This window comes from Rhizobium sp. CC-YZS058 (assembly GCF_034720595.1).
GTDB lineage: Bacteria > Pseudomonadota > Alphaproteobacteria > Rhizobiales > Rhizobiaceae > Ferranicluibacter.
This window is the reverse complement of sequence record NZ_JAYESJ010000001.1, coordinates 996,878-1,052,685: the sequence shown is the minus strand read 5'-3', so window position 1 is coordinate 1,052,685 and position 55,808 is coordinate 996,878. Positions and strand designations below refer to the sequence as shown.

At 64.7% G+C, this 55,808-nt stretch carries 54 protein-coding genes and 1 tRNA gene (2 of these 55 running past the window's edge); 32 read left to right on the top strand and 23 right to left on the bottom strand.

Annotated features, from left to right (window positions below):
• Positions 1-946: the 5' portion of a glycerol kinase GlpK gene (gene glpK / locus U8330_RS05105; protein WP_323104049.1), read on the bottom strand. 548 nt of this gene lie to the left of the window's left edge; the window shows 946 of its 1,494 coding nt (coding positions 1-946); the start codon lies at positions 944-946; its stop codon lies off the left edge, out of view.
• 202 nt (positions 947-1,148) lie between these two features.
• Between glpK and xdhA the strand changes: the two genes are divergently transcribed.
• From xdhA to xdhC, 3 genes are read left to right on the top strand one after another with little or no spacing between them, the layout of a single operon-like run.
• The gene (xdhA, locus tag U8330_RS05100; RefSeq protein WP_323104048.1) at positions 1,149-2,633 is read left to right on the top strand and encodes a xanthine dehydrogenase small subunit; all 1,485 of its coding nucleotides are present in this window, start codon (positions 1,149-1,151) and stop codon (positions 2,631-2,633) included.
• 54 nt (positions 2,634-2,687) lie between these two features.
• On the top strand, positions 2,688-5,039 hold the full coding sequence (xdhB, locus tag U8330_RS05095) for a xanthine dehydrogenase molybdopterin binding subunit (protein ID WP_323104047.1): 2,352 nt from the start codon (positions 2,688-2,690) through the stop codon (positions 5,037-5,039).
• Between the two features lie 8 nt (positions 5,040-5,047).
• Positions 5,048-5,881 (top strand): xanthine dehydrogenase accessory protein XdhC, encoded by an 834-nt coding sequence (gene xdhC / locus U8330_RS05090; RefSeq protein ID WP_416236819.1) that lies wholly within the window; start codon positions 5,048-5,050, stop codon positions 5,879-5,881.
• Here xdhC and U8330_RS05085 read toward each other — a convergent pair.
• Complete coding sequence (locus tag U8330_RS05085; protein ID WP_323104046.1) at positions 5,857-6,060, bottom strand: hypothetical protein; 204 nt, start codon at positions 6,058-6,060, stop codon at positions 5,857-5,859. The genes xdhC and U8330_RS05085 overlap by 25 nt on opposite strands.
• A 99-nt stretch (positions 6,061-6,159) precedes the next feature.
• Between U8330_RS05085 and U8330_RS05080 the strand changes: the two genes are divergently transcribed.
• The 5 genes from U8330_RS05080 to guaD all read left to right on the top strand — a co-directional run bounded on the left by U8330_RS05080 (position 6,160) and on the right by guaD (position 10,499).
• Entirely contained in the window at positions 6,160-7,068 is a 909-nt protein-coding gene (locus tag U8330_RS05080) for a LysR substrate-binding domain-containing protein (RefSeq protein WP_323104045.1), read from the top strand.
• A gap of 139 nt (positions 7,069-7,207) precedes the next feature.
• Complete coding sequence (locus tag U8330_RS05075) at positions 7,208-7,483, top strand: type II toxin-antitoxin system ParD family antitoxin (protein ID WP_323104044.1); 276 nt, start codon at positions 7,208-7,210, stop codon at positions 7,481-7,483.
• Positions 7,480-7,698, top strand: a complete 219-nt coding sequence (locus tag U8330_RS05070) for a type II toxin-antitoxin system RelE/ParE family toxin (RefSeq protein WP_323104043.1) — start codon at positions 7,480-7,482, stop codon at positions 7,696-7,698. Before U8330_RS05075 ends, U8330_RS05070 begins: the two co-directional genes overlap by 4 nt.
• Positions 7,699-7,944: 246 nt before the next feature.
• Positions 7,945-9,186, top strand: coding sequence for a urate hydroxylase PuuD (locus U8330_RS05065; protein WP_323104042.1), 1,242 nt, complete (start codon positions 7,945-7,947; stop codon positions 9,184-9,186).
• Entirely contained in the window at positions 9,183-10,499 is a 1,317-nt protein-coding gene (gene guaD, locus U8330_RS05060; protein WP_323104041.1) for a guanine deaminase, read from the top strand. Before U8330_RS05065 ends, guaD begins: the two co-directional genes overlap by 4 nt.
• Positions 10,500-10,515: 16 nt before the next feature.
• On the opposite strand, the gene U8330_RS05055 is transcribed toward guaD, so the two are convergent.
• The 7 genes from U8330_RS05055 to U8330_RS05025 all read right to left on the bottom strand — a co-directional run bounded on the left by U8330_RS05055 (position 10,516) and on the right by U8330_RS05025 (position 15,864).
• A complete protein-coding gene (locus tag U8330_RS05055; RefSeq protein WP_323104040.1) occupies positions 10,516-11,463 on the bottom strand; it encodes an HD-GYP domain-containing protein in 948 nt (315 codons plus the stop codon).
• Between the two features lie 161 nt (positions 11,464-11,624).
• Positions 11,625-11,987, bottom strand: a complete 363-nt coding sequence (uraH, locus tag U8330_RS05050; RefSeq protein ID WP_323104039.1) for a hydroxyisourate hydrolase — start codon at positions 11,985-11,987, stop codon at positions 11,625-11,627.
• Between the two features lie 10 nt (positions 11,988-11,997).
• Positions 11,998-12,519, bottom strand: a complete 522-nt coding sequence (locus tag U8330_RS05045) for an ureidoglycolate lyase (protein WP_323104038.1) — start codon at positions 12,517-12,519, stop codon at positions 11,998-12,000.
• A complete protein-coding gene (alc, locus tag U8330_RS05040; RefSeq protein WP_323104037.1) occupies positions 12,516-13,544 on the bottom strand; it encodes an allantoicase in 1,029 nt (342 codons plus the stop codon). Before alc ends, U8330_RS05045 begins: the two co-directional genes overlap by 4 nt.
• Positions 13,541-14,041: a 2-oxo-4-hydroxy-4-carboxy-5-ureidoimidazoline decarboxylase gene (gene uraD, locus U8330_RS05035; RefSeq protein ID WP_323104036.1), complete on the bottom strand. Its 501-nt coding sequence runs from the start codon at positions 14,039-14,041 to the stop codon at positions 13,541-13,543. Before uraD ends, alc begins: the two co-directional genes overlap by 4 nt.
• Positions 14,038-14,967: an allantoinase PuuE gene (gene puuE, locus U8330_RS05030; RefSeq protein ID WP_323104035.1), complete on the bottom strand. Its 930-nt coding sequence runs from the start codon at positions 14,965-14,967 to the stop codon at positions 14,038-14,040. Before puuE ends, uraD begins: the two co-directional genes overlap by 4 nt.
• A 102-nt stretch (positions 14,968-15,069) precedes the next feature.
• Positions 15,070-15,864 (bottom strand): DUF1045 domain-containing protein, encoded by a 795-nt coding sequence (locus U8330_RS05025; protein ID WP_323104034.1) that lies wholly within the window; start codon positions 15,862-15,864, stop codon positions 15,070-15,072.
• Positions 15,865-16,022: 158 nt separating this feature from the next.
• Between U8330_RS05025 and U8330_RS05020 the strand changes: the two genes are divergently transcribed.
• Positions 16,023-16,412, top strand: coding sequence for a PRC-barrel domain-containing protein (locus U8330_RS05020; RefSeq protein WP_323104033.1), 390 nt, complete (start codon positions 16,023-16,025; stop codon positions 16,410-16,412).
• Positions 16,413-16,485: 73 nt separating this feature from the next.
• On the opposite strand, the gene U8330_RS05015 is transcribed toward U8330_RS05020, so the two are convergent.
• Complete coding sequence (locus U8330_RS05015) at positions 16,486-17,643, bottom strand: FAD-binding oxidoreductase (protein WP_323104032.1); 1,158 nt, start codon at positions 17,641-17,643, stop codon at positions 16,486-16,488.
• A gap of 49 nt (positions 17,644-17,692) precedes the next feature.
• On the opposite strand from U8330_RS05015, the gene mnmD reads away from it, so the two are divergent.
• From mnmD to U8330_RS05000, 3 genes are all read left to right on the top strand, one after another.
• Positions 17,693-18,430, top strand: coding sequence for a tRNA (5-methylaminomethyl-2-thiouridine)(34)-methyltransferase MnmD (gene mnmD / locus U8330_RS05010; RefSeq protein WP_323104031.1), 738 nt, complete (start codon positions 17,693-17,695; stop codon positions 18,428-18,430).
• A 151-nt stretch (positions 18,431-18,581) separates the two neighbouring features.
• On the top strand, positions 18,582-18,932 hold the full coding sequence (locus U8330_RS05005; RefSeq protein ID WP_323104030.1) for a hypothetical protein: 351 nt from the start codon (positions 18,582-18,584) through the stop codon (positions 18,930-18,932).
• 370 nt (positions 18,933-19,302) lie between these two features.
• The gene (locus U8330_RS05000; protein ID WP_323104029.1) at positions 19,303-20,805 is read left to right on the top strand and encodes a DEAD/DEAH box helicase; all 1,503 of its coding nucleotides are present in this window, start codon (positions 19,303-19,305) and stop codon (positions 20,803-20,805) included.
• An 86-nt stretch (positions 20,806-20,891) separates the two neighbouring features.
• Here U8330_RS05000 and U8330_RS04995 read toward each other — a convergent pair whose 3' ends face one another.
• Entirely contained in the window at positions 20,892-21,815 is a 924-nt protein-coding gene (locus tag U8330_RS04995; protein ID WP_323104028.1) for a DMT family transporter, read from the bottom strand.
• 332 nt (positions 21,816-22,147) lie between these two features.
• Here U8330_RS04995 and U8330_RS04990 point away from each other — a divergent pair, with 332 nt between their 5' ends.
• Genes U8330_RS04990 through U8330_RS04980 form a run of 3 tightly spaced genes read left to right on the top strand, consistent with a single transcriptional unit; the run spans position 22,148 to position 25,377 of the window.
• On the top strand, positions 22,148-23,542 hold the full coding sequence (locus U8330_RS04990; RefSeq protein WP_323107177.1) for a circularly permuted type 2 ATP-grasp protein: 1,395 nt from the start codon (positions 22,148-22,150) through the stop codon (positions 23,540-23,542).
• Between the two features lie 6 nt (positions 23,543-23,548).
• Positions 23,549-24,490 (top strand): alpha-E domain-containing protein, encoded by a 942-nt coding sequence (locus tag U8330_RS04985; protein ID WP_323104027.1) that lies wholly within the window; start codon positions 23,549-23,551, stop codon positions 24,488-24,490.
• A 38-nt stretch (positions 24,491-24,528) separates the two neighbouring features.
• On the top strand, positions 24,529-25,377 hold the full coding sequence (locus U8330_RS04980; RefSeq protein WP_323104026.1) for a transglutaminase family protein: 849 nt from the start codon (positions 24,529-24,531) through the stop codon (positions 25,375-25,377).
• Positions 25,378-25,525: 148 nt separating this feature from the next.
• Here the strand turns inward: U8330_RS04980 and U8330_RS04975 are convergent, their stop codons facing one another.
• Positions 25,526-26,434 (bottom strand): DMT family transporter, encoded by a 909-nt coding sequence (locus tag U8330_RS04975; protein WP_323104025.1) that lies wholly within the window; start codon positions 26,432-26,434, stop codon positions 25,526-25,528.
• A gap of 382 nt (positions 26,435-26,816) precedes the next feature.
• On the bottom strand, positions 26,817-27,680 hold the full coding sequence (locus U8330_RS04970) for a DMT family transporter (protein WP_323104024.1): 864 nt from the start codon (positions 27,678-27,680) through the stop codon (positions 26,817-26,819).
• A 148-nt stretch (positions 27,681-27,828) separates the two neighbouring features.
• Between U8330_RS04970 and U8330_RS04965 the strand changes: the two genes are divergently transcribed.
• On the top strand, positions 27,829-29,187 hold the full coding sequence (locus U8330_RS04965; protein WP_323107173.1) for a PLP-dependent aminotransferase family protein: 1,359 nt from the start codon (positions 27,829-27,831) through the stop codon (positions 29,185-29,187).
• A 32-nt stretch (positions 29,188-29,219) separates the two neighbouring features.
• Here the strand turns inward: U8330_RS04965 and araD1 are convergent, their stop codons facing one another.
• From araD1 to chvE, 4 genes are all read right to left on the bottom strand, one after another.
• Complete coding sequence (gene araD1 / locus U8330_RS04960) at positions 29,220-30,206, bottom strand: AraD1 family protein (RefSeq protein ID WP_323104023.1); 987 nt, start codon at positions 30,204-30,206, stop codon at positions 29,220-29,222.
• A gap of 93 nt (positions 30,207-30,299) precedes the next feature.
• Positions 30,300-31,508 (bottom strand): multiple monosaccharide ABC transporter permease, encoded by a 1,209-nt coding sequence (mmsB, locus tag U8330_RS04955; RefSeq protein WP_323104022.1) that lies wholly within the window; start codon positions 31,506-31,508, stop codon positions 30,300-30,302.
• Complete coding sequence (gene mmsA / locus U8330_RS04950) at positions 31,508-33,043, bottom strand: multiple monosaccharide ABC transporter ATP-binding protein (RefSeq protein WP_323104021.1); 1,536 nt, start codon at positions 33,041-33,043, stop codon at positions 31,508-31,510. The genes mmsB and mmsA overlap by 1 nt, the downstream gene beginning before the upstream one ends.
• Positions 33,044-33,163: 120 nt before the next feature.
• Positions 33,164-34,234, bottom strand: a complete 1,071-nt coding sequence (gene chvE, locus U8330_RS04945; protein ID WP_323104020.1) for a multiple monosaccharide ABC transporter substrate-binding protein — start codon at positions 34,232-34,234, stop codon at positions 33,164-33,166.
• A 278-nt stretch (positions 34,235-34,512) separates the two neighbouring features.
• On the opposite strand from chvE, the gene U8330_RS04940 reads away from it, so the two are divergent.
• The 3 genes from U8330_RS04940 (at position 34,513) to U8330_RS04930 (ending at position 36,635) form a co-directional block, all read left to right on the top strand.
• On the top strand, positions 34,513-35,487 hold the full coding sequence (locus U8330_RS04940; protein ID WP_323104019.1) for a LysR family transcriptional regulator: 975 nt from the start codon (positions 34,513-34,515) through the stop codon (positions 35,485-35,487).
• A gap of 81 nt (positions 35,488-35,568) precedes the next feature.
• On the top strand, positions 35,569-36,093 hold the full coding sequence (locus U8330_RS04935) for a hypothetical protein (RefSeq protein WP_323104018.1): 525 nt from the start codon (positions 35,569-35,571) through the stop codon (positions 36,091-36,093).
• A gap of 281 nt (positions 36,094-36,374) precedes the next feature.
• Positions 36,375-36,635 carry a SemiSWEET family sugar transporter gene (locus U8330_RS04930; RefSeq protein WP_323104017.1) on the top strand — a complete coding sequence of 87 codons (261 nt, stop codon included), beginning with the start codon at positions 36,375-36,377 and terminating at the stop codon, positions 36,633-36,635.
• A gap of 20 nt (positions 36,636-36,655) precedes the next feature.
• On the opposite strand, the gene U8330_RS04925 is transcribed toward U8330_RS04930, so the two are convergent.
• Positions 36,656-36,925 carry a hypothetical protein gene (locus tag U8330_RS04925; RefSeq protein ID WP_323104016.1) on the bottom strand — a complete coding sequence of 90 codons (270 nt, stop codon included), beginning with the start codon at positions 36,923-36,925 and terminating at the stop codon, positions 36,656-36,658.
• A gap of 265 nt (positions 36,926-37,190) precedes the next feature.
• On the opposite strand from U8330_RS04925, the gene iolG reads away from it, so the two are divergent.
• Positions 37,191-38,180, top strand: a complete 990-nt coding sequence (gene iolG, locus U8330_RS04920) for an inositol 2-dehydrogenase (RefSeq protein ID WP_323104015.1) — start codon at positions 37,191-37,193, stop codon at positions 38,178-38,180.
• A 69-nt stretch (positions 38,181-38,249) separates the two neighbouring features.
• Here the strand turns inward: iolG and U8330_RS04915 are convergent, their stop codons facing one another.
• Complete coding sequence (locus tag U8330_RS04915; protein WP_323104014.1) at positions 38,250-39,482, bottom strand: ROK family transcriptional regulator; 1,233 nt, start codon at positions 39,480-39,482, stop codon at positions 38,250-38,252.
• Between the two features lie 210 nt (positions 39,483-39,692).
• On the opposite strand from U8330_RS04915, the gene xylF reads away from it, so the two are divergent.
• From xylF to U8330_RS04900, 3 genes are all read left to right on the top strand, one after another.
• A complete protein-coding gene (gene xylF, locus U8330_RS04910) occupies positions 39,693-40,733 on the top strand; it encodes a D-xylose ABC transporter substrate-binding protein (RefSeq protein WP_323104013.1) in 1,041 nt (346 codons plus the stop codon).
• 171 nt (positions 40,734-40,904) lie between these two features.
• On the top strand, positions 40,905-42,218 hold the full coding sequence (locus tag U8330_RS04905; RefSeq protein ID WP_323107172.1) for a sugar ABC transporter permease: 1,314 nt from the start codon (positions 40,905-40,907) through the stop codon (positions 42,216-42,218).
• A 75-nt stretch (positions 42,219-42,293) separates the two neighbouring features.
• Positions 42,294-43,082: an ATP-binding cassette domain-containing protein gene (locus tag U8330_RS04900; RefSeq protein WP_323107171.1), complete on the top strand. Its 789-nt coding sequence runs from the start codon at positions 42,294-42,296 to the stop codon at positions 43,080-43,082.
• Positions 43,083-43,190: 108 nt separating this feature from the next.
• On the opposite strand, the gene U8330_RS04895 is transcribed toward U8330_RS04900, so the two are convergent.
• Positions 43,191-44,462 carry an alpha/beta hydrolase gene (locus U8330_RS04895; protein WP_323104012.1) on the bottom strand — a complete coding sequence of 424 codons (1,272 nt, stop codon included), beginning with the start codon at positions 44,460-44,462 and terminating at the stop codon, positions 43,191-43,193.
• A 262-nt stretch (positions 44,463-44,724) separates the two neighbouring features.
• On the opposite strand from U8330_RS04895, the gene U8330_RS04890 reads away from it, so the two are divergent.
• The 7 genes from U8330_RS04890 to U8330_RS04860 all read left to right on the top strand — a co-directional run bounded on the left by U8330_RS04890 (position 44,725) and on the right by U8330_RS04860 (position 51,801).
• Positions 44,725-45,780 carry a dipeptidase gene (locus U8330_RS04890; RefSeq protein WP_323104011.1) on the top strand — a complete coding sequence of 352 codons (1,056 nt, stop codon included), beginning with the start codon at positions 44,725-44,727 and terminating at the stop codon, positions 45,778-45,780.
• A 100-nt stretch (positions 45,781-45,880) separates the two neighbouring features.
• Complete coding sequence (locus tag U8330_RS04885) at positions 45,881-47,473, top strand: ABC transporter substrate-binding protein (protein ID WP_416236900.1); 1,593 nt, start codon at positions 45,881-45,883, stop codon at positions 47,471-47,473.
• A gap of 37 nt (positions 47,474-47,510) precedes the next feature.
• Positions 47,511-48,560, top strand: a complete 1,050-nt coding sequence (locus U8330_RS04880; RefSeq protein WP_323107170.1) for an ABC transporter permease — start codon at positions 47,511-47,513, stop codon at positions 48,558-48,560.
• Positions 48,557-49,483, top strand: a complete 927-nt coding sequence (locus U8330_RS04875; protein ID WP_323104009.1) for an ABC transporter permease — start codon at positions 48,557-48,559, stop codon at positions 49,481-49,483. The genes U8330_RS04880 and U8330_RS04875 overlap by 4 nt, the downstream gene beginning before the upstream one ends.
• A complete protein-coding gene (locus tag U8330_RS04870; protein WP_323104008.1) occupies positions 49,480-50,313 on the top strand; it encodes an ABC transporter ATP-binding protein in 834 nt (277 codons plus the stop codon). The genes U8330_RS04875 and U8330_RS04870 overlap by 4 nt, the downstream gene beginning before the upstream one ends.
• Positions 50,310-51,095 carry an ABC transporter ATP-binding protein gene (locus U8330_RS04865; protein WP_323104007.1) on the top strand — a complete coding sequence of 262 codons (786 nt, stop codon included), beginning with the start codon at positions 50,310-50,312 and terminating at the stop codon, positions 51,093-51,095. The genes U8330_RS04870 and U8330_RS04865 overlap by 4 nt, the downstream gene beginning before the upstream one ends.
• Before the next feature lie 250 nt (positions 51,096-51,345).
• A complete protein-coding gene (locus U8330_RS04860; protein ID WP_323104006.1) occupies positions 51,346-51,801 on the top strand; it encodes a cupredoxin domain-containing protein in 456 nt (151 codons plus the stop codon).
• 54 nt (positions 51,802-51,855) lie between these two features.
• On the opposite strand, the gene U8330_RS04855 is transcribed toward U8330_RS04860, so the two are convergent.
• From U8330_RS04855 to U8330_RS04845, 3 genes are all read right to left on the bottom strand, one after another.
• On the bottom strand, positions 51,856-53,616 hold the full coding sequence (locus tag U8330_RS04855) for a flagellin (protein WP_323104005.1): 1,761 nt from the start codon (positions 53,614-53,616) through the stop codon (positions 51,856-51,858).
• 199 nt (positions 53,617-53,815) lie between these two features.
• Positions 53,816-54,490 carry a hypothetical protein gene (locus U8330_RS04850; protein WP_323104004.1) on the bottom strand — a complete coding sequence of 225 codons (675 nt, stop codon included), beginning with the start codon at positions 54,488-54,490 and terminating at the stop codon, positions 53,816-53,818.
• Positions 54,491-54,753: 263 nt separating this feature from the next.
• Positions 54,754-54,830, bottom strand: a tRNA-Arg gene (locus U8330_RS04845).
• 243 nt (positions 54,831-55,073) lie between these two features.
• Between U8330_RS04845 and U8330_RS04840 the strand changes: the two genes are divergently transcribed.
• Complete coding sequence (locus U8330_RS04840) at positions 55,074-55,772, top strand: SDR family NAD(P)-dependent oxidoreductase (protein WP_323104003.1); 699 nt, start codon at positions 55,074-55,076, stop codon at positions 55,770-55,772.
• A protein-coding gene (locus U8330_RS04835; protein ID WP_323104002.1) for a cryptochrome/photolyase family protein crosses the window boundary here: on the top strand, positions 55,766-55,808 show its 5' portion. Its footprint extends 1,556 nt past the window's final position; 43 of the gene's 1,599 nt are visible here — the first part of the coding sequence; it begins with the start codon at positions 55,766-55,768; the stop codon falls past the right edge of the window. Before U8330_RS04840 ends, U8330_RS04835 begins: the two co-directional genes overlap by 7 nt.

Sequence of the window (55,808 nt, the reverse complement as noted above, 5' to 3'; positions counted from 1 at the left end):
CGCGCAGCCATTGCACGGCAGCGCCGGCCACGAAGATCGACCCTTCCAGCGCATAGGTCGTCTCGCCGTCCAGCCGATAGGCGATCGTCGTCAGCAAACGGTTCTTGGAGCGCACGATGTCGCGCCCGGTGTTCAGCACGGCGAAGCAGCCGGTGCCATAGGTGGATTTGACCATGCCCGGCTCGAAACAGGCCTGGCCGATGGTCGCGGCATGCTGGTCGCCGGCAACCCCGAGGATGGGGATTTCGGCGCCGAACAGGCTCGCCTCGGTCAGTCCGAAATTCGCCGCGCAATCCTTCACCTCCGGCAGCATGGCGCGCGGCACGCGCAGGATTTCGAGGAGATCCTCGTCCCATGCATTGCGGGCGATGTCGTACATCAGCGTGCGCGAAGCGTTGGTGGCATCGGTGAAGAAGGAGCGCCCGCCGGTCAGCCGCCAGATGAGAAACGTATCGATCGTGCCGAACAGAAGATCGCCGCGCGCCGCGCGGGCTCGCGCTCCCTTCACATTGGCGAGCATCCAGGACAGTTTGGTGCCGGAGAAATAGGGGTCGAGCAGCAGGCCGGTCTTGCGCGTGAAGGTCTTTTCCAGACCCTGCTTCTTCAGCTTGTCGCAATAGGCAGCGGTGCGCCGGTCCTGCCAGACGATGGCCGGATGGATCGGCTTGCCTGTCTCCTTCTCCCAGACCACCACCGTTTCGCGCTGGTTCGTGATGCCGATCCCGGCGATCTCATGCGCCTCGATCCCGGCTTTCCTAATGGCCTGGCGAACGGTCTCGACCACGGTGTCCCAGATCTCGTCCGGATCATGCTCGACCCAGCCCGAGCGCGGAAAGTGCTGGGTGAACTCCTTCTGCCCGGAGCCCACCACCCTCTGCGCGCCGTCAAAAACGATCGCCCGCGTCGACGTGGTGCCCTGATCGATCGCCAAGACATAGCCGCTCATGAAATCCTCCCCGGATAGACGCCGCCTCTCCCGCAGCGCATTTCGGAAAAGCTCAACACAACGGCAAAACGAATGTCAAACGAAAATGAAACGCAAGTGCGCGCCGGCGCGGTCGTGCGCGCACGCACCGAGGCCAAAACAGCAATTGTCACGTCGGAACCTTGGGCTTAGTCTGCCTCGACCACGGATTGAAGGCGAACACGTGACGGATTTCTCCCCCACCACCGGTGCCATCCGGTTTCTGCTCAACGACCGCGAAGTCCGGCTCGACACCGTCGGGCCGACGACGACGCTTCTGGATTTCCTGCGGATCGAGCGCCGGCTGACGGGAACGAAGGAGGGCTGCGCCGAAGGCGATTGCGGGGCCTGCACCGTGCTGGTCGGGCGACTGATGGGCGATCGGCTGGTCTATGAGGGCGTAAATGCCTGCATCCGCTTCCTGGGTTCCCTGCATGCCACCCACGTGGTGACGGTCGAGCATCTGGCCGCCCGTGATGGCACGCTGCATCCGGTGCAGCAGGCGATGGTCGATTATCACGGCTCGCAATGCGGCTTCTGCACGCCCGGCTTCGTCATGTCGCTCTATGGGCTGTGGCTTTCCAAGGACAATCCCGGCCGGGCCGACATCGAAAAGGCCCTGCAGGGCAATCTCTGTCGCTGCACCGGCTACGAGCCGATCGTGCGCGCGGCGGAAGCCGTGGCGAAAGCGCGGCCCGACGCCGTGTTCGACCCGATCCTTTCGACCCGCGAAATCGTGCGGATGACGCTCACCGCCATGCGCTCGGACGAGACGATCGCCATCGGACCGGAGGAGGCGCGGCTGATCGTGCCGGGGACGGTCGAGGCGCTGGCCGAAACGCTGGCCACGCATCCGGACGCCACCATCGTCGCCGGCTCCACCGATGTCGGCCTGTGGGTGACGAAGCAGATGCGGCCGATCAACCCGGTCGTCTTCATCACCGGCCTTGCCGAGCTGCAGGGTATCGAGGAGACGCCGGAGGGCATCCGGCTCGGCGCCGGCGTCAGCTATTCGGCAGCCTTTTCCACCCTGTCACAGCGCTTTCCGGCGATGGCCGGGCTGCTGGATCGCCTTGGTGGCGACCAGGTCCGCAACATGGGCACGATCGGCGGCAACATCGCCAATGGCTCGCCGATCGGCGACACCCCGCCGCCGCTGATCGCGCTCGGCGCAGAACTGACCCTGCGCAGCCGCGAAGGCCGGCGAACCCTGCCGCTCGAGCAGTTTTTTCTTGCCTATGGCAAACAGGATCGGCAGCCGGGCGAATTTGTGGAGAGCCTGTTCGTGCCAAGCTTGCCGGCCGGTGAGCACTTTGCCGTCTACAAGATCTCGAAGCGCCGCGACGAGGATATCTCGGCGCTCTGCGGCGCCTTCCGTCTTGCCCTTTCCGACAATGGAACGGTGACGGCCGTGCGGATCGCCTTCGGCGGCATGGCGGGAACGCCGAAGGCGGCCCGCGCGGTCGAGGCGGCGCTGATCGGCAAGATCTGGAGCGAGGAGACGGTGATGGCCGCCCGCCCCGCCTTCGACGAGGACTACCAGCCGCTGACGGATTGGCGGGCGAGCGCCGCCTACCGCGCGCTCACCGCAAAGAACCTGCTGCTGCGCTTCTTCCTCGAAACCACGGGCGCGGCCAGCCAGCTCGTCCGCTTCGAGGCGGCGGAATGACGGGCCGCGGCGGCAAGGCCGGCTTGGGGCAAGGCGAAAGGACGATCTGACACGATGGACACCTCCACCTTCGAGGAACGGCGGCTGATCGCCAAGACAATTGCAGGCCCCATGCATGCCGGGCTGCGCCATGACAGCGCCCACAAGCATGTGGCGGGCAGCGCCGACTATATCGATGATATCGCCGAACCGGCTGGCACGCTGCATGCCGCATTGGGGCTGACCGACCGCGCTCATGCCGAGATCCTCTCGATGGATCTTTCGGCGGTGGAAGCCTATCCGGGCGTCGTTCTGGTGCTGACCGCCAGGGATATCGCCGAGAACGACATCAGCCCCAGCCATCTGCATGACGAGCCGGTCCTGGCAGACGGCACGGTCGAGTTTCACGGCCAGGCTGCCTTCACGGTGATCGCAGAGACGCGCGAGGCGGCGCGGCGCGCAGCACGGCTGGCCCGCATCGAGTACCGGGACCTGCCGCATGTGACGGATGTCGCCGAGGCAAAGGCCGCGGGCATGCCGCTCGTCACCAAGCCGCTGACGCTCGCGCGCGGGGACGCGGCGGCGGCGCTTAAGACCGCGCCGCATCGGCTTTCCGGCCAGATGCGGATCGGCGGGCAGGAGCATTTCTATCTCGAAAGCCATATCGCCTTCGCCATCCCCGGCGAGGATGACGAGATCACCGTCTGGTCGTCCACCCAGCATCCGAGCGAAGTGCAGCATATGGTCGCGCATGTGCTCGGCGTGCCGTCCAATGCGGTCACCGTGCAGGTGCGGCGCATGGGCGGCGGCTTCGGCGGCAAGGAAACGCAGGGCAACCAGTTTGCCGTGCTGGCGGCCGTGGCCGCCAAGCGGCTGAAGCGCCCGGTCAAGCTGCGGCCCGACCGCGACGAGGACATGGCCGGCACCGGCAAGCGCCATGATTTCCTGGTCGACTACGAGGTCGGTTTCGACGAGACCGGCCGCATCGAAGCCGTCTCCGCCAATTACGCCGCGCGCTGCGGCTATTCCTCGGATCTTTCGGGCCCGGTGACCGACCGCGCGCTCTTCCATGCCGACAGCTCCTATTTCTATCCGCATGTGCGGCTGACCTCCGAGCCGCTGAAGACCAACACGGTGTCAAACACGGCCTATCGCGGCTTCGGCGGGCCGCAGGGCATGGTCGGCGGCGAACGGATGATCGAGGAGATCGCCTATGCGCTCGGCAAGGATCCGCTGGAAATCCGCAAGCGCAATTTCTATGGCGACGAGACCGACGGGCGCAACGTCACGCCCTACCACCAGACGGTGACCGACAACATCATCGCCAAACTGGTCGACGAACTGGAAGAGAGTGCCGATTACCAGGCCCGGCGCGCGGCGATCCTCGACTTCAACCGCACAAGCCGCGTCATCCGCAAGGGCATCGCGCTGACGCCGGTCAAGTTCGGCATTTCCTTCACCATGACCGCCTTCAACCAGGCGGGCGCGCTGGTCCATGTCTATCAGGATGGTTCGATCCACCTGAACCATGGCGGCACGGAAATGGGACAGGGGCTCTATACCAAGGTCGCCCAGGTGCTGGCCGACAGTTTCCAGGTCGATATCGACCGGGTGAAGATCACCGCGACGACGACCGCCAAGGTGCCGAACACCTCGGCCACCGCCGCCTCGTCGGGTTCCGACCTCAATGGCATGGCGGCCTACGATGCCGCTCGGCAGATCAAGGACCGGCTGATCGCCTTTGCCGCCGAGCGCTGGCAGACGACGCCGGAGGCGGTGCGTTTCGTGCCGAACCATGTGCAGATCGGCGAGGAGCTGGTGCCCTTCCCCGATTTCATCAAGCTCGCCTATTTCGCCCGCATCCAGCTCTCGGCTGCCGGCTTCTACAAGACGCCGAAGATCCATTGGGATCGCAACACCGGCCGCGGCATGCCCTTCTACTACTTCGCCTATGGGGCATCCTGCTCGGAAGTGTCGATCGACACGCTGACGGGCGAGTATATGGTCGAGCGGGTGGATGTGCTCCACGATGTCGGCAAGTCGCTCAATCCGGCGATCGATATCGGCCAGGTGGAAGGCGCCTTCGTGCAGGGCATGGGCTGGCTGACGACCGAGGAGCTCTGGTGGGACGCGAAGGGTCGCCTGCGCACCCATGCCCCCTCCACCTACAAGATCCCGCTCGCCTCCGACCGGCCGAAGATCTTCAACGTGAAGCTCGCCGATTGGAACGAGAATGCGGAAATGACCATCGGCCGCTCCAAGGCCGTGGGCGAGCCGCCCTTCATGCTGCCGATCTCGGTTCTGGAGGCGATCTCCATGGCGGTGGCCAGTGTGGCCGACTATCGGGAATGCCCGCGGCTCGACACGCCGGCGACGCCGGAGCGGGTGCTGATGGCGGTGGAGCGCCTGCGCGCGGCGCAGGGCTGACCGGCGCCATGGCTGCCATGAGATATGCCGTCGGGGACCTGCGTGCCTTTCTCGACCGCGAATATCCGATTCTCCTGGTCGAGATCCTCGAGGCGAAGGGATCCAGCCCGCGCGAGGCCGGCACCTTCATGCTCGTCTCGCCGACGGATAGCCATGCGACGATCGGCGGCGGCCAGATGGAGTTCATGGCAATCGACCATGCGCGGGCGATCCTGGCCGGCATGAGCACGCAGATGCGGCTCGACATTCCGCTGGGGCCGGAGATCGGCCAGTGCTGCGGCGGACGGGTGACGCTCGGCTTCAGCCGGCTTGACGAGACCGGTATGGCCGCCTTCGACGCGCGGATCGAGGCTCGCCTCTCCGCCATGCCCGAGGTCTGGCTGTTCGGCGCCGGCCATGTCGGCCGGGCCTTGGGCGAAGTCCTGGCGCTGCTGCCGGTCAAGGGCACAGTGGTGGAAACCCGGGCGAGCGAGCTGGCGCTGATGTCGGTCGGCGTGCGCCACCGCCTGGCCGCGATGCCGGAGGCGCTGGTTGCCGAAGCCGCGCCGGGTGCGGCGATCGTCATTCTCACCCATGACCACGCGCTCGACTTCCTGATCGCGCGCGAGGCCCTGGCGCGCGACGATCTCGCCTATGTCGGCATGATCGGCTCCAAGACCAAGCGCGCCACCTTCGCCAGCCAGGCGCGCGAAAGCGGCCTTGCGCAGGCGCGCATCGACCGCCTCGTCCTGCCGATCGGCGGCCGGCAGGTCCCCGACAAGCGCCCCGCCGTCATCGCCGCCATGACGGCCGCCGAGCTCCTGGTGGCACTCAGCAGCTATCGCAGCCAGGGCTCCTCGTAGATCCGCCGGTCGGGACCATCGAGAAAGCCAAGATCGCGCTTGATGTGTTCGGTCAACAGCTCAGGATCGATCCGCGTTGTGCGCGTCTTGAACCGCGCGGCAAGCCGGGCGAGCAGGCCGCGGGTCATGATCGTCGCCGGGCGCGACGGCGTGGTAGACTGGGCAAGGACTTCGGCCACGGATGCACCTCATGGATCAGGAAACTGCTTGCAGTCTCCGTCCGATCATGCTGCAAATCCAATCGAACATCCGTCTCCATCCATCAGGTAAACTGATCCATGAAACTGTCGCGCCGCATTCCGCTCAATGCGCTGCATGTCTTCGAGGCGGTGGCGCGGCTCGGCAGCTTCACCCGCGCTGGTGAAGAGCTCGGCCTGACGCAAACGGCCGTCAGCTACCAGATCAAGCTTTTGGAGGATGGAATCGGCGAGCCGCTCTTCCTGCGCCGCCCGCGCCAGATCGCGCTGACCGAAACCGGCGAGCGCATGCTGCCGAAGGTCACCCAGGGCTTCTCGCTGCTGGCCGAGGCGCTGGCGGAGGCGCGGGACGGCGGGCGCGATACGCTGCACATCAACGCCACACCGACCTTCGCGCTGCAATGGCTGTCGCGTCATCTCGGGGCCTTCCAGCTCCGTCATGCGGCGCTGGCGGTGCGGTTGACGACGACTCAGGAGATCATCGACTTTGCCCGCGAACCGGCCGACCTCGCGCTCCGGGCCGGCAAGGGAGGCTGGCCGGGACTGCGCGAACACCGGCTGATGCCGATCGACTTCTCGCCCATGCTCAGTCCGAGGCTCGTCGAGGCCGTGGGCGGGATCGAGCATCCGCTCGATCTCGTGAAGACACGGCTGATCGATCCCAGCGATCCCTGGTGGCCGATCTGGTTTGACGCCATGGGCGTGCCGAGGCCGGATCTCACCGCCATGACGCCGAGCCGGATGGGCGCGCAGGTCTTCGAAGCGGGGCTGGCGCTCGCCGGTCAGGGCACGGCCATGCTGACGCCGGCTTTCTATGCCGACGATCTGGCAAGCGGCCGCCTTGTCCAGCCCTTTGCCAGAACGGCGAGCGAGGGCCAGTCCTATTTCCTCGTCTATCCCGAGACTCGCGCCAACCTGCCAAAAATCCGCCATTTCCGAGACTGGATTCTCGGCGAATTCGCCGCTCCTCCGGCTGTGCCGCCCCGATAAAACAGGGCGGATGACAACTGCGCCGATGGCCCAAGCGACCCGGCCCGCGCTCGCTTCGCGTCTGTCGGTCAAGAGGACTTCTGGCGCTTGCGAGGTTCCGGTGGTAATATTTCCTACCGATATGACAGGAAGGTGCGACATGTCGACGGTCGAGAAAATCAGTGTTTCGATGTCCCCCCAGCATGCGGACTTGATCCGAGAAGCGGTTGCAAGCGGCGCCTATGCCAGCGGGAGCGAGGTGATCCGCGAAGCCTTACGGGACTGGTCCGCCAAGTGGCAGAGCCGCCAGAATGATATCGCGCATCTGCGGCATCTCTGGGCAGAGGGCAAGGCAAGCGGTCTCGCCGGTCCCGTAGATTTTGACGACGTGCTTAAGGAAGCAAAGGCTGAGCGGGAACAGCCGCCGCGCCGATGACCGCAAGGCTCGTCTGGACACGGCTAGCGCGAGCGGACGTCTCGCAGATCTACCGGACCATTGCCGCAGAACAGCCGACGCGTGCGGATCGCATAATTAGGAAGATTCAGAGGAAGATTTCGGCTTTGGCCGACCATCCTCGGCTCGGGCTAAGACGTGCCGAAATCTTTCCAACAGCGCGCATGCTCGTCGAGGCCCCCTATGTCATTCTCTAGGAGACGCACCCGGACAACGACGATGAAGACGTGCAAACTGTCGAGATCGTTCGTGTGCTCGACGGCCGGCGCGACCGTGACAGTCTGTTCTAAGCGCCAGCCTCTTCCGGTGATGCGGCGGTCCGCTTCGACGCGATTGGTTGCGGAATAATCTGTCGAACACAGCACGTCGACGCGCGCGCCCCCTTCCGCTGACAGCCGAATTTTCGCAATGTGCGCTTGAGCGGCGACAACAAGGGGACGCGCATGTATGAATTTGCCATCGTCTGGGAATGGCTGGCCTTTGCCGTGCGCTGGCTGCATGTGATCACCGCCATTGCCTGGATCGGCTCGTCCTTCTACTTCATCGCGCTGGATCTCGGGCTCGTCAAACGGCCCCATTTGCCGGTGGGTGCCTATGGCGAGGAATGGCAGGTTCATGGCGGTGGCTTCTATCATATCCAGAAATATCTGGTCGCCCCCGCCTCCATGCCGGAGCATCTGACCTGGTTCAAATGGGAGAGCTATGCCACCTGGCTTTCCGGCTTCACCCTGCTTTGTCTCGTCTATTATGGCGGCGCCGATCTTTTCCTGATCGACCGCCACGTGCTGGACATCTCCGCGCCGGCGGCCATCGCCCTCTCGATCGCGTCGCTCGCCATCGGCTGGATCTTCTACGACCTGCTCTGCAAATCGCCGCTCGGCAAGAACACCTGGGTGCTGATGGGCATCCTCTACGTCGCGCTTGTCGCCATGGCCTGGGGCTATCTGCAGATCTTCACCGGCCGCGCCGCCTTCCTCCATCTCGGCGCCTTCACCGCCACGATCATGTCGGCCAATGTGTTCTTCATCATCATGCCGAACCAGCGCATCGTCGTGGCCGATCTCATCGCCGGGCGGACGCCGGACCCGAAATATGGAGCGATCGCCAAGCAGCGGTCGCTGCACAACAATTATCTGACGCTGCCCGTCATCTTCTTCATGCTGTCGAACCACTATCCGCTGGCCTTCGCCACCGCGCATAGCTGGATCATCGCGGCACTGGTCTTCCTGATGGGCGTCACGATCCGCCACTGGTTCAACACCACCCATGCCCGCAAGGGCCGACCGACCTGGACCTGGCTGGCGACGGTGCTGATCTTCATCGTCATCATGTGGCTTTCGACCAGCCCGAAGCTGCCGGGCGCGCCGGAGGAGGTCTCCGCGCTGCCGCCCACGCTCGCGCGCTTTGCGGCGGACACCCATTTCCCGGCAGTGCGCGACGCTGTTTCGACCCGCTGCTCCATGTGCCACGCGGCAGAACCCGTCTATGAAGGGCTCGCCCGCCCGCCCAAGGGCGTCATGCTGGAGACGGAGGCGGAGATCGCCCGCCACGCCCGCGAGATCTATATCCAGGCCGGCCGCAGCCATGCGATGCCGCCCGGCAATGTGACCGAAATGACAGCGGAGGAGCGCGGGCTGATCACCGCCTGGTTCGAGCAGGCGGCCAGCGCGGAGCGCACGGAATGACCGCCCGCCTGATCCGCGGCCGCACGCTGACATTCGAGCGCATGCCGCAGGCGCTCGACGACCATGCCGCCTATCGCTACGAAAGCGACGGCGCCTTGCTGTTCGTCGATGGCCTCATCCAGGCGGCAGGGCCTTACGAGACTGTTCGCACTGCGGCCCCTGAGGCGGTCGAGGAGATCGACCATCGCCCGCATCTCGTCATGCCGGGGTTTATCGACACGCATCTGCACTTCCCGCAGATGCAGGTGATCGGCTCCTATGCGGCAAACCTGCTCGAATGGCTGAACACCTACACCTTTCCGGAAGAATGCCGCTTCGTGGAAAGCGCGCATGCGGCGCGCATCGCCACCCACTTCTTCGACGAGATGATCCGCCACGGGACGACCACGGCCGTTGCCTATTGCTCGGTCCACAAGACCTCCGCCGATGCCTTTTTCGCCGAGGCGCTGAGGCGCGATATGCGGATGATTGCCGGCAAGGTGATGATGGACCGCAATGCGCCGCAGGGCCTGCTCGATACGCCCGAGCTTGGCTATGACGAAACGCGGGCCGTGATCGAGGACTGGCACGGCAAGGGGCGCAACCATGTTGCCATCACCCCACGCTTCGCCATCACCTCGACGCCCGCCCAGATGTCGGCGGCATCAGCGCTTGCCCGCGAGTTTCCGGACCTGCACATCCAGACGCATCTCTCCGAAAACCACGACGAGATCGCCTTCACCGGCTCGCTTTATCCCGATGCGGTCGACTATCTCGATGTCTATGCCCGCTACGATCTGCTCGGCCGCAAGACGCTGTTCGGCCATTGCATCCATCTCTCCGAGCGCGAGCAGGCGGTGATGAGCGAGAGCGGCTCCGTTGCCGTCCACTGCCCGACCTCGAACCTCTTCCTTGGCTCCGGCCTGTTTCCTCTCAAGGCGATTGCGCGTGGGGAGCATCCGGTGCGGGTCTCGGTCGCCTCCGATATCGGCGGCGGCTCCAGCTATTCCATGCTGCGGACGATGGACGAGGCCTACAAGATCCAGCAATTGCTGGGCGAGCGGCTGAACCCCTTCGAAAGCGCCTACCACCTGACCCGCGGCAATGCGGAGGCGCTCTCGCTGGCCGAGCGGATCGGCACGCTGGAGGTGGGCACGGATGCGGATGTGATCGTGCTCGACATGGCGGCGACACCGGCGATGGCGCTGAAGGCCGAGGTGGTGAGCTCGCTTGCCGACGAGCTGTTCCTGCTGCAGACGATGGGCGACGACCGGGCGATCGTCGAAACCTACGTCGCCGGCCGTCCGGCAAAGACGATGCTCGGGCGCGGCTGACTGGCCCGGCATAGGGCTAGTGATGCCGCACATCCTTGATCAGCGTGCTGTCGAGGCTGAGGATGAATTTCCAGAGCAGCGGCTGGTCGAAATGATCGGGGCGGGCCAGCATCCAGTTCAGCGCCATGGACGATGTCCACGGCGTCTTGTAGGGCCGGACCGAGGTCAGCGCTTCGTAGACATCGCAAATGGCACTCATGCGCACATGCAGGCTTAGATCGCCGGCGGGTACCCGATCGGGATAGCCCTTGCCGTCCATGCGCTCATGGTGGTGGCGGGTCACGTCCAGCACCAGCTCGGGCAACGTGTTCTGCCGCTTGAGAATATCGTAGCCGAGGACGGGATGGCTCATGATGATGCGCCGCTCCTCCTCCGTCAGCGAGCCGGGCTTCTGCAGCACGGTGATCGGGATCGCCAGCTTGCCGACATCATGAACCAGTCCGGCGACGCCCATCAGCTCGATCATGTCGGCCTCGAAGCCGAGCGATCGCGAGAAGTGGACCATCAGCGCGGACACGGCGACGGAATGCAGGAAGGTGGATTTGTCCCGGCTTTTCATGCGGGTAAGGTCGAGCATGATCGCCGGACCGGATTCGACGCTCTTGGCCACCTCGCCCACCAGGGGTGCCACGCCTTCCATGGTCAGGGGATCGCCGGACAGGACGGAGCCGAGGACGGATTCGAGCTCGCGCGTGGACTGGGTCAGCAGGCGCGCCGTTTCCTTGCGGGTCTTTTCGGCAGCTTTTTCGTCGGCGGAGCTCGCGCGGCGCTTGCCATCGATATCGACGCCCATGGCCGTGTTGATGATGGCGCCGCTGACATTGCTCGCACGGATCTGCTGGGCCGCCGCCTCGGATTCCAGAAGGAATCGACGCCGGTTGATCGGGGTTTCCTGCCACTCCCCTTCCAACGACTCGATAAACATCCCCACTCGCACCTGGGTGCGGTCAATGCGCTTGATCACTGAGATATGCTCCCGAAGGCGGGCCACGAAGCCTCAACCCACCACGCCCGTCCCAAGATCTATCCGCGATTCCTTAAGATACATATAAGCATGTCGGACTGTACGCTTGCAACAATGCCAGCATTCGCAACTAGAATTAGGTTATTCTAATTCTCTTTTCTTCAGCTGCCGCGATAGGTCGAGTAGCTGAACGGCGAAAGCAGAAGGGGCACGTGATAGTGCGCTCCGGCATCGGCGATCGTGAAGCGCAGCGGAATGAGGTCGAGGAAAGGCGGGTCGGTCAGGTGCGCGCTGCTGCGCTTGAGGTAATCGCCGGCATGGAAGAGAAGCTCGTAGCAGCCGGCAACCATCGTCTCGCCGCTGAGCAGCGGCTGGTCGACCCGACCATCCTCATTGGTGCGGACGGATCCCAGCGGCGTGCGCTGCTCCCCGTCGATCCGCACGAGGTCGATGACCAGGCCTTCCGCCGGCCGACCGAGCGCGGCGTCCAGCACATGGGTTGTCAGGCGTCCCTTGGTCTCCATCGGCAGCTCCTCAAGCGGTCATCAGCGGGGATCGGATGTGGAAGGGCGTCTCGTAGACCTGCTCTTCCAGGTTCACGCCCGGCCCCTCGCGATCGACGACCAGGAAGGACTGAACCTCCCCGACGGCGATGAGCGGATGGTGCCAGACATTCGGGCGATAGTTGACGCCCTGGTCTCCCCGGGCGGCAAAGATGCGGGGGGGACCGGGCCGGCCGCCCTCGTCCTCAGCCACAACCACCAGCCAGGCAGCGCCGTTCAAGGGCGTAAAGCTCTGCGAGCCGAGCGGGTGGCGCTCCATCATGTCGATCGTATAAGGGAAGGCCCGCGGCTGGCCGCGGAAGAGGTTCAGCACCACCCGCGCGCCCTCGCCCCACGCTTCTGCGATGCCCAGCGCATGGAACCGCTCGGTGGTGCCGCTGTTGATCAGCCGCATGCTGGCCGGATCCGCCTCGAGCACGCTGCCGAAGGGCGCAAAGGCCTCCGCCGTCAGCGGCTCGATCCGCAGCGTCTCTTCCGCAACCGCCTCGCTCACGCCTTGGTTCCGAACAGCCGCAGGCGGCTGGTGCCGCCATCGGGATACATGCAGTAGCGCACATGGGTGACCGGGCCGATCGCCTTCACCGCCTCGCCGGAGAAGCTGTGAATATGGTCCATCTGCAGCTTGGCCTCGTCGAGGATCGGCTGCCACTGCTCCGAGGCGGCGATTTCCTCCGGGGTGAAGGGGCCGCTGTGGTCGGGCAGATAGGCGCCGAAAAGCGCGCAGCGATCCGGGAAATTGCCCTTGAAATGCGCGGTGTCGACCTCGACCCTGCGGATCTCGCCGGCATGGCCGAGCTTGATGATGGTCCAGTCATGGCCGGGGCCGCGCCGGCGCGCCGTTTCCCAACCATCGCCCATATTGACCCCACGGCCCGGCGCGAGGATCCGGTCGGGGTGGCCATAATGGGCATCCGACCAGGCCAGCGAATGGGCGCCGCCGAAGATGTAGGCGAGATCGACCTCCTCGTCCGGCCCAACCTTCGACCAGTCGAAATAGGCCGAGCCATAGACCCGCAGCCGCGCGATGCCGCCATCGGGATAGATGTGGAGGCGCAGATGGGTGAAGACGGTGGCGCGGTCAGCCTCGGCCGGTTGCAGATAATGGTGGGCGCTCGGGCCGAGCGGGCTTTTCGGCAGGATCTCGGTCCAGACCGTTTCCTCCACCGGATCGCCATCCTCGACGAAAGCGGCTTCGATCGAGCAATGCGGCGGATAATTGCCGGTAAAATAGCTGGTATCGACATCGAACCCGGCGATGCGGCCGGGCATGGCGAGGCGGATGACCGCATGATCATGGCCGGGTACGCGCTTGCGCCGGCTTTCCCAGCCGTCCATCCACTTGCCATGGTCGTCATATTTGTCGGCGATGAAGACGGCCGGGTCGTCGCTCAGCATGCGGGAGACGGGAGCGAAGAATTCGTCGGTGGTGAAGAGACCGATGGCGCCGAGCCGGCCGGAGGCGAGATTGACCGCTCCCTTGGCAAAATCTGGAAAATCGACGGGCATGGGTGTGGTCATTCGCTGTCTCCGGGAAGCATCGATGTCAGGCGCAGCAAGGCGATCTTCTCGACCTCGGCTGCCGCGGTTTCAAATTCCTGGTCCACCCCATTGTCGACGCGGCTCTCGAACGCGGACAGGATGTCTGTCTTGGTGAGCCCCTTGACGGCGATGATGAAGGGAAAGCCGAACTTGTCGGTGTAGATGGCATTCAGCGTGGTGAAGCGCTGATGCTCCTCCGGCGTCAGCCGATCGAGCCCGGCCGAGGCCTGCTCGGCCTTGGAGTCCGCCGTCAGCCCGCCGGCGATGGCCAGCCGCCCGGCAAGATCGGGATGGGCACGCAGGACCTGCATCCGCTCCGCCTCGCTCGCCGACCGAAATGCCTCGACCATGGCGGCATGCACCGCGCCGACGCTCAGCCTTTGGCTGTCGATCGCGGGAAAGGCGCGCTCGGCAACCCATGGCGAATGTTCGAACACACTGCCGAAGCGGTCTACAAACTCGTCGTGGCGCGTCATCGGCCCACTCCCGGATGATGGTTTTCGTGCCAGTGGCGGGCGATCTCGATGCGGCGGGCGATCCAGACCTTGTCCTTCGAGAGCACGTAATCGATGAAACGGGCGAGAGCCGCGGCGCGGCCCGGCCGGCCGACCAGCCGGCAATGCAGGCCGATATTCATCATCTTCGGACGTCCCTCCGCGCCCTCCTCATAGAGCACGTCGAAGCTGTCCTTGAGATAGGTGAAGAACTGGTCGCCCGAATTGAACCCCTGCGGCGTGGCGAAGCGCATGTCGTTGGCATCGAGCGTATAGGGGATAATGAGATGCGGCTGGTCCGGCGCAAGGCCCGGAACCCAGAAAGGCAGCTCGTCGGCATAGCTGTCGGAGGAATAGACGAACCCGCCCTCCTCCAGCACCAGCTTCAGCGTGTTGAGCGAGGGCTTGCCCTGGTACATGCCGAGCGGGTGCGAGCCGGTCAGCGCGGTATGAAGGCGCACGGCCTCCCGGATATGAGCCCGCTCCTCCTCTTCCGGCACATCCTTGTATTCGAGCCAGCGATAGCCGTGGCTGGCGATCTCCCAGCCGGCTTCCTTCATGGCGGCAACCGCATCCGGGTTGCGGGCCATGGCCAGCGTCACGCCGTAGACGGTCACCGGCACGTTGCGGCTCGTGAACATCCGCCAAAGACGCCAGAAGCCGGAGCGCGATCCATATTCATAGATCGATTCCATGTTGAGATTGCGCTGGCCGGGCCAGGGCTGCGCCCCGACGATCTCCGACAGGAGTGATTCGGAGGCCTTGTCCCCATCGAGAATCGAGCTCTCGCCACCCTCCTCGTAATTGACGACGAACTGCACGGCGATGCGCGCGCCGCCGGGCCAGCGCGGATCGGGCACCGTGCGTCCGTAGCCGACAAGATCGCGCGGGGTCGTCAGATCCACCATACCAAGCCTTTCCTTCCGATTTTGCCGGACGGTAGCATTCGAGCTTGGAATGTCGAGCCGCTTCTCACCCTTTTCGACAGGCGGCTGCGGCGGGACCCTGGCTCAGGCGGAGGCGGGAATGCGGCGTAGCGCGGCCGCCACATCCGCCTCCACCGAGCCGGGAAGCGGCAGAGGGGCGGCATCGGCGCGGCGCAGCGGCCGGTGGGCGGCAAGCTTGCCGAGCGGATGCTGCGAATGCACGCGCAGCGGCGCCCCGCGTTCGGGCTCTATGAAGAGCGCCAGGCTGCGGATTTCCAGCGGCTTGCCAAGCAGCGGTCCGAGCGCGGTCCGCAGCCCTGCCTCCACGCGCGGGCGCAGCGTAGAGGGCACCGGCCCGCTCAACGCCATGTGGAAGCGATACTCGTCCATGACGAAGGGATCACCCCATCGATGCAGGTTTGAAAACTGCGGCGCCGTCAGCTTGTCCGGGTCGAGGCGCTCCAGTTCCTCGTCGCTCAAGGGCGCGCGGAACGGATCGAAGGCCTGGACGACGCTTGCCGCCAGATGCGCCATCTCGCCGCTCGGCTGGGCCGGCGCCAGCCCGAAGAAGGAGCCGAGCCAAGCGATCTGAAGCTCGGCAAGATCGAATGGCTCCAGATCGGAGGCAAATCGCATGAGCGCGCTCAGCAATTGCCCCTCGGTCGCATCCTGCGCGAGCCGGAACGGCGCCTTGATGCCGGCATGGAACCCATAGCGGCGCGGCACGGCGGTGTGGAAGGCAAGGTCCTGGTGCGTGAGCCCGGCAACGGACGGCTGTTCGCACAGCGCATCGGAATAGACGTTTCGCCCCAGCCATTCGGCAGCCGCGATCGACAGCGGATCATGGATCGGCGGGGTGAAACAGATGGCATAGCGCATGGTCGGGCTCCGGCTCGGCAAGCCCAGCGCCTACGTGATTTGCATGACAGCCTGACGAATTTCGCGCGGACGCTGTGTCCCGCCCCTGCCCTTTCTCCGGAACCAGGCCTGGTGGCAGGCGTTTTCCTGACAGTCAAACCGAAGAAGGGAGTAGCCTCATGACGTTTCAGCAAACGAGCCTCAACGATGCCTCGATCAGGGAAACGCACGATCTGATCGCGAGCGACAAGGTCGAAGGCACCCGCGTCTACGGCGTCGACGGTGAGCATATCGGCACGATCGAGCGTGTGATCCTGGAGAAGCGCAGCGGCCGCGTGGCCTATGCCGTGCTGGCCTTCGGCGGGTTCCTCGGCATCGGCGAGGATCACTATCCGCTGCCCTGGGCAAAGCTGACCTATGACGAGGATTTGGGCGGCTATCGCACCGATCTGACCCGCGAGCAGGTCGACAAGGCGCCGAAATATCGCAGCGACGAGGAGTATCAGTGGAACCGGGAGAACGGCCGCCTGGTCTATGATTATTACGGCATCCCGCCCTACTGGATGTAAGCCGCCGCTCCATCGCCCCCCGCCGCGCCATCGGCGGGGGCAGTTCGTTTCAAGCCCTGCCGCATCGGTCCCGCTAGCGGTCCGCGAGATGGGTGGCACACAGGAACGAAGGCGGCAGGTCGGGCCCGGCTGTCCCCGTCAGCCCGCTGACGACGGCTTCAGCCAGCCGGTGGGCAATGCCGAAACTGATCTTGAAGCCGCCGGTCATCAGATGAAGGCGCTCGACGTCCGGATGCGGCCCGACCATGGGGTCGCGCCCCACCGCCTTCGGCCGCAGCCCCGCCCAGCGCTCGACGACCGCAGCGCCCTCCAGCGCGGGAACGAGGGCGATCGCCCGGGCAAGCAGGACGTCCAGCTGCTCATCGGTGGTGAGAGGGTCGCTGAACGCTTCCTCGCTGGTGCTGCCGATCGCGGCGCGCCCATCCTCGTGAACCACGACATAGAGGCCGCTCGAAAAGATGATCGGCAGTGCTGGGTCGAGCCGCGTGTCGATGAGGGCCGCCTGTCCCTTGACCGGCCGCCCGCTCGGGCGCGAGCGTGGCGAGAGGTGATCGAGAAAGGGGAAGGTTTCCGGCCCGGCCGCGAGAACGCAATGGCCGAAGGAAAGCCGGCGTCCATCGGTCAGACATGCGAGGCCGGCCGCGGGGTCGAGGCTCTCAACCCCCTCCCCCTCCACCAGCCTGGCACGCGGCAGTCGCGAGAATGCGGCCACGAGAACGGAGAGGAGCGCCCGCGGAGAAACGCGGCCCGCCAACGTATCCAGAACGGCACCCTCACTGATGGCGGCCTCGGCCAGCAGTCCGGCCGGCGCGGCGTCCAGCACCTGCCAGGCGAAGGAACGCCCCTCGGCCTGCCAATGGCGTTTCGCGTCCCCGGCCTGCAGGAGCGCGGTGCGGCGTAGCTCCGGCCGGGCGAGCGGGACGAGGCGGCCGGTGCGGCGATAGAGCGCGTCGCGCCCTGTGGCTGCCTCCAGCGCGGCGATCTCGGCCTCGAGCGAGACGAGGGCGTCGAACTGGAACTGCTTCTTGGCATTCCACCGGTCCGGCGTATGCGGCATCAACGCGCCGAGCAGGCCGCCGCTGGCGCCGGCACCGATGCGGCGACGCTCGACCAGCAGCGTGGAGAGGCCCGCTTCGGCAGCCTTCAGCGCCGTCCACAGACCCATGATGCCGCCACCGACGATAAGGAGATCGAGCGGTTCGCTTCGCGCGCCGTCCTTCGATTGTCCCATCGCCATCGCTCCGATTGACCTTGGCCTGCGGCCCGCTTATCGCAGGGGCATGAGCACCGTGCCGACCGACACCCCCCTTGCACCGACGCCTGCCGCATGCGAGCAGGCGCTCGATTGGCATGTGGGCGATATGCCTTACTCGGTTGCCTTTGACGACCATTTTTATTGCCGCACCGACGGGCGGCTCGAATGCGGCCATGTGTTCCTGGCAGGCAACAGCCTCCCCGCGCGGTGGCAGGCGGGCGGCGACTTTGCGATCGGCGAACTCGGCTTCGGCACCGGGCTGAACCTTTGCGAAACCTGGCGGCAATGGACGCTCACGCCGAAGATTGCGGGCGCCAGCCTCTCCTTCACCTCCTTCGAACTCTACCCGATGCGGCGGGCGGATATCGCGCGGGCGCTGTCCGCCTGGCCGGAAATCGCCGATCAGCGGACTGCCCTTCTCACCCATTGGCCGGACGCCCCAGTGGGCCGCGTGGGTCTCGATCTGGCCGAGGACGTGCGGCTCACCGTCGTCTGCGGGCCCGCGCTGGAAACGCTGGCAGCCACAGACATGGAAATGGACGCCTGGTTCCTCGACGGCTTTGCCCCGTCCCGCAATCCGGACATGTGGTCGGAAGCCTTGATGGCCGAGGTGTACCGGCACACGCGGCCGGGCGGCAGCTTCGCCACCTATGCCGCTGCAGGCTTCGTGCGCCGCAACCTGCAGGCCGCCGGCTTCACCGTATCCCGCAGCCCGGGTTTTGCGGGCAAGCGGGAGATGCTGTCGGGCGTCCGGCCAGCGTGAGACGCTGCCATGCAATGGCCCGCCCGGCGGCCAACATGGCCGAAATTTAATAATTTTCTTATGCAACAACCCCTTGGGGAAGCGTATTCTCCTCCTGTCCAGCTCGCGGGCCGAAATAGGCTCGCGCTGGACAGGAGATGAGGACAAAACCATGATCATCGTTCGCAGAATGGCTGCTTTCGGTCTGATCGCCCTGACCCTGACGGGCACCACACTCGCCACCGCCTCGCAAGCCGAAGCCCACACAAGTTTCGGTGCCGGACTGGCGACCGGCCTGATCGGCGGCGCCCTCGTCGGCGGCGCGCTGGCTGCGCCGCCGGCCCGCACCGTCGTCTATGGAGCGCCAATCTCTCCGGTCTATGCAGAGCCGGTTTACGGACAGCCGGTCTATGCTGCGCCAGTCTATGGCGCCCCGGTCTACGGCCCGCCCGTTCATTGCCACACAGCCTGGCATGAAAATCACTACGGCGAGGTCTACAAGGTCCGCGCCTGCGGCATCTGAGATCCCTCCAGACACCCAAGCCGGGCCGGCCCTCGCGCCGGCCCGTTCAGCATATTAGCAAAACTAACGAGACGAGAGTGGGGCAGAAGACTTGACTTTTGCACTGCGAAAGGCGACATGAGCGGCGAGCGTTACCCTTCCGGCCGCCGCGTGAGCGGCCCTTGAGGCGGAGCAGATGGCCCCGCAATGAAGGACAAGCGCTCCGCATAAAGCCGCAGACCGACCTAGAGTGTCGAACCGGCTCGCCAGCGCAGACGACCTCGATCAACCCACCAAGTTCCCACGTCACGCGGGGTTCTTGTCGCCAAGCAACCGGACGTGCATTCCGCACATCCGGCCATCGCGTTTGGCGCGCCCGAAAGGCATAGTTTTGACCACTTTCAACGACCTCGGCCTGTCCTCCCAGATGGTTTCGACCCTCACCGCCGAAGGCTTCACGACCCCCACGCCGATCCAGGCTGCAGCGATCCCGCTCGTCATGGAAGGCCATGATCTGATCGGCCTCGCACAGACCGGCACCGGCAAGACGGCCGCCTTCGGCCTGCCGATGATCGAGCGCATGCTCGCCGACGGCAAGCGCGCCGATCCGCGCAACATCCGCGCCCTCATCCTGGCGCCGACCCGCGAACTGGTGAACCAGATCGCCGCCAACCTGAAGACCTTCGTCAGGAAGAGCCCGCTGCGCGTCACCGTCGTCGTCGGCGGCGCCTCGATCAACAAGCAGACCCAGCAGCTGGAGCGCGGCACCGAAATCCTCGTCGCTACCCCCGGCCGCCTGCTCGACCTCATTGCCCGCAAGGCCGTGTCGCTGACCGCGGCGCGCTACCTGGTGCTCGATGAAGCCGACCAGATGCTCGACCTCGGCTTCATCCACGACCTTCGCAAGATTTCGAAGCTCGTGCCGAAAAACAGGCAGACGCTGCTGTTCTCGGCCACCATGCCGAAGGCGATCGCCGAGCTTGCCGGCGACTATCTGACCAACCCGCAGCGCGTCGAAGTAACGCCGGCCGGCAAGGCCGCCGACAAGATCGAGCAGTATGTCCATTTCGTCGGCGGCAAGGACGGCAAGACGCAGCTCCTCAAGCAGTCGCTGACCGCCAATCCGGACGGCCGCGCCATCGTCTTCTCGCGCACCAAGCATGGCGCGGAAAAGCTGATGAAGCATCTCGAACAGGTCGGCTACTCGGCCGCCTCCATTCACGGCAACAAGAGCCAGGGCCAGCGTGAGCGCGCCCTGAAGGCGTTCCGCGATGGCGAGGTGAAGGTGCTCGTCGCCACCGACGTTGCCGCGCGTGGCATCGATATTCCGGGCATCACCCATGTCTACAACTACGACCTGCCGGAAGTGCCGGACGCCTATATTCACCGCATCGGCCGCACGGCGCGCGCCGGTCGTGATGGCGTCGCGATCGCCTTCTGCGCACCGGACGAAGGTCGCCTGCTGCGCGATATCGAAAAGCTGATGGGCATCTCGATCACGGTTGCGAGCGGCGAGCCGCCGGCCACCCTGTCGCGCCCTGCACCGGCCGGCCGCAATGCCCGCGGCGGCAATCGTGGCGGCGAGCGTGGCCAGCCCGGCGCTCAACAGCGCAGCCCGCGCCCGGCCCGCGTTCCGCAGGCCGCCAAGGCCGCGCCGAGCCCCTTTGCCGGTGACGATCTTCTCGTCGAGGCCGGCGAAGGCCAGCAGAAGAAGCAGCATCGCAAGGGCCAGGGCCCGGCCGCACAGGCTGCGCACCAGGCCGCTCTCGCCAAGCGCAACCGCACCAACAACCGCAACCGCAACGGCGGCGCCAATCGTGGCCGTGGCGGTCCGCAGGGTGGCGCACCGCAGGGCCAGCGACGCGAAGGCGGAGCCCGCCGCGAAGAGGCCTGAGCGACCCTTCCTGCAAGGGAAGCGGCCCCGGCCGCTCGACATATCCGATCCGCGCGCAATTCTCGTTGCGCGCGGTTTTTTTGCGCTTATGCGCGGCCGCGATTGGTGAGATAGACACCCAGGACGGCGACGGCGGTGCCGAGCATCATCAGCGCCGTGATGGGTTCGTCGAACAGCGCCCAGGCCTGAAAGGCGGCGAGCGGCGGCACGAGATAGATGAGCGACGCCGCACGGGAAACCTGCCCGCGACGGATGAGATAGAGCAGCAGCGCGATCGCCCCCATCGACAGCCCGAGCACCGCCCAGGCGAGCGCCGCAAACAGCTCGAACCGCCATTCCACCCGCAGGTCCTCGAGCATCAGCGCGAGCGGCACGGTGACGATCAGCGCGCCCACATATTGCAGGGCCGCCGTGGTGCGAATGTCGCTCTGTTGCAGGTGGCGCTTCTGGTAGAGCGTGCCATAGGTGACAGAGGCCATCCCCGCTATATTGACCAGCACCGGCAGAAGGTGGATCGGTGTCGCGCCGGGATCGATCGCCAGCACCTTGGGGAACACGGCGATGGCGATGCCGACGAAGCCGAGACAGAGGCCCAGCATCTGCGCGGGCCTCAGGCGTTCGCCGACCATCATCGGCGCGACCGCCGCCGTCATCAGGGGCTGCAACCCGGCAATGATCCCCGAAAGCGCGGCCGGCACCCCCTGCCCGATCGCCCAGAAGAGCGCGGCGAGATAGAAGCCATGCAGGAACATCCCGGAAACGACGGCGCGCAGCGCGATCACGCGCGAGGAGGGCCAGCGTGCGCCGCTTGCCAGGCAAAAGAGCACGAACAGCAGGCTGGCGGCGCTATAGCGCAGGACGAGGAAGGTCAGTGGATCGGCGTAGAGATCGGCATATTTGGCCATGACCCAGCCGGTCGACCACAGGAGCACGAAGACCGCGGGAATCGCCTGCACGACGACAGGTGTCGGCTGCGGATCAAGCGGGCCTGAGGGAATGCGGTCTGTCATGAACTCTCGGCCTTCTGGAATGGGCCCCGCTCGCTAGCCTCAGGCGAGCGCCGGGTCAAAGCAAAAAGGCTGTACCAAACATGAAGCGCCGCACATTCTGAGCGCGACAGCCCGCCGAAGAGGCAGATGCAACTTTGAAAGGCAGTTCAGGCGGAGAAGCGTCGATTTCGGCCCTTGCCGGCGGCAGGCGGCGCGCCATGTCCGCAGGGGGACGGGGGCTGCTTACGGCGCGAAATTTCTTTTGAAGGCGGACTGCGCATGCTTCTTGCATTGCTGATGTGCTTGGTCTCAAATACGGGAAAAAGGGGACGATACCGTTGGCATTCGATGAAATGATGAATGCGGACAACACGCCGCGCCAGCCATACGAGACCTACAACGAGTGGTATGCAAGCCAGGACAAGGCCCGCCTGATCGCAAAGTCGAAAGAGGCCGAAAACATCTTCCGCAAGACCGGCATCACCTTCGCGGTCTATGGCCATGCCGACAGTTCGGAAAAGCTCATTCCCTTCGACCTGATCCCGCGCATCATCTCCGCCCGCGAATGGCGGCGGCTGGCCCAGGGGATCGAGCAGCGCGTGCTGGCGCTCAACGCCTTCCTCGACGACATCTACCACAAGCAGGAAATCATCAAGGCCGGGCGCATTCCGCGGGCGCTGATCGAGAAGAACGATACGTTCCTGCCGCAGATGGTCGGCTTCCGCCCGCCGGGTGGCGTCTACACCCATATCGTCGGCACCGACATCGTGCGCACCGGCGAGGACCAGTTCTACGTTCTGGAAGACAATGCCCGCACGCCCTCCGGCGTCTCCTACATGCTGGAGAACCGCGAGACGATGATGCAGATGTTTCCGGAGCTGTTTTACCAGAACCGGGTGAAGCCGGTGGAGAACTACCCCTATCTGCTGCGCCATTCTCTGGCCGCCGTCGCCCCGCCCGGCTGCGAGGGCAAGCCGCGGGTGGCCGTGTTGACCCCGGGCATCTTCAACTCCGCCTATTACGAACACTCCTTCCTTGCCGACACGATGGGCGTGGAGCTGGTGGAGGGCTCGGACCTGCGGGTGATCGACGGCAAGGTGCGCATGCGCACGACGCGCGGCTACGAGGCGATCGACGTGCTCTACCGCCGGGTGGACGACGACTTCCTCGACCCCCTCACCTTCCGCCCCGATTCCGCTCTAGGCATTCCCGGCATCATGGATGTCTATCGCTCCGGCAACATCACCATTGCCAATGCGCCCGGCACCGGCATCTGCGACGACAAGGCGATCTATTCCTACATGCCGGAGATCGTCGAGTTCTACACCGGCCGCAAGGCGATGCTGGAGAACGTGCCGACCTGGCGATGCTCGGAACCGCAGAGCCTGCAATATGTGCTCGACAACATCGCCGATCTCGTCGTCAAGGAGGTGCATGGCTCCGGCGGCTACGGCATGCTGGTCGGCCCCACTGCCTCGCGCAAGGAGCGCGCGCTGTTCTGCGAGAAACTGAAGGCACGGCCGTCCAATTACATCGCCCAGCCGACCCTGTCGCTCTCCACCGTGCCGATCATGGTCAACAAGGGCATCGCGCCGCGGCATGTCGATCTGCGGCCCTATGTGCTCGTTTCCGACAAGGTGCAGATCATACCCGGTGGGCTGACCCGCGTGGCGCTCAAGGCCGGCTCGCTGGTGGTCAATTCCAGCCAGGGCGGCGGCACCAAGGACACCTGGGTTCTGGAGGACTGATCGGACATGCTCGGACGTACCGCCAACGGGCTCTATTGGATGTTCCGCTATATCGAGCGTGCCGAAAACAGCGCGCGCCTGGTCGATGCCGGCCTGCGCATGTCGCTGACGCGCTCACACCTCAACGAAGACAACTGGGAAGGCGTGCTGCAGAGCTCCGGCGTCTACGACGTCTATGAGGGGCTCTACGAGTCGGCCAACAATGCCGATGCTGTCGATTTCCTGCTGCGCGAAAAGGCCAATCCCTCCAGCGTTCTCTCCTGCATCGAATCGGCGCGCAGCAATGCTCGCATGGTGCGCACCGCGCTGACGCGCGAAACCTGGGAGGCGACGAACGAGTGCTATCTCGACCTGAAGGCCATGCTGGCCAGACGGGTGAAGGCGGCCGAACTGCCGGAGGTGATCGACGCGATCAAGCGCAAGACCGGGCTGATCCGCGGCGCCTTCCACGGCACCATGCTGCGCAACGACATCTTCAACTTCTCGCGCATTGGCACCTTCATCGAGCGCGCCGACAACACGGCCCGCATCCTCGACGTCAAATATTACGTGCTGCTGCCGGCCGTCAGCCAGGTCGGGACGTCGATCGACAATGTCCAGTGGGAATCGATCCTGCGCTCGGTTTCGGCCCACCGCTCCTACGGCTGGGTCTATGAGGCGGAATACAAGGCGGCCAACATTGCCGACTTCCTGATCCTCAACGGCCGCATGCCGCGCTCGCTCGCCTATTCCTATGACAAGATCGTCAGCAATCTCGGCTATCTCGCGCGCGAATATGGCGAGCGGCATGCCGCGCATGAAACGGCGGAGAAGACGCTGGATTCGCTGCGCACCCACTCGATCAAGGCCGTGATGGACCAAGGCCTGCACGAATATATCGAGACCTTCATCAGCCAGAACAATATACTCGGCCAGGAGATCTCCGACGGCTACCGGTTCTATTCCTGAATGACCCCCCGGCCCAAGGACAAGAAGCAGGACATGGCATGCGCCTGAAGATCAGCCACACGACGGATTATCGCTATGACGAGCCGGTCAGCTATTCGCTGCAGCGCCTGCGCCTGACACCGCTGACCCAGCCCGGCCAATCGGTGATCGCCTGGGAAACATCGGTCGAGGGCGCGAAGGTCGAGGTGGGCTATGAGGACCATTTCGGCAACCGCATCACGCTGGTCAGCGTCAATGGCGAGCAGGACCACATCCGCATCGTCGCGCAGGGCGAGGTGGAAACGGCGGATCGGGCCGGCGTCTTCGGTCCGCATCAATCCTATGTGCCGCTCTGGCTCTTCCTGCGAGAAACGCCGCTGACCAAGCGGGCAAAGGCCATTCGCGATCTCGCCAAGTCGCAAACCGGGGATGGCGATCTTGCCCGCATGCATGCGCTGATGGGCGCGATCCACGCGGCGGTGACCTATCTGCCCGGAGAGACCGGCGCGGAGACCACAGCCGAAGAGGCCCTGCTGCGCGGCAACGGCGTCTGCCAGGACCACACGCACATCATGATCGCCGCCGCCCGAGCGCTGGACCTGCCGGCCCGCTATGTCTCCGGCTATCTGATGCTGAACGACACGGTCGAGCAGACGGCCAGCCATGCCTGGGCCGAGGTGCATCTGGCCGGTCTCGGCTGGGTCGGCTTCGATGCCGCCAACAATGTCTGCCCCGACGACCGCTATGTCAGGATCGCGACCGGCCTCGACTACCGCGACGCCGCCCCCGTTTCCGGCCTCGTCCATGGCGCTGCGCGGGAGACCCTGACGGTGGGGCTGACCGTGGAGCAGACGCAGAGCCAGAGCCAGAGCCAACAGGGGCAGGAACAGTCGCAGTCCCAGGCTTAAGCGCGGAGCGGTCGTTCCCGTCTCTCGGTAGCGATCCGGCCCGGCAATCCGACCGACGGTGTGCAGAGCGTAATCCTGCGATGCGTACTGACGCGACGTCGTTGACTACGCCCCTGATGTCGTCAACGTGTTTCTTGCAGACGCCGGATCATTCCTCCCGCTGCCCGACGACGACCGCTGCCAGAATCAGCAGCGCACCGAACAGCATCGTGGTCGTCGGGACCTCGCCCAGCCAAAGGCTGGCGCCGACCAGCCCGAAGACCGGCACCAAGGTCAGGCCAAGGCCTGCCGAGCTGGCTGCGAAGCTGCGTAAGGCGAAGAGATAGAACCAGAACGCCAGCGCATATTGGACGACGCCGGACAATGCGGCATAGGCAATGGTATGAAGCGGGAGGTTCGACACCGAGTCCGCATCGGCCATCAGCAGATGGAGAAGCAAGGCAAAGCCAAGTCCGACGATGTGCTGTGAGAGCGCCAAGGTGGCCGGTGGAAAGTCATTCGCGATCCGCGCCGACAAGACGACATAGGTCGCGGCGAAAAGGGTCGCCAGGACGATGAGCAGATTGCCCAGAAGCTGGGACCGCCCCATTTCGGCGTAGCTGGACCCGGTGATCATGAGGACGCCGGCAACGGCCAGCGCAATGCACACCAGAAACCGCTTCGAAGGCCGGTGCCGAAAGAGAAGCCACGACATCAGTACGATAAGGATGGGTTCACTGGCGCTGATCACCGACGCCTCGCCAGCCGTCGTCCATGCCAGTCCCGCAAGACCCACCGCATAGGCCAGTCCGGGTTCAAGGATACCAAGGGCGGCAGCCAGGCCGATGTTCCTGCGCTTGATATGACGGGGAAGATCGGCCGCCGCCAGAAGCAGCAGCAGCGTGACGCTGCCGGCCAGCTGGATGACCAGCAAAGTCAACGGCGCCATGCTGTCGAGAAGATCTCTCGACATCACTGTGGCAAAGCCCCAGCAGGCAGCCGACCCGATCAGCGCGGCGGTTGCTACAGGTCTCCCCGCTCGCCAATTGGTTTGCACCGAGTCCATATTGTCTGTCATGATCTTGGTTCCTCCCCTTGCTTTCCCGCTGCAGCGCGACGAGTCAGGCTCCTCTCGTTTGCCCGATCGGCAGAAACACTTCGCTCGATGATCATTCCCAGCACCATCAGGTGTGCCCTCACCCTGAAGATGCACTCGAGAAACGGACGGTGCGCTGCGCATCGCGGAGACGTGCGTGCACCAGCAACATTCTTACCAAAGAATGTTCTGATGGACAGATGTTCTTCTCTCTAAAATCTGTCCGCACCCTCATGGGAGTCGATCACGGAACGCCTTTCAGGTTACCTCTGTGCCGGCGAACATTTGCCGAGACGCTGCTGAACCCCACGCAACAAGGATCCGATCGAGTGATCAGACCCGCCCCTACGGGTTTAAGGTCGCCCTACCGCGCAAACCGCCGGGCGCCGGCGACGCAGAGGATGATGGCGAGGGTGACGGTAATCATGCCGAGGCTCACCGGCTCGTGCAGCAGGCCGGCGGCCAGCGCGAGACCGAGGAAGGGCTGCAGCAGTTGCAACTGGCCGACGGCGGCGATGCCGCCCTGTGACAAGCCGCGATACCAGAAGAAAAAGCCGATCAGCATGCTGAAGAGCGACACATAGGCAAGGCCCATGAGGGCCGGGGTGCCGATCGTATCGAAACGCACCGGCCTAAGGGCGAGGCTGAGCGCCAGCATGATCGGCAAGGCCAGCACCAGCGCCCAGCAGATGACCTGCCAGCCACCCAGCGTGCGGGACAGCCGCCCGCCTTCCGCATAGCCGAGGCCACAGACGAGGATGGCAGCGAGCATCAACAGATCGCCCACCGGAGAGACCGTCAGCCCGTCCTTCAGCGCGAAGCCGACAACGACGCTGCTTCCCAGCAGGCAGAAGATCCAAAAGGCCGGCCTCGGCCGCTCGCCGCCGCGCAGCACGCCGAAGAGCGCGGTGGCAAGCGGCAGCAGGCCGATGAAGACGATGGAATGGGCGGAGGTGATGCTCTGCAGTGCAAGGGCCGTCAGCAGCGGAAAACCGACCACGACACCGAGCGCCACCACGACGAGCGACGCCACCTCGCGGCCGGACGGCCATCTTTGCCGAAGCAGCAGGAGGAGAAGAAGCGCGATCAGTCCCGCAATCGTCGCCCGCGCGACAGTCAGGAAGACCGGGTCGAACTCGAGCACCGCGACCCGCGTGGCGGGAAGCGAGCCGCTGAAGATCGCGACACCGATCAATCCGTTCAGCCATCCGGCCCCTGTTCGATCCATGGCTTTCGTCCTCCGCATAGCGATATGTCTGACGCGAAACCGCTGGAGCCGCCATGCACGGACTGATACGGTTTGAACAAACTGTATGGGTGACGGTGGAGCTACAGTGGTGGAGAAGGAGAAGCCGGCGAGCAGGGTCGGGCTGGTGATGGAGACGATCCGCCAGCGGATCGCCGGGCGGGCCTTGCCGCCGGGCGCGAAGCTGCCTTCGGTGCGCGGCCTCGCGGCATCGCTTCACGTCTCCGTCACGACCGTGGTCGATGCCTATGACCGGCTGGTGGCGGAGGGAGCGATCCTGTCCCGGCCGGGCTCCGGCTTCTATGTGGCGCAGCAGGCCGCCCCCTTCGCCCTGGCGGAGGCAGGGCCGAAGGTCGATCGCGCGGTCGATCCGTTCTGGGTCTCGCGACAATCGCTGGAAACGGACGACGGAACCTTGAAGCCGGGGTGCGGGTGGCTGCCGCCCGACTGGTTTCCGGAAGAGAGCCTGCGTCGCGCCTTGCGCACGCTGTCGCGCGCCGAGAGCGCTGTCCTGACCCACTATGCCGCGCCGCTCGGCCTCCTGCCGCTGCGCCAGTTGCTGGCGCGGCGTCTGGCGGACCGGGGGATCGAGGCCGCGCCGGCGCAGATCCTTCTGACCGAGTCCGGCACGCAGTCGATCGACCTCGTCTGCCGCCTGTTTCTGGAGCCCGGCGATACGGTGCTGATCGACGATCCCTGCTATTTCAACTTCCACGCCTTGTTGCGCGCCCACCGCGCGCGACTGGTCGGCGTGCCCTATACGGCCACGGGCCCCGATCTCGAAGCCTTTGCCCGTATCGTCGCCGAGGCGCGACCGCGGCTCTACATCACCAATTCCGGCATCCACAATCCGACAGGGGCCACCCTCTCGCCGGTCACGGCCCACCGCCTGCTGAAGATCGCCGATCAGTTCGAGCTGACGATCATCGAGGACGATATTTTCGGCGATCTCGAAACCGTGCCGGCACCGCGCCTGGCGGCCTTCGACGGACTGAACCGCGTCGTGGAGATCGGCAGCTTTTCGAAAACCCTGTCCGCCGCCGTGCGTTGCGGCTTCGTGGTCGCGCCTCAGCCCTGGATCGAGCGCCTGGCCGATCTCATGATCGCCACCTCCTTCGGCGGCGGACGGATGACGGCGGAACTGGTGCTGCATGTCCTGCGGGATGGCGGCTACCGCAAGCATGTGGACGGGCTGCGCACCCGTCTCGCCGAGGCGCGCAGCCGTGTCGCCAAGGCGCTGGCGACGCTCGGAATTCTCCCGGTGCTTCAGCCGCAGGCCGGCCTGTTCCTCTGGTGCCGGCTGCCCGCGGGTATCGATGCGGCGGCCCTTGCCCGCGCAGCGATGGAGAGAGGGGTGGTTCTGGCGCCGGGCAACGTCTTCAGCCTCTCGCAGACCGCCACGGACCTCATGCGCTTCAACGTCTCGCAGATGTCGGATCCGCATGTCTTCGCGCTGTTGGGCGACTGCCTGGCCGCGCAGCGCGCCTGAGCGCGCCACGCTGGCCAAGCACTGCTGCCCGCTCAGAGAACGCCGATCGCCACATCCTCTTCGGCGGCCAAGGCCAGCCGGTTGCTCAGCGGCAGGCCGAAGCCTTCGGCCGCGATCTCGAACACGTCTCCCGCCTGCGTTCTGAATCCATCGCCGAAGGAGAGTGTCGCCGTGCCGAACATATGAACGTGAACATCGCCCGGCGCCCGGAAGAGAGCGTATTTGAAGTGGTGATGTTCGAGATTGGCGAAGCTGTGCGACATGTTGGCCTCGCCGGAGACGAAGGGCTTCTCCCAGACCACGGCATCGTCGCGCAGGATGCGGGAGGTCCCGCGGACATCTTCGGGCGGCATGCCGATGCGCAGTTCCGGGCCGAAGCTTGCCGGCCTCAGCTTGGAATGGGCAAGGTAGAGATAGTTGATCCGCTCGGTCACATGGTCGGAAAACTCGTTGGCGACCGCAAAGCCGAGCCGGAAGGGCTGGCCGTTGTCGGCGATCACATAGACGCCCGCAAGCTCCGGCTCCTCGCCGCCATCGAGCGCGAAGGATGGCGAAACGAGATCGGCGCCGGGTGCGGCCAGCTGCGCGCCATTGCCCTTGTAGAACCATTCCGGCTGAACGCCGGTGGCTCCGAGCGCCGGCTTGCCTCCTTCGAGCCCCATGCGGAACATCTTCATGGAATCCGTCTCGGCCTTTTCCGCCGCTGCGGCATGCATGGCGTCGCGCGTGGCGGCCGAGCCGAGATGGGTGAGGCCGGTGCCGGTCAGATGCAGATGGGCGGGATCGGGATGGGTGATCGGCGGCAGGAAGCGGCGCCTTGCATAGACATCCTGCAGGTCGACCGGACCGGCGAGCCCCCGGCTTTGGATCACGTCGAGAAGACCGCGGCCGGAGCGCGTAGCCTCGAGCGCCAGCGCCAGCACGCTCTCGGCACCGCGCACCGCATGGGCGCCCTCGCCCGCCTCGCGCACCGCAACGGTGATCGAGCCGTCCTCGTTCAGGATCTGCGAGATCAGCATGGTCCTGCTCCTTCCCTTATTCTCTGCTGACAAACGAAAAGACCCGCGCGGACACGTGTTCCGCGCGGGTCTTGCGAAGCGACAGGGGCCGGATCAGCCCTTGTTCTTGTTGTAGACGTCGAAGAACACGGCGGCGAGCAGCACCAGGCCCTTGACGAGCTGCTGGTAGTCGATGCCGAGGCCCATGATCGACATGCCGTTGTTCATCACGCCCATGATGAAGGCGCCGATGACCGCACCGGTGATCTTGCCGACGCCGCCGGAGGCCGAGGCGCCGCCGATGAAGCAGGCCGCAATCACGTCCAGCTCGAAGCCGACGCCGGCCTTCGGCGTGGCCGAGTTCAGGCGGGCCGCGATGATCATGCCGGCCAGTGCGGCCAGAACGCCCATGTTGACGAAGGTGAAGAAGGTGAGCCGTTCGGTGTTGATGCCCGAAAGCTTGGCCGCCTTCTCGTTGCCGCCGAGCGCATAGATACGGCGTCCGACCGTCGAGCGGTTGGTGAGGAAGGTGTAGAGACCGATCAGCAGCGCCATGACGACGAGCACGTTCGGGAAGCCGCGATAGGTGGCCAGCTGGTAGCCGAGGAAGATCGCGACCGCGCCGATGATGACCATCTGGATGGCGAAGAACACGAAGGGCTCGTTTTCCGTGCCGTGGCGATCATTGTCGCGCCGTGCCTTGACGCCGGAATAGACGGCATAGGCGACGAGCGCGAGAACGGCGACGAGCGCGAAGAAGTTGACGAACAGATCCGGCGCCGGGTTGATGAAGGACAGGAAGTCCGGGACGAAACCGGTGGACAGAACCTGGAACTCCTTCGGGAACGGGCCGATCGGCCGGTTCTGCAGGATGAGGTAGGTCAGTCCGCGGAAGACCAGCATGCCCGCCAGGGTCACGATGAAGGACGGAATCTTCTGATAGGCGACCCAGTAGCCCTGCGCCGCGCCGACGAGACCGCCGAGCGCCAGGCAGAGCGGAACGACGAGCGACCAGTGGATGCCCCATTTGACCAGCATGATTGCCGAAAGGCCGCCTGTGAAGGCGACGATGGAGCCGACCGAAAGGTCGATATGGCCGGCCACGATGATCAGCAGCATGCCCAGCGCCATGATGACGATGAACGAGTTCTGCAGGATCAGGTTGGTGATGTTGACCGGGCGGAACAGGACGCCGTTGGTGATGACCTGAAAGAAGACCATGATCACCACGAGTGCGACCAGGAGGCCGTATTCGCGGATATTGGCTTTCAGATATTCGCCGATCGACGGCTTGGAGGTGGGTGCGCTGGTTTCAACGACCATTAGTGCTTCTCCCCGGAGCGCATGATGGCTCGCATGATGGACTCCTGGCTGGCTTCCGCCTTCGGCAGTTCGGCGACGATGCGTCCTTCGTTCATGACGTAGATGCGGTCGCAGGTTCCGAGGAGCTCGGGCATCTCGGACGAGATCATGAGGATGCCTTTGCCCTCTGCGGCAAGCTGGTTGATGATGCTGTAGATTTCATATTTCGCGCCGACATCGATGCCGCGCGTCGGCTCGTCGAGGATGAGGACCTCGGGATCGGTGAACAGCCACTTCGACAGCACGACCTTCTGCTGGTTGCCGCCGGAAAGATTGACGGTTTCCTGGTAGATCGAGTGCGAGCGGATGCGCAGGAGCTTGCGATAGTCCTGCGCGACCTTGCGCTCCTTGTGCCCGTCGATGACGCCGCCATTGGCGACCTTCGGCAGGTTGGAGAGCGTGGTGTTGTGCATGATGTTGTTGTTGAGCACGAGACCCAGATGCTTCCGGTCCTCGGTGACATAGGCGAGTCCGGCGTCGATCGCCCGCTCGATGGTCGAGACATCGACCGGCTTGCCGTGCATGCGCACTTCGCCGGTGATCTTGTGCCCCCAGGAGCGGCCGAAGAGGCTCATTGCCGTCTCGGTGCGGCCGGCGCCCATCAGCCCGGCAATGCCCACCACTTCGCCGGCGCGAACGGTGAAGTTGATATCGTGCAGGAACTGGCGGTCGCGGTGGTGCTGGTGGAAGACGTTCCAGTTCTTCACCTCGAGCAGCATCTCGCCGATCTTCGGCTCGCGCGGAGGATAGCGATCCTCCATGTCGCGCCCGACCATGCCCTTGATGATGCGGTCTTCGCTGATGTCCTCGCTGTGGCAGTCGAGCGTCTCGACCGTGCCGCCATCGCGCAGGATGGTGATCTTGTCGGCGACCGTCTTGATCTCGTTCAGCTTGTGCGAAATGATGATCGAGGTCAGCCCCTGCTTGCGGAATTCCATCAGCAGGTTGAGGAGCGCTGCCGAGTTGGTTTCGTTGAGCGAGGCAGTCGGCTCGTCGAGGATGAGCAGGCGCACCTTCTTCGACAGCGCCTTGGCGATTTCCACCAGCTGCTGCTTGCCGACACCGATATCGGTGATGAGGGTCGCGGGGTTTTCCTTCAAGCCCACCTTGGCGAGAAGCTCGCGCGTGCGGGCATAGGTCGTCTTCCAGTCGATGACGCCCTTCGTGGCCACTTCGTTGCCGAGGAAGATGTTCTCGCCGATCGACAGGAGCGGCACGAGCGCGAGCTCCTGGTGGATGATGATGATGCCGAGGTGTTCGCTGTCGGAAATGGCGCTGAACTTGCGAACCTCGCCGTCGAAATAGATGTCGCCGTCATAGCTGCCGGCCGGATAGACGCCGGAAAGCACCTTCATCAGCGTCGATTTGCCGGCACCGTTCTCGCCCACCAGTGCGTGGATTTCGCCCTCGGTGACCTTCAGATTGACGTTGTCGAGCGCTTTCACGCCCGGAAACGTCTTGGTGATGCCGCGCATTTCGAGAATGTATTTGTCCATTATCTCGCGTTCCAATGGCCGAACCGTCACGAATGAGGCGGGCCCGACCGGGTGGGGAGCGTCCTCATGATGCCGAAAGGGCCCGCGCCACTGGCGCGGACCCTCGCTGATGGCGGACGATCAGTTGTTGATCTGGTCTTCGGTGTAGTAGCCGGCGCCGACCAGGACTTCCTTGGCGTTCGACTTGTCAACGGCAACCGGCTTCAGCAGGTAGGACGGGATGACCTTGACGCCGTTGTCGTAGGTCTTCGTGTCGTTGACTTCCGGTTCCTTGCCCGAGAGGATCGCGTCGGTCATGGTGACGGCGACCTTGGCAAGTTCGCGAGTGTCCTTGAAGACGGTCGAGTACTGCTCGTCGGACAGGATCGACTTGACGGAAGGCAGCTCGGCGTCCTGGCCGGTGACGACCGGGATCGCCATGTCGCCAGAGCCGTAGCCGACGCCCTTGAGAGCCGACAGGATGCCGATGGACAGGCCGTCATAGGGCGACAGAACGCCATTGACCTTGGCATCGGTGTAGGTCGAGGAGAGCAGGTTTTCCATGCGGGCCTGAGCGACCGCACCGTCCCAACGCAGCGTGCCGACCTGGTCCATGCCCTGCTGGCCGGACTTGATGACGATGTCGCCGCTGTCGATCATCGGCTGCAGAACGGACATGGCGCCGTCGTAGAAGAAGAAGGCGTTGTTGTCGTCCGGCGAACCGCCGAAGAGCTCGACGTTCCACGGCTTGGTGTCCGGGAACTTTGCCTTCAGGCCGTTGACCAGCGAGGTTGCCTGCAGAACGCCGACCTGGAAGTTGTCGAAGGTGGCGTAGTAGTCGACATTGCCGGAATCGCGGATCAGGCGGTCGTAGGCGATGACCTTGACGCCGGCTTCATGAGCCTTGGCGAGAATGTCCGAAAGCGTCGTGCCGTCGATGGCGCCGATGACCAGAACCTTGGCGCCCTTGGTCACCATGTTCTCGATCTGGGCGAGCTGGTTCGGAATGTCGTCGTCAGCGAACTGGAGGTCCGGGGTGTAGCCGGCTTCCTTGAAGAGCTTCTCCATCGTTTCGCCGTCGGAAATCCAGCGGGTGGACGTCTTCGTCGGCATCGAGATACCGACGGTGCCCTTGTCCTGCGCGAAGACGGGCGCCACGAACGACGCCACGCTGATCGCGGCGGCGGCGAGGAGCGAAGTTACCAATTTCATATGATCTCTCCCTGAGTGTTGATCCCGCAGCTTACGCAAAGAGCGGGATATGTGCAGCGCGCAACGACCATGGGACTGAGTGTCCCGCGGCAGAGGCAAAAGGTTGAAGAAAGCCCTCCTAGCCCTAACGCTCCCGAGGCGTTGGCTCACATGGGCGCAAACTGGAATCAATCCACATAACTGTCAAATGCAATATTTCACTAACACCATACATTTTTGGGTATATGAGGGGCCAAGAGTGTGATTTTTGGTTAACGCTGAGGGTCGAGGGGGTTCGGATGCACCAACCGAGGGAACAGGACAGCGGCTTCGATGCGTCGGCGCGCAGCATCTTCAAGTCCGGCCTGAAGATGAACCACCTGCATTTGATTCTCGCCATCGAGGAACATGGTCAGATCAGCGCCGCGGCCGATGCCCTCGGCATTTCGCAGCCGGCGGCCTCCCGTCTGCTCGGCGAGGTCGAGGCGATCCTCAAGGCGCCGCTCTGCGCCCGGGTGGCGCGCGGGGTGGAGCTGACCCAGTTCGGCCGGGCCATGGCGCGCCGCGCCCGCAGCATCTTCCTCGAACTGCGCGAAACGGCGCGCGAGATTACCGAGCTCAAATATGGAAGCGGCGGCTCGGTCTCGCTCGGCTCGGTCACCGGGCCGGCCATCCATCTCGCCGTTCCGGCCATGCGTCAGGTCACCGCCGCCTATCCGGGAATCGAGATCAACATTCAGATCGAGAACAGCAATGTGCTGATGCGCGAACTGTTGGCGGCCAGGCACGATTTCGTCATCGGCCGGGTTCCCGACGACCTCGACCCGCGGCTGTTCAACATGGTGCAGATCGGCGAGGAGGCGGTAGATCTGATCGTGCGGCGTGACCATCCGCTGCTTGAAGAAGCCCGGGTCACGCCGGAGATGCTGCTGCGCTACGACTGGGTGTTCCAGCCGCCGGGCACGCTGCTGCGACGTGCGGTGGAGGAAAGCTTCGTCGTGGCCGGCGTCCCGCTTCCGAAAACGGTGATCAACACCTCCTCCACCATCCTGACGCTCTCGATCGTCAAGGAGACGAACGCGATCGCGGCCGTTGCGCGCGACGTGGCGGCGCTCGTTGCCGACAACGGCACGCCGCTCGGCGAAATCCGCCGCCTGCCGATTCGCCACCGCATCCGCATCCGCCCCTACAGCCTGATCACCGCCGCCGGCCGGGCGCTGCCGCCAAGCGCGACGCTGCTCTACGACCTGATCCTCAAGCAGGCCTATCCTTGAGTCGTGCGATCTCGTCCGCCGCGGGCGCAAGCTCCGCATCATCCCGTCATGGTCTTCTTCGACCCTGCGGAAGGGAGAGCCATGTTCGCGCGGTCAGTCTTTCAATCGGTGCTCGACCGGATGCAGGCGGAGGATGAGGCGGCAGCCCCTGCCGATCCACCCTCGGCCCGCATCTCCGGTTTGAGCGCAGGCTTCGCGGCCGAGACGCAGGCGGTGGCGGCAGGGGTGGCGGTCGAGCAGGCCTATGCCGACATGGCCGCCTCTCCCGCCCCGCCGCCTCTTCGCGCCCCTCCCCTCGCCGCGCCCGAGATCAGGCATCCAACCGTAGCCGCCGCCCAGACCGCTTCGGAACCGCCGCCCCAGCCGCCAGCCTTCCTGTCGCGGCTGACGCCGGAAGAAGTGCTGGCCGATCTCGGGCTCACGCCGGCGGACGGGCCGGAGCGCCTCGCCGAGCGCAGGCGCGCCTTCGCCCTCCTCAACCATCCCGACCGACACAGCCCTTCGGCCCGCGCCGCCGCGACACGTCGGATGACGATCGCCAACATGCTGGTGGACGAAGCCCTGCGCCGCTGGCGCAAGCGGGAGGCCAAGAAGAGAGTTCGGTAAGTCAAGACAGATGATGGTACCGGCCAGCCCGTACCGATTAGGCTATGCAGCGATCCTGCCGCCGCAGATCTGGTCCTCTCACCCGATGTTTCGCTGACAGGTTTTCCGCGCTGGCTGTCTGGCTGACGATGGCCTCGGCAGGGCCACCTCACGTGCAAATTGCATTCGCGAAACCGCCTCGCTGTTCGCGAACAGCCGACGCCATCTGCATCTGCAGAATTGCATATTCTGGAAATCTTATTTAGATAAATAGAGAAAACAGAGCGGAGACCATAGCAATCATGGCGACATGGATCGTAGATGTTATCGGAACCACCGCCGCCGTGCTGGGTACGATCTGCTGGCTTCCCCAGGCAATCAGAACGATCCAGACGAAAGAGACGAAGTCTCTGTCGCTGTGGAGCAATCTTCTATTGTTCGCGACAGTCTCGCTCTGGTTCGTTTACGGCTTAGCGATCAGCGCGTGGCCACTCGTCGCGGCAAACACCATTTCCATTCTGCTCGTAGGACTGATCGTCATCATGAAACTGCGGCACGGCTAACACCGCCCGGGCAAGCAGCGTCAAGGCCGCTCGTCGCGCGTCGTCTCGGCCTCGACCGGGGCGCTCTCGCTAGCGGGCGCGGCCTCGATCGGGGCTGCCGGGTCCTTGGGCTTGTAGAAGACCAGCAGCGTGGCGGAGGTATAGGCGGTGATGGCCAGCAGGATGAAGCCCCAGGTTTCCGAGCCGGCGGTGAACTCGACCGCCGTCCAGCTGGCGCAGACGGCCACGACGACAAGGCGGATCCAGAGCGGACGATAGAAGCTGTGGTCGGGGTCGATGAGCTTGAACATGGTTCTCCATAGTCCGGAATTCACGCCGCGGACAAGTGGCCCGGCTTGACGCCTGCGTGATGGATGGAATAAATGTTCCAAAATTGCCGACTTTGCTTATTCGTTCCACCAACGTGTGAGCACTGGGACAGTCGGATGCCGGTGCGGAAGGATGGACGCCGGCAGAATGCGCAGCCGCTTCAAGGCGCGCCACTCCATCACGCTTTTGCGGGCTGAGCGCATCAGACCGTCTTCCGGGCGAGGCCCGCTGAGGAAAGAACTGCACATGACGGTAAGATTTGGTCTCCTTGGTGCCGGCCGTATCGGCAAGGTTCACGCCAAGGCCGTGAGCGGCAATCCGGACGCCTTGCTCGTTGCGGTGGCGGACGCCTTTCCGCAGGCGGCGGAAGCCATTGCCGCCAGCTATGGCTGCGCCGTGCGTACGATCGAGGAGATCGAGGCGGCGAGCGACATCGACGCCGTGGTCATCTGCACGCCCACCGATACGCATGCCGACCTGATCGAGCGCTTCGCTCGCGCCGGCAAGGCGATCTTTTGCGAGAAGCCGATCGATCTCGATGTCGACCGCGTGCGGGCCTGCATGCAGACGGTGAAAGAGACCAGGGGCAAGCTGATGGTCGGCTTCAACCGCCGCTTCGATCCGCATTTCATGGCCGTGCGCAAGGCGATCGACGAGGGCCGGATCGGCGAGGTCGAGATGGTGACGATCATCTCGCGCGATCCGGGCGCTCCGCCGGTCGACTATATCAAGCGCTCAGGCGGCATTTTCCGCGACATGACGATCCATGATTTCGACATGGCCCGCTTCCTGCTCGGCGAGGAGCCGGTGGCCGTCACCGCCCATGCCGCGGTGCTGGTCGATCCCGAGATCGGCAAGGCCGGCGACTTCGACAGCGTCTCGGTAATTCTCGAAACCGCCAGCGGCAAGCAGGCGATCATTTCGAACTCCCGCCGCGCCACCTATGGCTACGACCAGCGCATCGAGGTGCACGGCTCGAAGGGCGTTGTCTCGGCAGAAAACCAGCGCGCCGTCTCGATCGAGATCGCCAATGGCGAGGGCTATACCCGTCCGCCGCTGCATGATTTCTTCATGACGCGCTATACCGAGGCCTATGCCAACGAGATCGCCGCCTTCATCGCCAGTATCGAGGCCGGTGCGCCACTCTCGCCAAGCGGGGCCGATGGCTTGGCGGCTCTGGCGCTCGCCGATGCGGCCGTGCGTTCGGTCAAGGAAAAGCGCCAGATCGCAATTTAGCCTGAAGCCTTCGTCTGCTTCCATCCAGCGCCGCGCTTCCCTGGGGAGCGCGGCGTTTTCATGTCGTCGTCAGGCGGTTCGGCTGTCGCGCAGGCCAAGCCGGGTTTCGGCGATCACATGGTCCATCTCGGTCAGCGCCCTGTCGAGATGACCGTCGAACACCAGCCCCGGTTCGTCGGCGATGATCGAGAGCGGCGGGCGGCCGAGCAGGCGGACTTCGTGGGACCGGCCGAGCGCCTCCTCGATCCCGGGGTTCAACAGATCGAGATAGCGGGTGCCGGGCCCGGTCATGAAGATCGGCAGGCGACCATAGAGGCTGAGCAGGCGCGACAGGCCATTGCCGAGCGCCAGCCCGCCCATGCGAAAGGCATAGCTCGCCATGCGGTTTCCCTGCCGCGCCGACAGAGCGATCTTGTCCATTTCGCCGAGCGGCACGAATTTGGCGGGGATCGTATCGGGCGGCACCTGGAAGGCGGTGCGCAGGATGCCGTAGAAGCCGGCGGAGGCCTCGATGCAGCCGAAGGCCCCGCAACGGCAGAGCCCGCCATCGGCCCGGTCCAGCATATGGCCGAAATTCGGCGCGCTTGCCTCGATCTCCCCTGCCCTGTCACGCCGCGCGATGCCGAGACCGATGGAATGACCGAGCGAGACCACCGCCAGGCGCGACTGGTCAGGATCGGCCTCGTCCTGGCGCGTGGCAAGCGCCTGGGCGACGAGCAGTGTCTCGTTGCTGAGCGTGACGCGGGCTTTCCAGCGCGGGGCGGCCAGCGCGGCAAAATCGATGGGCGCACCGCCAAGCAGCGGCGACCAGAGCAGCACGCCGCCCGCCGCATCCACCGTGCCCTTCGAACTGATCGAAATCGCCATCACATCGTCGGGCGCGATCCGCGAGCGCTCCGCCAGCCGCCCGAGCGCCTCGAGAAAGGACTGCGCGAACCGCGCGGCATCCGGCGCCTGGTGGCTTCGCGGCTCGTCGAACCGGTCGATGAGCCGGCCGGCATAATCGACCAGCGAATAATGGACGATGTCGGACGAGATCTGCGCCGTGATCAGGTAGCCGAAGGCGCGTTGCTGCGAAAACAGCGTGCGGGGCCGGCCGCGCCCCCCTGCCGGCGGCTGCTCGCTGCGGCCGATGACGCCGACGCGCTCAAGATCGGCCGTGATGGCGGAGACCGTCGCGGAAGCGAGGCCCGTACGTTCCGACAGATCCGTGTGCGCCTGCGGCCCGTGCCGGCGCAGCGCCGAAAGCACGAGAACACTGTTTTGCTGGCGCACCTGCTCGGTGCTGGATTTGATGAGCATGGCCTGATCACTACCATTGGCGAACCGCCCGTCAAGGACGCACCGCAGGCGGCCAATTTCCGGACGAGACCCCGTGTTGACAGCCTGAAAAATCTCTGACATCTATTTTCTCGACTGTCGAGAAAAAAGCTCTCGACGGTGGAACGCTGCCGGGTGGGGATCGCGAGGGAGGTTCCGCGCGCGCCGACGGCGGCTCTTTGGGAGGATTACATGAAGACCGTTTTGAAGCTGATGGCGGGTGCCGCCATCATCGTATCCATGCATTCCGCCGTTTCGGCCAAGGACCTGGTCGTCGGCGTTTCCTGGTCGAATTTCCAGGAAGAGCGCTGGAAGACCGACGAGGCCGCCATCAAGGCCGCGCTCGAAGCCTCCGGCGACAAGTACATTTCCGCCGACGCCCAGTCTTCGCCGGCCAAGCAGCTGACCGACGTCGAGTCGCTGATCTCGCAGGGTGCCAATGCCCTCATCGTTCTGGCGCAGGATTCCGACGCGATCGGCCCCGCCATCGAGAAGGCTGCTGCGGAAGGCATTCCGGTCGTCGGCTATGACCGCCTGATCGAGAACCCGGCCGCCTTCTACATCACCTTCGACAACAAGGAAGTGGGCCGCATGCAGGCCCGCGAAGTGTTCAAGGTGAAGCCGGAAGGCAATTACGTCTTCATCAAGGGCTCGTCTGCCGACCCGAACGCCGACTTCCTGTTCTCCGGCCAGATGGAAGTGCTGAAGGAAGCGATCGACGCCGGCAAGATCAAGAATGTCGGTGAAGCCTATACGGACGGCTGGAAGCCGGAAGTCGCACAGAAGAACATGGAACAGTTCCTGACGGCTGCCGACAACAAGGTCGATGCCGTCGTCGCCTCCAATGACGGCACCGCCGGTGGCGCCGTCGCCGCTCTCGATGCCCAGGGCCTCGCCGGCTCCGTGCCGGTCTCCGGCCAGGATGCCGACAAGGCTGCGCTGAACCGCGTCGCGCTCGGCACCCAGACCGTCTCCGTCTGGAAGGACAGCCGCGTTCTCGGCAAGCGTGCGGCCGAAATCGCCGTCGAACTGGCCGGCGGCAAGACCATGGACCAGATCGCCGAGGTCCAGACCTTCAATGGCGGCCCGAAGGGCGTGGCCATGAAGTCGGTCTTCCTGGCACCGATGCCGATCACCAAGGACAATCTGAACGCCGTGATCGACGCCGGCTGGATCAGCAAGGAAGAGGCCTGCCAGGGCGTCAAGGCTGGTTCGGTCGCTGCCTGCAACTAAGCACGGGCGCAGACGGACAGGCAGGCGCCGGGCATGTCCCCGCGCCTGCCCATTCCATGAAACGGTGCCGGCGGCGCGGGACGCCGCCAAACTGAGGGCACCGGAACGAGGTTTGCAGCGGCGCGTCGGATGACGCCGGACCGCCTGCACGGAGGGGAGACCGGCAGCACGATGGCCGATACGATGAAGAGCGTCGCCTTTGACGGCGCGCGGACCGCGACGGAAAGCCCGGTAAAGCGCTTCTTCCGCGCCACCGAGATCGACACCCGCCTGCTCGGCATGATCGGCGCGCTGCTGATCATCTGGGTTGGCTTCGAGATCCTGACAGGCGGCCTGTTTCTGACGCCGCGCAACCTCTGGAACCTGACGGTACAGACCTCCTCCGTCGCCGTCATGGCGACCGGCATGGTGCTGATCATCGTCACCCGCAACATCGACCTGTCGGTCGGCTCGCTTCTCGGCTTTTGCGGAATGATCATGGGCGTCATGCAGGCCCAGATCCTGCCCGCCTATCTCGGCGCCGGCAGCCCGATGATCTGGATCGTGACGCTGGTCGTCGGCATCGCCGTCGGCGCCTCGATCGGCGCGCTGCACGGCATCATCATCGCCTTCCTGAAGGTCCCTTCGTTCATCGTCACGCTCGGCGGCCTGCTCGTCTGGCGCGGGGCGACCTGGTTCGTGACCAGCGGCCAGACCGTTGCACCCATGGATGCCACCTTCCGCCTGATGGGTGGCGGCACGGAAGGCTCGATCGGCGCGACCGCGAGCTGGATCGTCGGCCTCATCGCCTGCGTGGCGATCGTCGCAGCCCTTCTCAATGCCCGCAAGCAGCGCAAGCGCTTCGGCTTCCCGCGCCGTCCGGTCTGGGCTGAATATGTGCTCGGCGTGCTTTCCTGCGTGCTCGTGCTCGGCGCGGTGCTGGTCGCCAATTCCTATTACTGGCCGGTCAACATCGCCCGGCGCTATGCCGATGCCAATGCGATCGCCTGGCCGGAGGGTGGGCTGCAGATCTCGCATGGCATCGCCATTCCGGTGCTGATCGCCGTTCTCGTCGGCATCGTCATGACCTTCATTTCCACCCGGCTCCGCTTCGGCCGCTATGTCTTCGCGATCGGCGGCAACCCGGAAGCGGCGGAACTGGCCGGCATCAAGACCCGCTGGGTGACGGTGCGCATCTTCATGCTGATGGGCGCGCTCTGCGCGATTGCCGCCGCCATCTCCACCGCCCGCCTCAATGCCGCGACCAATGCGCAGGGCGAACTCGATGAACTCTACACGATCGCGGCGGCCGTCATCGGCGGCACCTCGCTTGCCGGCGGCACCGGCACCATTGCGGGCGCCATGCTCGGCGCCTTCGTCATGCAATCGCTGCAATCCGGCATGGTGCTCCTCGGCATCGACAGCCCGTTCCAGCGCATCGTCGTCGGTCTGGTCCTCGTCGTCGCCGTCTGGCTCGACACGGTCTATCGCGCCCGCGCCAAGTAAGAAGGAGGCCGATCCATGCCGAACACTCCAATGACACATTCCAGCGGGACCAACAGCCCCATGACGGCCGGCAGCATGACCAGCACCACCGCAACACCCCTTGTGGAGATGCGCAACATCTCGATCTCCTTCGGCGGCATCCACGCGGTGGACAATGCCTCGGTCGATCTCTACCCCGGCGAGGTCGTGGCCCTGCTCGGCCATAACGGCGCCGGAAAGTCGACGCTGATCAAGATCCTCTCGGGCGCCTACAAGCGCGATGCCGGCGAAATCCTGATCAATGGCGAGACTGCCGATATCTTCAACCCGCGCGACGCCAAGAAATACGGCATCGAGACCATCTACCAGACGCTGGCGGTCGCCGATAATGTCGATGCCGCCGCCAATCTCTATCTCGGCCGCGAATTGCGCACCCCCTGGGGCACGCTGGACGATGTGGCGATGGAGGCCAAGACCCGCGAGGTGATGGGCCGTCTCAACCCGAACTTCCGCCGCTTCAAGGAGCCGGTCAAGGCGCTCTCCGGCGGCCAGCGCCAGTCGGTCGCCATCGCCCGCGCCATCCTCTTCAACGCCCGCATCCTGATCATGGACGAGCCGACGGCCGCACTTGGGCCCCAGGAAACGGCGCAGGTGGGCGAGCTGATCAAGCAGCTGAAGCGCGAAGGCATCGGCATCTTCCTGATCAGCCACGACATCCACGATGTCTTCGACCTCGCGGACCGGGTCTCGGTCATGAAGAACGGCCGCGTCGTCGGCCACGCCCGCACCGAAGACGTCACCAAGGACGAAGTCCTCGGCATGATCATCCTCGGCAAGGTCCCGCCGAAGGCGATCCCCGGGCCGGGCGCCATGCAGGTGGCGTGAGCTTGGTCATCCCATATTATAAAGTAACAAAGGGAGCCGCTTGGCTCCCTTTCGTCATTCAAGACTTGCCTATGACCCTTCTCAGCGCTCGATAGGATGTGTCGCGCCCTACTGCCCCACCGTCGTCGCAACCGTGCCGCCGGCGGTGCGGCCGAGTTGCTGGAGCTGGTCGTCGAGCGTGTCGCGGGTTTCGGGATCGAAGATGGCGATGGGCGTGCTGACGGCGACGCTGGCGGCGCTGCCGACGGTTTGTGCCGTGCCGAGCGCCACCGCGCCGACCCGCTGCCCGAGGCCGATTTCGGAATCGGTGACCGTCTGGCCGGCGATGAGGCGGTTGCCGAGCAGGCGCACGACCTCCGGGCTCTCGGCGAACTTGCCGTGGTTGAGAGAGTCGCCGGTCTGCAGGGCGGTCAGATCAAGCACGGTGATCCCGGCCTTTTCGAGCTCGCTCTTGTAGGGCTCTTCGTTCGGGTTGATCTGGCCTAGACGTTCGACATTGCCGGCGATGCGGCGCGAGATCAGCAAGGCCCGGTCGTCACGCGAGACGAACAAGGTGAATTTCGGCTTCCTGGGGCCCATGGCCTCGAACTGGGTGCGGAAGACATCGACATCGAGATCGGGCGAGGCCAGGATGACGTTGGTGATCTTCGGCGCGACGCGCCCGTCGCGGATGGCCATCTGGCGGAGCGCCTCGACGGTGAGCCAGGAGCCCATGGAATGGGCCATGACCGTGACATCGGAGACGCGCGGGTCCTTGGCAGCGCGGCGCAACAACTCCTCCAGCGCATCGCGCGAATAGTTGGTGCTTTCCTTGTCGTAATTATAATCGAAAATGCTGCCGCGCGAGGGCCAGGTGAAGATCATCGGCGCCACTTCGGCCCGGCTGTCATGGACGATCTGCGCGAAGCGATAGACCGCATCCTCGTAGCGATTGTTGAAGCCGTGGACGAAGATCAGCAGGCGGCGGCTCTTCGGCAGGGATTCGTCCAGCCAGGTCTCGACCTCGCGCCGCTCGAGCAGCGGCGAAACGGAGACGGTCGAGAACTCGCGCTCCGGATTGGGCGGCAGCTTCTTCGGCCACTGCACCTGGCCCACCTTGCGGTTCCTGTCCGGCGGAATGGAGACGACGATCTCGGCGGCCGTCATCTTGGTTGCCCGCTCGCCGCCGAAGAGAATGCCGGGATCCTTGGACGGCGCGCGCGTGGTCGCCACCAGCATATCGACCTTGGTCGCGCCGGGCGCGCTGCCCGTCGGCACGAGAACGCCTTGCGGCCGTCCAGCGCAGGCGCTCAGAAGAACCAGGAGGGCGACGCCTGTGAACAGCGTCGGCCTGCGCCGGGGCAAGGGATGGGAGGATGATCCCCGCTTACTGGTCGTCATGACGCAATCCTGTTCCGCTGCGCGCCACTTGAGCAGCCGACACGCCTGAAGGCGCAGATGTGCCAGATTTGTCAGGGAGGAGGAACGCGTTTTTCCGCTTACCAAGCATCGATCCTGGAATGGGATGCCCGCCGTGCCCGGATTGCAACGGTGGACATCCCGGTCTGGGCCGCTTGCGCCGCGGCGCAGCATGGCTAGTATCATGCCTGAAATTTGACGCAGTCGGCGCTCGGCAGCGTCGGCAGGCATGGAAGTGACAGACATGGAAGCAGTGTTCGACGGCCATAACGACGTGCTGCTTCGTCTCTGGCATACCGCCAAGACCGGCGGCGATCCGATTGCCGAGTTCAAGAACGGCACGGCAGCCGGCCATATCGACGTGCCGCGTGCGCGCCGTGGCGGCCTCGTCGGTGGACTTTGCGCGATCTACATTCCTTCGGGCGATCTCGTCCTGCGCGAGCCGGATGAGAAGGGCCATTATGTGACGCCAATGGCGGCACCGCTCGAGCGCCAGTCCTCGCTCGATATCGCGATCGAGTTCACCTCCATCGCGCTGCAGCTGGACCGGGCCGGAGCCTGGCGCCTTTGCCGGACCACGGCGGACATCCGGCAGGCGATGGAAGACCAGGTCTTCGCCGCCGTCCTGCACATGGAAGGCTGCGAGGCGATCGACATCAATCTCGACGCGCTGGAAACCTTCTACGCCGCGGGCCTTCGCTCGCTTGGCCCGGTGTGGAGCCGCCACAACCTCTTCGGCCATGGCGTGCCCTTTGCCTACCCGATGGACCCCGACACGGGGCCGGGCCTGACCCAGGCCGGCGTGGCGCTGGTCAAGGCCTGTGACAGGCTCGGCATCCTGATCGACCTCGCCCATATCACCGAGCAAGGCTTCTGGGACGTGGCGAAGGCGAGCACCAAACCGCTGGTCGCCAGCCATTCCAATGCCCATGCGCTGACCCCCGTCGCACGCAACCTGACGGACAAGCAGCTCGACGCGATCCGCGAACGGCGCGGCCTTGTCGGCCTCAACTACGCCACCACCATGCTCAGGCCGGACGGACTTGAGAATGCCGATACTCCGCTCTCCGACATGGTCCGCCATCTCGATCATCTGGTCGAGCGCGTCGGAATCGACTGCGTGGCGCTCGGTTCCGACTTCGACGGCGCCACCATTCCGCAGGGGATCGCCGACGCCGCAGGCAACCAGAACCTCGTTGCCGCTCTGAAAGCCGCCGGTTATGGTGAGCAAGAACTAACGAAAATCTGCCGGGAAAACTGGCTGAGAATCCTTGCTGAAGCCTGGCACGAAGCCGGCTGAAGCACGCGTGAAAAAGGGCCATAAGGCCGTTCAACAGGGAACAGACGACATGATGCGTTTCACCAAGACCCCCTTCCGCCGCCTTGCCGCCGGCGTTGCCATGGCGATGATGCTGTCGGCCGGCGCCCCGTCCGTCTATGCCGCGCCGCCGGCCGATACGCTGGTCCAGGCCTGGGCGATCGACGACATCATCTCGCTCGATCCGGGCGAAGCTTTCGAGATTTCCACCGCCGAGATCACCGCCAACACCTATAATCTTCTCGTCCGCCTCGATCTCGCCGACACGTCGAAGGTCAAGGGCGACCTCGCCGAAAGCTGGACGGTCTCCGATGACGGGATGACCTATACGTTCAAGCTCAAGTCCGGCATGACCTTCGCGTCGGGCAACCCGATCACGGCCGAGGATGTCGCCTGGTCGATCGAGCGCGTCATCAAGATGGACAAGAGCCCGGCCTTCATCCTCACCCAGTTCGGCCTGAACGGCGACAACGTGACCGAAAAGGCGAAGGCGGTCGACCCGACCACCTTCACGCTCACCGTCGACAAGGCCTATGCGCCGAGCTTCGTGCTCAACTGCCTGACCGCGACCGTCGGCTCGATCGTCGACAAGAAGCTGGTCATGGAGCATGTCGCCTCCGTGACGCCGAGCGCCGAATACAAGTGGGACAACGATTTCGGCAATGGCTGGCTGAAGACCAACTTCGCCGGTTCCGGCCCCTTCAAGCTGCGCGAATGGCGCGCCAACGAAGTGGTGGTGCTGGAGCGCAACGACAATTATTTCGGCGAGAAGCCGAAGCTTGCCCGCGTTATCTATCGCCACCTGAAGGAAAGCTCCGGCCAGCGTCTGGCGCTTGAGAACGGCGATATCGACATCGCCCGCAACCTGGAGCCGGGCGATCTCGACGCCGTCGCCAAGAACGACGCGCTGACGCAGGATGCGGCGCCCAAGGGCACGGTCTTCTACTTCAGCCTGAACCAGAAGAACCCGAACCTCGCCAAGCCCGAGGTGATCGAAGCCTTCAAATATCTGGTCGACTACAGCGGCATCGGCGCGACGCTGATCAAGGGCGTCGGCGAAGTGCACCAGACCTTCCTGCCGAAGGGCGTGCTCGGCGAACTCGACGAGAACCCTTACAAGTTCGACGTTGCCAAGGCCAAGGAGTTGCTCGCCAAGGCCGGCCTGGCGGATGGCTTCTCGGTGACGATGGACGTGCGCAACAACGAACCGACCACCGGCATCGCCCAGTCGATCCAGCAGACGGCGGCCCAGGCCGGCATCAAGATCGAAATCATCCCCGGTGACGGCAAGCAGACGCTGACCAAGTTCCGCGCCCGCACGCATGACATCTATATCGGCATCTGGGGCCAGGATTACTTCGACCCGAACTCGAACGCCGAGACCTTCACGATCAACTACGACAATTCCGACGAAGGCAAGAACAAGACGCTCGCCTGGCGCAATGCCTGGGACGTTCCGGACCTGACCGAGCAGACCAAGGCTGCCCTTCTGGAAAAGGACCCGACCAAGCGCGCCGACATGTACAAGAGCCTGCAGAAGGCTGTCCTCGAGCGCGGTCCCTTCGTCGTCGTCTATCAGGTGACGGAAGTCGCCGGGCTCAGCAAGGCCGTGAAGGGCTTCAAGCTCGGTCCGAGCTTCGACAATACCTTCCTCGAAGGGGTCTCCAAGGACTGATCGGGGCGAGCGCGTGACTCTTCCCGAAACCTCGCAGATGGTGGCCGGGCGCTCGCGCAGCGCCCGCGCCCGCAGCGGAGCGGCCATGATCGGCCGCTTCCTCATCGTCGTTGCCACCACCTATCTCGGCCTTCTCGCCGTCACCTTCTTCATCGGCCGGGTGATCCCGATCGATCCGGTTCTGGCCGTCACCGGCGACCGGGCGTCCGCCAGCGTGGTCGAGCGCGTGCGGATCGAAATGGGCCTCGACCTGCCGCTCTACCAGCAATTCTACCGCTATCTTCTCGATGCGCTGCAGGGCAATTTCGGCAATTCGGTGCTCACCACCAATCCGGTCATGACCGATATCCGCCGCGTGCTGCCCGCCACCTTCGAGCTCGCCACTGTCGGCACGCTGATCGGCAGCCTGCTCGGCGTGCCGCTCGGCGTTCTCGCCGCCGTCAAGCGCGGCAGCCTGATCGACCAGGCGGTGCGGGTGATCGGCCTCATCGGCTATTCCATGCCGATCTTCTGGCTCGGACTGCTGGCGCTTCTGCTCTTCTATGCCAAGCTGCAATGGGTGGCCTTTCCCGGCCGCATCGATGTGGCCTACGAATATTCCTTCACGCCGACGACCGGGCTCTTCCTGCTCGATTCCGCCTGGCAGGGGCAGTGGGACGTGTTTCGCGACGTCTTTCGCCACCTCATCCTGCCGGCGAGCCTGCTCGGCTATGTCTCGCTCGCCTATATCAGCCGCATGACGCGCTCCTTCATGCTCAACGAGCTGGCGCAGGAATATGTGGTGGCTGCGCGGGCGAAGGGGCTTTCCGAGGGACGGATCATCTGGGGCCATGCGCTGCGCAATGCCGCCGTGCCGCTGATCACCGTCATCGCGCTCTCCTATGCAAGCCTGCTTGAGGGCTCGGTGTTGACGGAGACCGTGTTTTCCTGGCCGGGCATTGGGCTCTACATCACCAATTCGCTGCAGAATGCCGACATGAACGCCGTGCTCGGCGGCACGATCGTCATCGGCTCGATCTTCATCGCCATCAACATCCTGTCCGACCTGCTCTACCGGACGCTTGATCCGAGGACGCGCGCGCGATGACCCTTCCTGCCTCCCCCATGACCCGCCGCGAGTGGCTGCTGAGCGATCGCCCGGACTCAAGACTGCAAGCCCGGCTCGGCCGCGCCTATATGGGCTGGCGGCGGTTTTCCGCCAATCCGCTGGCCGTTCTCGGCCTCGCCATCCTCGTGCTGCTGATCCTCGTCGCGCTCTTTGCCGATCTTCTGGCGCCGCATTCGCCGATTGCCGGCGATCTCTCCGCCACGCGGCTGCTGCCGCCGGGCTCCCCCGGCTTTCTGCTCGGCACCGACGACCAGGGCCGCGACATTCTCTCGCGCCTCATCTACGGCTCGCGGCTGACGCTGCTCGTCATCATCCTCGTGGCAATCATCGCAGCACCGATCGGCCTGCTCGTCGGTGCTGTCGCCGGCTATGCGGGCGGATGGGTGGATGCGGTGCTGATGCGCATCACCGATATCTTCCTCGCCTTTCCCAAGCTCGTCCTGGCGCTCGCCTTCGTCGCCGCCATGGGCCCCGGCATCGAGAATGCCATTCTCGCCATCGCCATCACCTCCTGGCCGCCCTATGCCCGCATCGCGCGGGCCGAAACGCTGGCCGTGCGCCATGCCGACTATATTTCAGCCGTGCGGCTGATGGGCGCCTCGCCCTTCCGCATCGTGCTGCGCCATGTCATGCCCATGTGCCTCTCCTCGCTGATCGTGCGCGTGACGCTGGACATGGCCGGCATCATTCTCACCGCCGCGGGCTTGGGCTTTCTTGGCCTCGGCGCGCAGCCGCCGCTGCCCGAATGGGGGGCGATGATCGCCTCCGGCCGACGCTTCATCCTCGATCAGTGGTGGGTGGCCACCATGCCCGGGGTCGCGATCCTGCTCGTCAGCCTTGCCTTCAACCTGCTCGGCGACGGGCTGCGCGATGCGCTCGACCCACGGGAGGCCGGCCAATGACCCCGCTCCTGACCGTCAAGGACCTGCGCGTCTCCTTCCCGACGCGCACAGGCCTTGTGGAAGCCGTGCGCGGCGTCAGCTTCACGCTCGGCCGCGAGCGGCTGGGCATCGTCGGCGAAAGCGGATCGGGAAAATCCCAGACCGGCCGCGCCATCATGGGCCTCACGCCGCCTCAGGCGCGCATTTCGGCCGAAACGCTGGCGTTCGACGGCATCGACCTCATGAAGGCCAGCGCGCGCGAGCGCCGGTCGCTGCGCGGCAATCGCATCGCCATGATCCTGCAGGATCCGAAATATTCGCTGAACCCGGTGATGACGATCGGCCGCCAGATCGTCGAAACATTGCGCACCCATCGCCGCGTTTCGGGCAGCGAGGCACGCAGCCGTGCGCTTGCTATGCTGGAGGCGGTGCAGATCCGCGAGCCGGACCGCGTCTACGACCTGTACCCGCACGAGGTTTCGGGCGGCATGGGCCAGCGGGTGATGATCGCCATGATGCTGATCGCCGAACCGGAGCTCTTGATCGCCGACGAGCCGACCTCCGCGCTCGACGTCACCGTCCAGCTCGACGTGCTCGCCATCCTCGACCAGCTGGTCGCCGAACGCGGCATGGGGCTGATCTTCATCAGCCACGATCTGCGTCTCGTCTCCTCCTTCTGCGACCGGGTGATCGTCATGTATGCCGGGCGGATCGTCGAGGAGATCGCCGCGCGCGACCTCAAGCAGGCCAAGCACCCTTACACGCAGGGGCTGCTCGCCTGCATGCCGGAGATCGGCGCCGACCGCCATCCCCTGCCCGTCCTCGATCGCAAGCCGGAATGGGCCCTATGAGCACAGCCTCCCTCACCCCGCAGCCGAACGATCCTGCGATCTCCGCCGACCACATTCGCGTCGTCTATGACGGCTTTCGTGCGCTGGACGACGTCTCGATCCGCGTTGCACGCGGCGAATCCTATGGCCTCGTCGGCGAAAGCGGCTCGGGCAAATCGACGCTGCTCAGGGCGATCGCCGGCCTGGCGCCGGTCGAATCCGGAGAGATCACCATAACCGGCCGCAGGCTCGAAGGCAGCCATCGCGACAAGAGCTTCTACCGCGCCGTGCAGATGGTCTTCCAGGATCCCTATGGCTCGCTGCATCCGCGCCAGACGATCGACCGGCTGCTGCAGGAGCCGCTGGCGATCCACGGCATTGCCGATGCCGAGCCGCGTATCCGCCGCGCGCTCGACGAAGTCGGGCTCGGCTCGAGCTTCCGTTTCCGCTACTCGCACCAGCTCTCCGGCGGCCAGCGCCAGCGCGTGGCGATTGCCCGCGCGCTGATCGTCGAGCCTTCCATCCTGCTGCTCGACGAGCCGACTTCGGCGCTCGATGCTTCCGTACAGGCCGAAGTGCTGAACCTGCTCGAACAGCTGCGGCGCGACCGCGGGCTGACCTTCATCATGGTCAGCCACGATCTCGGTGTCGTCACTCATATGTGCGACCGTCTGGCCGTGATGCGGCAGGGCCGCGTGGTCGAATATCTGACGACCGAGGCCCTCGTTCAGGGCCGGCTGGCCGAGGATTATACGCGCAGGCTGATGGTGGCGAGCAGAGGCTTCGTGCGCGAGGCCGTGTAAGCCCTCTCCTCCACTTCGTATGTCACGGCCTGCGAACGATACAACCTCGGAAAGCATAACCATGGAAGGCTGATGGACAGGCGGGACGGACTATTCCGTGACTGCCGCACCGGTCTCGCCGGCGCCGCATGTCTCGCTTCAGCCTCCGGTTTCGCAAGGCGGAAGCGACGCACGCAGGCTCCATCACGGATGGCGCGGCACCACCAGCCCGTTTCTCAACGTCCGGGCTCTGAACAAGGAGTTCGCCTTCATGACCAAGACCTCCCGCCTCGCTCTCTCCGCCCTCTTCGCAAGCGCACTCGCCACCGGCGCCGCGCTCTCCACGCCCGCTCTTGCAGCCGGCGCCGCCACGACCATCAAGGTGGTGGAAGGCGGCGAAGGCGGCGGCCCGATGACGTTGACGCTGGAACCCGCCACCGTCAAGGCCGGCCCGGCCGTGTTCAACGTGCACAATGATGCGGTGAGCGAAGAGCACGAAATGATCGTCGTGCATCTGAAATCCGCCGACCAGGCCATCCCGCTCAACACGACCAAGCACCGGGTCGACGAATCCAAGCTGAAGAGCCTCGGCGAAGTGGAAGACCTGAAGCCCGGCCAGGACGGAACGCTGAAGGCCACCCTGAAGCCCGGCACCTACCTCGTCTTCTGCAACATCAAGGGCCACTACGAAGCCGGCATGCAGGGCAAGCTGACAGTGACGAAGTAAGACAGACTAGGCCGCGCCGCCCCGGGGCGGCGCGGCTGTTTTTCCTACGAGCGTTCAGCGAAAGAGCTGCATGATATTGGAGGCGTCGGAGTTGGCGATCTGCAGCGCTTGGATCGCCAGCTGCTCCTGGGTCTGCAGGGCCTTGAGCCGCACCGACGCTTCGTTCATATCAACATCCACCAGCCGACCGATGCCACTGTCCAGCGAGTCCATCAGCGTCTGCGTGAAGGACTGTTGCTTGTCGACACGCATCTTCAGCGCACCCAGCTGGGCGGCTGCGTCGATCACGTTGCTGGACACCACTTCGACATAGGCAATGTTGCGATCGAGCATCTGCGGATTGGCAACGATGTCGATATCTCGCAGATTGTCTTCCGCGATCGGCTCGATACTGACGGTGATCCCGATGAAACCAATCGATGTCTTCGCCCCACCCAGGCGATCGACCGCCTTGTCCGATCGGACCGAGATGGTATCGGCCGCTGTCTTCTCGATGATCACATCCGGCCAGTCGGCGCTGATCATTGACTGCAGCAGCAGCACCATCTCGTCATCCGTCTCGACCTTTCCGGTCGTCTTGCCAAGCAGGTCGTTCACCGTCTGCCGATCGAAGCTGTGATGCGTGCTGGGCGCACCATTGACGGAAAAGAAGAAATCGACCTCGACCCCCCTCGGCTCATCCCCGTCCTTGAAAACCTCGAAGGGAACGAAGGACAGCGTCATGGCGGAGGATCGTGGTCCGTACTGAGCCGGTGTCGGGCTCAGCCCTGCCGCCGGGCCGACGACATTGCCGATTTCGATCGACGAACCGTCGAGCCCGGAACTTTCCCTCGTCGTCAGATTAATTCTGTTCGGAATGACATTGCCGTAATAGTCATATGTCAAACGTGCCGAAGCATCGGCATTCTGCCCGCTCAGCGCCTGGTTGAGAACGTCGGCATATTGCTGGAACGTGGAGATCGTCCCGTTTGCGCCGGGCAAGACACTGTCGATCAAGGCACGCGTAATCAGGATCGAGGTCATCTTGCCGAGATTGTGCGGGGCATCGACATCGGCCGGATTGTCGGCATCGACGGTCACGTCGAAGCTCAGCGTATCGCCTGCCGCAAAGGTGACGGGTCCAGTGAACGTGAAGGTGAACTGCCCGGTGTTCCCGATCCGGTCATTGTCCGGATAGCTTTGATAGACGCCATGCATGTCCATTCCGGGTTGGGCCCAGCGTATGCCGCCGAGCGTCTTCAATCGCCGCGCATCGGCCTCCAGCAGTCCGCCTCCTGTCGAATTGAAGAGCGCGACTTTCGAAAGGCTGAACTCGCTGGTGCCGAGGGAGATGCCTTCGGCGGTCCGGCTCAGCGAAGAGACGAGCGTGACACGGCTTTGATCGCTGTCGGTGATATCGGGAATATCCGATCGCAACCAATTGACGCCATTGAAGCTCGCGGCGCTGGCGATCGTCTCGATCTGCGCCTTCAGTTGCTCGAGCTCCGTCTGGATCTTCGTCCGGTCCACCCCTGGCTCCTTGGCGGCAACGAGCTTGGCCTTGAACTCGGAGAGAACATCGGAGACCGACTGGATGCCGAAATAGGCGGTGTCGAGCTTGGCGCTGCCGAGCCCGAGCGCATCGGCAACGGCGCCGATCGCTTTGACATCGGAGCGCATGGTGGTCGAGATCGACCAATAGGCGGCATTGTCGGCCGCTGTCTGGATGCGCAGGCCGGAGCTGACCTGGGTCTGCGTTTCGCCCATGCGGCTGTTGAGGGCCCGGAGCGTCTGCAGGGCCGAGAGCGCTGCGGTATTGGTGAGGATGCTGGTCATGTCGAGATTCCGGAACGCGGGCCGGCGGCTCGGACGCATGCGCGCTCCAAGGCAAACCGGCGGGAATGAACACGTTCAACGGTTAACCCCGAAGGGTGCCCGCTCTCATGGCGGGACCGATTTCGAAACGACGGTTCCCGCCGCTCCATGCAGCCTGAGAGTGTTCCACGCTGCCGCACCACTCTTTTCACGTAAGTGGTTACTCAGACCTTAACGCTGGGCCTGTGTCCGATTTTGACATTTCAGCCAGAGCCGGGAAAATGCGGGCGATGAGATCGATTTCCGGTTTGAAGGCGGCAAGCAGTGCGAGGAAGCGCTGCTCGACCTCGTCGGCATTGCGGCAATTCTCGACGGCCATCGCGTTCTGGCGCAGGAAGCGCGTGTAGAGCCGTCCCTTGTCCGCCGAACCGGGCGGAAACTGAATCCGCGTGCTTCGTTCCTCCGCCGCCCGCGTGCGAATGAGGCGAATCAGGCCCTTTCGCAGCCGGTGATCGCGTACGGGCCCGACCTCGCCGTTCAGAATCAGCTGACCAGTGACACCGTCATCGCCAACCCGCATCTCGACCCAGAGGATCAGCGGGTAGCCCGCCCACCAGTTCTCGCAACCGATGCGGACGGCGGCGAGCGGATCGAGCGCATCCGTCCAGGAAGCCGGCAGGAGACTGACCCGGGTCGGCGCCACGCTGAAAAGATCGATCGACTGCTTCGCGAGCTTGGCGCGCTGCCCGCGCGGCGGGCCTTCGCCGAAAATCCGCCGCATGGCCTCTTCGAACCCCAGACCTGCCGTTGGTTTCTTGATGAGATCGAGCAGATGCTTCTGGTCCCGATAAAGCTGTCGGGCCAGCGCCTCGGTCTCGGAACGGCTTTTGCTCATCGCGCCTCGTCAGCTCCCATGCTCGATGCTCGCCTTGCATCGAACCGCGGATCGACGGCAGGAGAAGACACGCGGCACCACCGCGCCCTGGTTGCATAGGCATGCCCGAGCCCCGCCCCGAGTTCAACCCCGCTTCACGCAAACTCGCAGAAAATCCCACATAAAATCATCGACTTAATGAAGATGATGATCATGAACCGATGGAGGATGACGATGGTCGGGCGGGATGAGCGCGGGAGTGGAGGGTGAGACTGAGAGGAAATTGGCGCACCCGACAGGATTCGAACCTGTGACCTTTGGAATCGGAATCCAACACTCTATCCAGCTGAGCTACGGGTGCAGCGCCGGCGTCTTGCCGGGAGGATGGGGGTTCATAGCCCAGCTTCCGCTTCGCATCAATGGGGAAGAGCGGTCCGGCGGAAGAAAGCGTGAGAAATGGCTGGCACTGGGTCGGAAACCGGCTGCGCAGGCGGCCAGGCTGGTCGATCCGATTGCGTAAGGCGGGCGTAGGAGATCCGGTCGAAGGCGGTTGCCGGCGGTCGCCGGCCGCGGCCGCGGCGGCAAGGCCAAGAGGGAGGATCGGATGGACGGGTTTGGTGGAGCGTACAAGGCGCTGGTGCTCGGCGCGAGCGGCGGCATCGGGGCGGCTTTCGTCGAGGCGCTGCGGGCGGATCCGGCCTGCACCTCCGTGCTCGGCCTGTCGCGCCGAAAGGACGGGCTGGAGATCACCGATGAAGGTGCGGTCGAACAGGCGGCGCGGCGGGTGGCCTCCGAACTGGGCTCGGTCGAGCTGGTGATCGACGCGACCGGGGCTCTGACGATCGACGGACATGGACCGGAAAAGACGATCAAGGCGATCGATCCGGCCGCCATGGCGCGCCAGTTCGCCGTCAATGCCATCGGCCCTGCCCTCCTGCTCAAGCATATCGTTCCGCTGATGCCGGCGGACCGACGCGCCGTCTTCGCCGCACTGTCGGCCAAGGTCGGCTCGATCGGCGACAACAAGCTCGGCGGCTGGATCTCCTACCGCGCCTCGAAGGCCGCTTTGAACCAGATCCTGCGCACGGCATCGGTGGAGATCGGGCGGACGCACCGCCAGGCGGTGGTCGTGGCGCTGCATCCGGGATCGGTGGTGACGCCGCTGACGACAGGCTTCGGCAAATCGACGGAGAAGAAGACGCCCGAGCAGGCGGTAAAGGAGATGCTGGCCGTGCTCGATCGCCTGACGCCGGCCGAAACCGGCAGTTTCCGCGCCTATGACGGCAGCGTGCTGCCATGGTGAAGGCCAGGCGGACGGAATCGACGTCCCGTGCGCCAC

Coding starts and splice junctions, on each gene's coding strand:
- U8330_RS04900 (WP_323107171.1), top strand. CDS start 42,294: ATGACCAGCACCACCGCAACACCCCTTGTGGAGATGCGCAACATCTCG.
- U8330_RS04980 (WP_323104026.1), top strand. CDS start 24,529: ATGCGCCTGAAGATCAGCCACACGACGGATTATCGCTATGACGAGCCG.
- U8330_RS05065 (WP_323104042.1), top strand. CDS start 7,945: ATGTATGAATTTGCCATCGTCTGGGAATGGCTGGCCTTTGCCGTGCGC.
- U8330_RS04990 (WP_323107177.1), top strand. CDS start 22,148: ATGATGAATGCGGACAACACGCCGCGCCAGCCATACGAGACCTACAAC.
- xdhB (WP_323104047.1), top strand. CDS start 2,688: ATGGACACCTCCACCTTCGAGGAACGGCGGCTGATCGCCAAGACAATT.
- iolG (WP_323104015.1), top strand. CDS start 37,191: ATGACGGTAAGATTTGGTCTCCTTGGTGCCGGCCGTATCGGCAAGGTT.
- uraH (WP_323104039.1), bottom strand. CDS start 11,987: ATGGAGACCAAGGGACGCCTGACAACCCATGTGCTGGACGCCGCGCTC.
- guaD (WP_323104041.1), top strand. CDS start 9,183: ATGACCGCCCGCCTGATCCGCGGCCGCACGCTGACATTCGAGCGCATG.
- U8330_RS04840 (WP_323104003.1), top strand. CDS start 55,074: ATGGACGGGTTTGGTGGAGCGTACAAGGCGCTGGTGCTCGGCGCGAGC.
- U8330_RS05025 (WP_323104034.1), bottom strand. CDS start 15,864: ATGCGCTATGCCATCTGTTTCACCCCGCCGATCCATGATCCGCTGTCG.
- puuE (WP_323104035.1), bottom strand. CDS start 14,967: ATGGTGGATCTGACGACCCCGCGCGATCTTGTCGGCTACGGACGCACG.
- mmsA (WP_323104021.1), bottom strand. CDS start 33,043: ATGGACAAATACATTCTCGAAATGCGCGGCATCACCAAGACGTTTCCG.
- U8330_RS04880 (WP_323107170.1), top strand. CDS start 47,511: ATGGTGGCCGGGCGCTCGCGCAGCGCCCGCGCCCGCAGCGGAGCGGCC.
- U8330_RS05020 (WP_323104033.1), top strand. CDS start 16,023: ATGACGTTTCAGCAAACGAGCCTCAACGATGCCTCGATCAGGGAAACG.
- U8330_RS04995 (WP_323104028.1), bottom strand. CDS start 21,815: ATGACAGACCGCATTCCCTCAGGCCCGCTTGATCCGCAGCCGACACCT.
- U8330_RS04895 (WP_323104012.1), bottom strand. CDS start 44,462: ATGACGACCAGTAAGCGGGGATCATCCTCCCATCCCTTGCCCCGGCGC.
- U8330_RS04905 (WP_323107172.1), top strand. CDS start 40,905: ATGGCCGATACGATGAAGAGCGTCGCCTTTGACGGCGCGCGGACCGCG.
- U8330_RS05070 (WP_323104043.1), top strand. CDS start 7,480: ATGACCGCAAGGCTCGTCTGGACACGGCTAGCGCGAGCGGACGTCTCG.
- U8330_RS05005 (WP_323104030.1), top strand. CDS start 18,582: ATGATCATCGTTCGCAGAATGGCTGCTTTCGGTCTGATCGCCCTGACC.
- chvE (WP_323104020.1), bottom strand. CDS start 34,234: ATGAAATTGGTAACTTCGCTCCTCGCCGCCGCCGCGATCAGCGTGGCG.
- U8330_RS04870 (WP_323104008.1), top strand. CDS start 49,480: ATGACCCCGCTCCTGACCGTCAAGGACCTGCGCGTCTCCTTCCCGACG.
- U8330_RS04940 (WP_323104019.1), top strand. CDS start 34,513: ATGCACCAACCGAGGGAACAGGACAGCGGCTTCGATGCGTCGGCGCGC.
- U8330_RS04935 (WP_323104018.1), top strand. CDS start 35,569: ATGTTCGCGCGGTCAGTCTTTCAATCGGTGCTCGACCGGATGCAGGCG.
- U8330_RS04855 (WP_323104005.1), bottom strand. CDS start 53,616: ATGACCAGCATCCTCACCAATACCGCAGCGCTCTCGGCCCTGCAGACG.
- U8330_RS04915 (WP_323104014.1), bottom strand. CDS start 39,482: ATGCTCATCAAATCCAGCACCGAGCAGGTGCGCCAGCAAAACAGTGTT.
- mmsB (WP_323104022.1), bottom strand. CDS start 31,508: ATGGTCGTTGAAACCAGCGCACCCACCTCCAAGCCGTCGATCGGCGAA.
- mnmD (WP_323104031.1), top strand. CDS start 17,693: ATGAGCACCGTGCCGACCGACACCCCCCTTGCACCGACGCCTGCCGCA.
- U8330_RS04875 (WP_323104009.1), top strand. CDS start 48,557: ATGACCCTTCCTGCCTCCCCCATGACCCGCCGCGAGTGGCTGCTGAGC.
- U8330_RS05015 (WP_323104032.1), bottom strand. CDS start 17,643: ATGGGACAATCGAAGGACGGCGCGCGAAGCGAACCGCTCGATCTCCTT.
- uraD (WP_323104036.1), bottom strand. CDS start 14,041: ATGACGCGCCACGACGAGTTTGTAGACCGCTTCGGCAGTGTGTTCGAA.
- U8330_RS04975 (WP_323104025.1), bottom strand. CDS start 26,434: ATGACAGACAATATGGACTCGGTGCAAACCAATTGGCGAGCGGGGAGA.
- U8330_RS04985 (WP_323104027.1), top strand. CDS start 23,549: ATGCTCGGACGTACCGCCAACGGGCTCTATTGGATGTTCCGCTATATC.
- U8330_RS04930 (WP_323104017.1), top strand. CDS start 36,375: ATGGCGACATGGATCGTAGATGTTATCGGAACCACCGCCGCCGTGCTG.
- U8330_RS05075 (WP_323104044.1), top strand. CDS start 7,208: ATGTCGACGGTCGAGAAAATCAGTGTTTCGATGTCCCCCCAGCATGCG.
- U8330_RS04860 (WP_323104006.1), top strand. CDS start 51,346: ATGACCAAGACCTCCCGCCTCGCTCTCTCCGCCCTCTTCGCAAGCGCA.
- U8330_RS04865 (WP_323104007.1), top strand. CDS start 50,310: ATGAGCACAGCCTCCCTCACCCCGCAGCCGAACGATCCTGCGATCTCC.
- U8330_RS04965 (WP_323107173.1), top strand. CDS start 27,829: ATGGAGACGATCCGCCAGCGGATCGCCGGGCGGGCCTTGCCGCCGGGC.
- U8330_RS04925 (WP_323104016.1), bottom strand. CDS start 36,925: ATGTTCAAGCTCATCGACCCCGACCACAGCTTCTATCGTCCGCTCTGG.
- U8330_RS04970 (WP_323104024.1), bottom strand. CDS start 27,680: ATGGATCGAACAGGGGCCGGATGGCTGAACGGATTGATCGGTGTCGCG.
- araD1 (WP_323104023.1), bottom strand. CDS start 30,206: ATGCTGATCTCGCAGATCCTGAACGAGGACGGCTCGATCACCGTTGCG.
- U8330_RS05080 (WP_323104045.1), top strand. CDS start 6,160: ATGAAACTGTCGCGCCGCATTCCGCTCAATGCGCTGCATGTCTTCGAG.
- xylF (WP_323104013.1), top strand. CDS start 39,693: ATGAAGACCGTTTTGAAGCTGATGGCGGGTGCCGCCATCATCGTATCC.
- alc (WP_323104037.1), bottom strand. CDS start 13,544: ATGACCACACCCATGCCCGTCGATTTTCCAGATTTTGCCAAGGGAGCG.
- U8330_RS04885 (WP_416236900.1), top strand. CDS start 45,881: ATGGCGATGATGCTGTCGGCCGGCGCCCCGTCCGTCTATGCCGCGCCG.
- U8330_RS04890 (WP_323104011.1), top strand. CDS start 44,725: ATGGAAGCAGTGTTCGACGGCCATAACGACGTGCTGCTTCGTCTCTGG.
- xdhC (WP_416236819.1), top strand. CDS start 5,048: ATGGCTGCCATGAGATATGCCGTCGGGGACCTGCGTGCCTTTCTCGAC.
- U8330_RS04850 (WP_323104004.1), bottom strand. CDS start 54,490: ATGAGCAAAAGCCGTTCCGAGACCGAGGCGCTGGCCCGACAGCTTTAT.